Source organism: Coleofasciculus sp. D1-CHI-01 (assembly GCF_040218875.1).
GTDB lineage: Bacteria > Cyanobacteriota > Cyanobacteriia > Cyanobacteriales > Coleofasciculaceae > Coleofasciculus.
Genome location: NZ_JAVJQP010000161.1, coordinates 1 through 57,671, shown reverse-complemented (window position 1 = coordinate 57,671; position 57,671 = coordinate 1). Strand labels below are relative to the sequence as shown.

At 45.5% G+C, this 57,671-nt stretch carries 44 protein-coding genes (1 of these 44 running past the window's edge); 25 read left to right on the top strand and 19 right to left on the bottom strand.

The annotated features are described in order from the left end of the window. The 7 genes from surE to RIB93_RS28205 all read right to left on the bottom strand — a co-directional run. A protein-coding gene (gene surE, locus RIB93_RS28235; RefSeq protein WP_446377917.1) for a 5'/3'-nucleotidase SurE crosses the window boundary here: on the bottom strand, window positions 1–34 show its beginning. It extends 758 nt beyond the left edge of the window; only the first 34 of its 792 coding nucleotides appear in the window; it begins with the start codon at window positions 32–34; its stop codon lies off the left edge, out of view. Between the two features lie 25 nt (window positions 35–59). Continuing rightward, entirely contained in the window at window positions 60–284 is a 225-nt protein-coding gene (locus RIB93_RS28230; RefSeq protein WP_446377915.1) for a helix-turn-helix domain-containing protein, read from the bottom strand. A 203-nt stretch (window positions 285–487) separates the two neighbouring features. Next, window positions 488–2,209 carry a rhomboid family intramembrane serine protease gene (locus RIB93_RS28225; RefSeq protein ID WP_446377913.1) on the bottom strand — a complete coding sequence of 574 codons (1,722 nt, stop codon included), beginning with the start codon at window positions 2,207–2,209 and terminating at the stop codon, window positions 488–490. A gap of 543 nt (window positions 2,210–2,752) precedes the next feature. After that, the gene (locus RIB93_RS28220; RefSeq protein WP_446377912.1) at window positions 2,753–3,064 is read right to left on the bottom strand and encodes a PEP-CTERM sorting domain-containing protein; all 312 of its coding nucleotides are present in this window, start codon (window positions 3,062–3,064) and stop codon (window positions 2,753–2,755) included. Window positions 3,065–3,863: 799 nt separating this feature from the next. After that, a complete protein-coding gene (locus RIB93_RS28215) occupies window positions 3,864–4,598 on the bottom strand; it encodes a PEP-CTERM sorting domain-containing protein (RefSeq protein WP_446377910.1) in 735 nt (244 codons plus the stop codon). Window positions 4,599–5,132: 534 nt separating this feature from the next. Beyond that, the gene (locus RIB93_RS28210; protein ID WP_446377908.1) at window positions 5,133–5,858 is read right to left on the bottom strand and encodes a PEP-CTERM sorting domain-containing protein; all 726 of its coding nucleotides are present in this window, start codon (window positions 5,856–5,858) and stop codon (window positions 5,133–5,135) included. Between the two features lie 495 nt (window positions 5,859–6,353). Next, window positions 6,354–7,085 (bottom strand): PEP-CTERM sorting domain-containing protein, encoded by a 732-nt coding sequence (locus tag RIB93_RS28205; protein WP_446377906.1) that lies wholly within the window; start codon window positions 7,083–7,085, stop codon window positions 6,354–6,356. Between the two features lie 668 nt (window positions 7,086–7,753). On the opposite strand from RIB93_RS28205, the gene RIB93_RS28200 reads away from it, so the two are divergent. The 5 genes from RIB93_RS28200 to ggt all read left to right on the top strand — a co-directional run bounded on the left by RIB93_RS28200 (window position 7,754) and on the right by ggt (window position 15,314). Next, the gene (locus RIB93_RS28200; protein ID WP_446377904.1) at window positions 7,754–9,691 is read left to right on the top strand and encodes a S9 family peptidase; all 1,938 of its coding nucleotides are present in this window, start codon (window positions 7,754–7,756) and stop codon (window positions 9,689–9,691) included. Between the two features lie 378 nt (window positions 9,692–10,069). Continuing rightward, the gene (locus RIB93_RS28195; protein WP_446377902.1) at window positions 10,070–11,605 is read left to right on the top strand and encodes an eCIS core domain-containing protein; all 1,536 of its coding nucleotides are present in this window, start codon (window positions 10,070–10,072) and stop codon (window positions 11,603–11,605) included. A 22-nt stretch (window positions 11,606–11,627) separates the two neighbouring features. Then, window positions 11,628–12,137 (top strand): barstar family protein, encoded by a 510-nt coding sequence (locus RIB93_RS28190; protein WP_446377900.1) that lies wholly within the window; start codon window positions 11,628–11,630, stop codon window positions 12,135–12,137. A 60-nt stretch (window positions 12,138–12,197) separates the two neighbouring features. Next, window positions 12,198–13,103: a hypothetical protein gene (locus RIB93_RS28185; RefSeq protein ID WP_446377898.1), complete on the top strand. Its 906-nt coding sequence runs from the start codon at window positions 12,198–12,200 to the stop codon at window positions 13,101–13,103. A 465-nt stretch (window positions 13,104–13,568) separates the two neighbouring features. Further along, complete coding sequence (gene ggt / locus RIB93_RS28180; protein WP_446377943.1) at window positions 13,569–15,314, top strand: gamma-glutamyltransferase; 1,746 nt, start codon at window positions 13,569–13,571, stop codon at window positions 15,312–15,314. Window positions 15,315–15,480: 166 nt separating this feature from the next. Here the strand turns inward: ggt and RIB93_RS28175 are convergent, their stop codons facing one another. Beyond that, window positions 15,481–16,032, bottom strand: a complete 552-nt coding sequence (locus RIB93_RS28175) for a hypothetical protein (RefSeq protein ID WP_446377896.1) — start codon at window positions 16,030–16,032, stop codon at window positions 15,481–15,483. Window positions 16,033–16,093: 61 nt separating this feature from the next. Continuing rightward, window positions 16,094–17,440 carry a cytochrome P450 gene (locus RIB93_RS28170; protein ID WP_446377894.1) on the bottom strand — a complete coding sequence of 449 codons (1,347 nt, stop codon included), beginning with the start codon at window positions 17,438–17,440 and terminating at the stop codon, window positions 16,094–16,096. A 506-nt stretch (window positions 17,441–17,946) separates the two neighbouring features. Between RIB93_RS28170 and RIB93_RS28165 the strand changes: the two genes are divergently transcribed. The 3 genes from RIB93_RS28165 to RIB93_RS28155 all read left to right on the top strand — a co-directional run bounded on the left by RIB93_RS28165 (window position 17,947) and on the right by RIB93_RS28155 (window position 22,036). Continuing rightward, a complete protein-coding gene (locus RIB93_RS28165; protein WP_446377892.1) occupies window positions 17,947–19,911 on the top strand; it encodes a lipoxygenase family protein in 1,965 nt (654 codons plus the stop codon). A 288-nt stretch (window positions 19,912–20,199) separates the two neighbouring features. Then, entirely contained in the window at window positions 20,200–20,964 is a 765-nt protein-coding gene (locus RIB93_RS28160) for a hypothetical protein (protein ID WP_446377890.1), read from the top strand. Continuing rightward, entirely contained in the window at window positions 20,954–22,036 is a 1,083-nt protein-coding gene (locus tag RIB93_RS28155) for a pentapeptide repeat-containing protein (protein ID WP_446377888.1), read from the top strand. The genes RIB93_RS28160 and RIB93_RS28155 overlap by 11 nt, the downstream gene beginning before the upstream one ends. A 1,024-nt stretch (window positions 22,037–23,060) precedes the next feature. On the opposite strand, the gene RIB93_RS28150 is transcribed toward RIB93_RS28155, so the two are convergent. From RIB93_RS28150 to glyA, 5 genes are all read right to left on the bottom strand, one after another. Continuing rightward, complete coding sequence (locus tag RIB93_RS28150) at window positions 23,061–25,559, bottom strand: HD family phosphohydrolase (RefSeq protein WP_446377886.1); 2,499 nt, start codon at window positions 25,557–25,559, stop codon at window positions 23,061–23,063. A gap of 161 nt (window positions 25,560–25,720) precedes the next feature. After that, a complete protein-coding gene (locus RIB93_RS28145; RefSeq protein WP_446377884.1) occupies window positions 25,721–26,701 on the bottom strand; it encodes an ADP-ribosylglycohydrolase family protein in 981 nt (326 codons plus the stop codon). Further along, window positions 26,701–27,174 carry a type II 3-dehydroquinate dehydratase gene (aroQ, locus tag RIB93_RS28140; protein WP_446377882.1) on the bottom strand — a complete coding sequence of 158 codons (474 nt, stop codon included), beginning with the start codon at window positions 27,172–27,174 and terminating at the stop codon, window positions 26,701–26,703. The genes RIB93_RS28145 and aroQ overlap by 1 nt, the downstream gene beginning before the upstream one ends. A 502-nt stretch (window positions 27,175–27,676) precedes the next feature. Next, window positions 27,677–28,933 carry a competence/damage-inducible protein A gene (locus RIB93_RS28135; protein ID WP_446377880.1) on the bottom strand — a complete coding sequence of 419 codons (1,257 nt, stop codon included), beginning with the start codon at window positions 28,931–28,933 and terminating at the stop codon, window positions 27,677–27,679. A gap of 77 nt (window positions 28,934–29,010) precedes the next feature. Beyond that, window positions 29,011–30,294, bottom strand: coding sequence for a serine hydroxymethyltransferase (gene glyA / locus RIB93_RS28130; protein ID WP_446377878.1), 1,284 nt, complete (start codon window positions 30,292–30,294; stop codon window positions 29,011–29,013). Between the two features lie 227 nt (window positions 30,295–30,521). Between glyA and RIB93_RS28125 the strand changes: the two genes are divergently transcribed. Both RIB93_RS28125 and RIB93_RS28120 read left to right on the top strand, forming a co-directional pair. After that, a complete protein-coding gene (locus RIB93_RS28125; protein ID WP_446377876.1) occupies window positions 30,522–30,719 on the top strand; it encodes a hypothetical protein in 198 nt (65 codons plus the stop codon). 139 nt (window positions 30,720–30,858) lie between these two features. After that, window positions 30,859–31,335: a Tic20 family protein gene (locus RIB93_RS28120; RefSeq protein ID WP_446377874.1), complete on the top strand. Its 477-nt coding sequence runs from the start codon at window positions 30,859–30,861 to the stop codon at window positions 31,333–31,335. Between the two features lie 149 nt (window positions 31,336–31,484). On the opposite strand, the gene RIB93_RS28115 is transcribed toward RIB93_RS28120, so the two are convergent. Continuing rightward, window positions 31,485–32,276, bottom strand: coding sequence for a fumarylacetoacetate hydrolase family protein (locus tag RIB93_RS28115; RefSeq protein WP_446377872.1), 792 nt, complete (start codon window positions 32,274–32,276; stop codon window positions 31,485–31,487). A 296-nt stretch (window positions 32,277–32,572) separates the two neighbouring features. Between RIB93_RS28115 and rpsF the strand changes: the two genes are divergently transcribed. The 6 genes from rpsF to RIB93_RS28085 all read left to right on the top strand — a co-directional run bounded on the left by rpsF (window position 32,573) and on the right by RIB93_RS28085 (window position 38,688). After that, the gene (rpsF, locus tag RIB93_RS28110) at window positions 32,573–32,902 is read left to right on the top strand and encodes a 30S ribosomal protein S6 (protein ID WP_446377870.1); all 330 of its coding nucleotides are present in this window, start codon (window positions 32,573–32,575) and stop codon (window positions 32,900–32,902) included. Window positions 32,903–33,164: 262 nt separating this feature from the next. Then, window positions 33,165–33,770, top strand: coding sequence for a hypothetical protein (locus RIB93_RS28105; RefSeq protein WP_446377868.1), 606 nt, complete (start codon window positions 33,165–33,167; stop codon window positions 33,768–33,770). A gap of 420 nt (window positions 33,771–34,190) precedes the next feature. Then, a complete protein-coding gene (locus RIB93_RS28100; RefSeq protein WP_446377866.1) occupies window positions 34,191–36,299 on the top strand; it encodes a tetratricopeptide repeat protein in 2,109 nt (702 codons plus the stop codon). A 210-nt stretch (window positions 36,300–36,509) separates the two neighbouring features. Next, entirely contained in the window at window positions 36,510–36,884 is a 375-nt protein-coding gene (locus tag RIB93_RS28095; protein ID WP_044208195.1) for a TMEM165/GDT1 family protein, read from the top strand. 150 nt (window positions 36,885–37,034) lie between these two features. Then, window positions 37,035–37,316 (top strand): TMEM165/GDT1 family protein, encoded by a 282-nt coding sequence (locus tag RIB93_RS28090; RefSeq protein ID WP_006102145.1) that lies wholly within the window; start codon window positions 37,035–37,037, stop codon window positions 37,314–37,316. A 115-nt stretch (window positions 37,317–37,431) separates the two neighbouring features. After that, window positions 37,432–38,688: an FtsX-like permease family protein gene (locus RIB93_RS28085; RefSeq protein WP_446377864.1), complete on the top strand. Its 1,257-nt coding sequence runs from the start codon at window positions 37,432–37,434 to the stop codon at window positions 38,686–38,688. A gap of 215 nt (window positions 38,689–38,903) precedes the next feature. On the opposite strand, the gene treY is transcribed toward RIB93_RS28085, so the two are convergent. Further along, window positions 38,904–41,708, bottom strand: coding sequence for a malto-oligosyltrehalose synthase (treY, locus tag RIB93_RS28080; RefSeq protein WP_446377941.1), 2,805 nt, complete (start codon window positions 41,706–41,708; stop codon window positions 38,904–38,906). 402 nt (window positions 41,709–42,110) lie between these two features. Further along, window positions 42,111–43,922: a malto-oligosyltrehalose trehalohydrolase gene (gene treZ / locus RIB93_RS28075; RefSeq protein WP_446377862.1), complete on the bottom strand. Its 1,812-nt coding sequence runs from the start codon at window positions 43,920–43,922 to the stop codon at window positions 42,111–42,113. 556 nt (window positions 43,923–44,478) lie between these two features. On the opposite strand from treZ, the gene psbQ reads away from it, so the two are divergent. Genes psbQ through RIB93_RS28055 form a run of 4 tightly spaced genes read left to right on the top strand, consistent with a single transcriptional unit; the run spans window position 44,479 to window position 47,662 of the window. Beyond that, a complete protein-coding gene (gene psbQ, locus RIB93_RS28070) occupies window positions 44,479–44,952 on the top strand; it encodes a photosystem II protein PsbQ (RefSeq protein ID WP_446377860.1) in 474 nt (157 codons plus the stop codon). Continuing rightward, window positions 44,953–46,071 (top strand): NAD(P)/FAD-dependent oxidoreductase, encoded by a 1,119-nt coding sequence (locus RIB93_RS28065; RefSeq protein WP_446377858.1) that lies wholly within the window; start codon window positions 44,953–44,955, stop codon window positions 46,069–46,071. 46 nt (window positions 46,072–46,117) lie between these two features. Then, complete coding sequence (locus RIB93_RS28060) at window positions 46,118–46,900, top strand: hypothetical protein (protein WP_446377856.1); 783 nt, start codon at window positions 46,118–46,120, stop codon at window positions 46,898–46,900. Window positions 46,901–46,939: 39 nt separating this feature from the next. Beyond that, window positions 46,940–47,662, top strand: a complete 723-nt coding sequence (locus tag RIB93_RS28055; RefSeq protein WP_446377854.1) for a hypothetical protein — start codon at window positions 46,940–46,942, stop codon at window positions 47,660–47,662. Window positions 47,663–48,090: 428 nt separating this feature from the next. Here the strand turns inward: RIB93_RS28055 and RIB93_RS28050 are convergent, their stop codons facing one another. Further along, window positions 48,091–48,306: a hypothetical protein gene (locus RIB93_RS28050; RefSeq protein ID WP_446377852.1), complete on the bottom strand. Its 216-nt coding sequence runs from the start codon at window positions 48,304–48,306 to the stop codon at window positions 48,091–48,093. A 304-nt stretch (window positions 48,307–48,610) separates the two neighbouring features. Here RIB93_RS28050 and RIB93_RS28045 point away from each other — a divergent pair, with 304 nt between their 5' ends. The 4 genes from RIB93_RS28045 (at window position 48,611) to RIB93_RS28030 (ending at window position 51,917) form a co-directional block, all read left to right on the top strand. Further along, window positions 48,611–49,501 (top strand): ParA family protein, encoded by an 891-nt coding sequence (locus tag RIB93_RS28045; RefSeq protein WP_446377850.1) that lies wholly within the window; start codon window positions 48,611–48,613, stop codon window positions 49,499–49,501. Window positions 49,502–49,516: 15 nt separating this feature from the next. Further along, window positions 49,517–49,918 carry a hypothetical protein gene (locus RIB93_RS28040; RefSeq protein ID WP_446377848.1) on the top strand — a complete coding sequence of 134 codons (402 nt, stop codon included), beginning with the start codon at window positions 49,517–49,519 and terminating at the stop codon, window positions 49,916–49,918. A 158-nt stretch (window positions 49,919–50,076) separates the two neighbouring features. After that, window positions 50,077–51,054 carry a porphobilinogen synthase gene (hemB, locus tag RIB93_RS28035; protein WP_446377846.1) on the top strand — a complete coding sequence of 326 codons (978 nt, stop codon included), beginning with the start codon at window positions 50,077–50,079 and terminating at the stop codon, window positions 51,052–51,054. A 218-nt stretch (window positions 51,055–51,272) separates the two neighbouring features. Further along, complete coding sequence (locus tag RIB93_RS28030; RefSeq protein WP_446377844.1) at window positions 51,273–51,917, top strand: Uma2 family endonuclease; 645 nt, start codon at window positions 51,273–51,275, stop codon at window positions 51,915–51,917. A 10-nt stretch (window positions 51,918–51,927) separates the two neighbouring features. On the opposite strand, the gene RIB93_RS28025 is transcribed toward RIB93_RS28030, so the two are convergent. Then, complete coding sequence (locus RIB93_RS28025) at window positions 51,928–53,697, bottom strand: serine/threonine protein kinase (RefSeq protein ID WP_446377842.1); 1,770 nt, start codon at window positions 53,695–53,697, stop codon at window positions 51,928–51,930. 671 nt (window positions 53,698–54,368) lie between these two features. Here RIB93_RS28025 and RIB93_RS28020 point away from each other — a divergent pair. After that, on the top strand, window positions 54,369–57,671 hold a 3,303-nt coding region (locus RIB93_RS28020; RefSeq protein WP_446377840.1), incomplete at its 3' end, for a PA14 domain-containing protein.

The following is a 57,671-nucleotide window of genomic DNA, read 5'->3' as shown; positions in this document are numbered from 1 at the left end:
AAATTCCGTCATCGTTGCTGATCAGCAATTTCATCAAATTCCGTGTGACTCCTGACTACTTAGTCATCGAACGAACTATCCCCTTGTACTTCCAGCAATTCTTCCCAAGAACAACCAAACGTTTCCTTTATCCTGCACACAGTATCCATGTTTACCTTGCCCAAGGATTGCAGGGCGTAACGCCTAACGGTGCTATAGGTGACACCAGAACGCAAGCTCAATTCGTTGAGGCTCCAGTCTTTTTCCTGACACAGCTCTTTAACTCTGACTCTAACTCGGTACATATCCTTTAGCTTATGAGCATTTATGTACCAGAACTAGAGGTTAAATGCTACAGCTTAAGCAATTAAGCGTTGACGAATAAGTTTTGACGCTATAGTATATAATCATCTTTGGCAAACAAAAAAAGCAATTGCCCAGAGTGCTAAGCGCTTACTAGGCAATCGCCGTCCCTACCCAAACGGGGGTAATTAACCCAGATTTAGTATTACTTATGGTACAGCATAAGCCCCACCAAAAAACCGATAATTAAGCCTGACGTGTGACCTGTGAAACTTACTTGAGGAATTGATAGGTCAAAGATAACTTGAAAGGCAATAATAAATAAAATAAACCGTAAACGACGAGACGCTAAACGCGATTTCTCGCGCCGCCATCCTTGAAGTAAAATAGCCGCCGTTGCGCCCACAATTCCCATCACGGAACCGGATGCCCCAACTACAAATTGCGCCTCAGAGTATCCGAAATGAGTGGCTAGAGAAACTACCAACATCGAACCAACACCACTACTGAGGTAAAGTAGCAAATATCGCCACCCAGAGAGCGCATATTCGACAAAGGGTCCAAGGATATACAGACCCAGCATATTCATTAATAGATGCAGAAATCCAAAGTGTAAAAATGTTGAGGTTAATAACCGCCACCAAGCACCGTCGAGAACTTCCTCTGGTACTAAGGCTCCAAGTTTGTATAAAACTTGCGGATTTTCACTTCCGCCAAAGTGAATTTCTAATCCAAATACAATCAGGTTTAATCCAATAATTGCCCAAGTCGTATAGGCTCTAGAACCCAAAAACCGTTCTCTGGAACCGTATCGCATCTGATGTTGGAGATTGAGGGTAAGTCGGGCTAAAATTTGCTGAGAATATGGAGTCAAAACAGCATCAGGGTTGACAGCTGACTGAGATAAACGAGCTTGAATCGCATGGCGGTAGAGTCCAGTATGGCGGTGAGAAATAGCCGACAGTTGCTGACGTGCTTCCTCTACGTCTCCCGCCGCCCAATCTGCTGTAGCCAGCCAAAATTGGCGAATGTACTTTGGATAAAATGCTAAAGGTCCAGTGAGTAATTGTACGACCTGGGCTTTTTGACCGCAAAAGGCAAAGGCAAATAAATAAGCTTGACTCTGATTGATGCCGCGATCGCTCCGTTCTAAGATACGTTCAAACTGATCAAGTTGGGTGAGCAAACGATTTAAGTCTCCCATCTCTCCTAATGCTCGCAGGTAGTACAGGATCAGACGGGGATCATGTTCTAGGGCGGTTTGTGATAAATTGGTCTCAATCCACTCCCGCAACTCTTGCCAACGCGCCTCCATTTTATAGAGGGTAGCAATGGTGTGTCGCACCAGAGGACGATTGGTGGTTTTGTAGCGGTTAATAATCGCCGTGGCTTCAACCGTTGAACCCTGCTTTAATTGTTCCAGCGTGTCCAATAATTCAGCAAATTGACGCCAATTCTGGGCGGGGTGTAGCCAACACAGGAGTTTACCCAGTCGGCTAGCTGCACCAAAGCGTTCCTGATATGCCAGTTGATTCATGAGTCTAAATCCCAGAATCGGCATTAAGATCAACAATCCCCATAACCCCCCGCCAATCCAGCCTGCATTCTCTGGAGTGAGGATATATAAGACAGCAGTTGTGGCTAACACCAACCCAGAAACAATCATCCAGCTACGGATGTACACGGCTGAATCCGAAATACTAGCACGACGAATTCCGACGATAATGTTCAGAACGCAAGAGGTGCAGACGATCCAGAGGAGCAACTGATTAATATCCATCAAGAGTGATTGGCGATCGGGTTGGGAGGAGTAGGTGAAGTTCACCTTTTCAACGATAACCCGATCCAAGACGTGATCGCGGTTGTGGGAATTATCGGGTTCGCGGTTGTAGGGGCGAGTCGCTGAACAAATATTGAGGTGTGACAATTAACCTGTCTCGACTCGCCCTAGTCTACATGCAGATGGTGTTAAATAATTTTTGATACCTGATGCTGGGTTCCCGCGATAAGATCAATGGGTTGCTTGTGTGAATTTTTTCCAGGGGCAACCCCAATATTATTAGTCTTGAATTGACGGTATCATGGGTCGGGCGACCCGATCAAATTGATAAGTTGGTTTTTCTCATTTAATGCGGCGGGTCGCCCCTACAGATGTTGCGTGAACATGGACAGCCAAGGAAAATCCGCCCTACCAACTGGGTGGTTAACGGCGGTGAAATTTCAGCTACTGAATGTATTCCCAATCCTCACATAATTTTTATATAAAAAGCCTTGGTCTTCATCAACGCTTCATAAACCTCATATTATCCTGAGTATAGATACTTGTTCAACTGCTCTGACCCAATATCCTTAATTCAGATTGGGTTAACAGCAAAATCGCTAATTCCACAAAAACCCGCCTAACCAATGACTGGTGGCGGGAGATTGACAACAATGAAGAAATCATTAGAAATGTTGTTGACGTAGCTTTTTATTTGATGTTTTTCTTATTTCGCGAATGCTGTTTTTTAAATGCAACACCAAACCCTAAAGCGGCGGCTGAACCCAGGATAGTCAGGGGTTCGGGAACTGGGGCATATTCTTGGTCAATGGTAGTCATATTGGATAAACCCGTACCAATTTCACTGGTCAGATTAATATCCTTGAGTATACTGAACTGAGTGACGGGTGTATCGAAAGTATCTGAGTCTGCTAGGTCAGGAACACTGTTTCCTGTGATATTATCGGCGAATAGTTGCCCAATGACATTACCATTCGCTGATGCCGTCTCAATAATTTCCACTTGCCCAGAATCTAGGACAGCATCAAAACTTAGGTAAAATTTATTGATAGGTACTGTAGACTCTACATCATAGCTGATGGCTAAATCAATACCATAGCCATCCTCAGCTCGGAAAAAGTCATTAAAATGTATAACGAACTAATTTTCGTGGCAAGATATTTTTCGTATCTTCACAGAATCTTTATAGAACTAGCCCTTGACTTCATCAAAACTTTATAAAGTTTTGTGTATGATGTGTGTCCTTAGCTACCTTGGGTGTCGGCGTGGTTCCATCCCTAGCTCTGGAGTTCATCTGCCTTCACGCCATGGCAGATCAAGAATGCTTGCTAGCTCAAATCCTTATCTGGACTGGGTGACGCCCTAGGATTACTGTCCTTGATCAGAATCCGTGGCAATTCCGTAAATATACGGAGAAAATAGTCCGGCGATCTCGTTCATTTCTAACAAGTCCTACTGAGGATGTGATTTGAGTGAGTGATTGAGTAATTTTACTTATTGATACACATATATATTAACCTTCAAGAATCTCTTATTTTTATTTTGATAATGGAGTAATACCTTATCGAGAGGTTCCGGCGAAACGTCTCGACAAGAGAAATTGCCAATTCCACAAAAACCCGCCCAACCAACTAGGTGGTTAAGGGCGGTAAAATGCCAACGACTGAATGGTGAGATTCTTTGCTCATCGGGACAAGGATTTGGCTGACCGCTAATCGCTATCTCCCATTGACTGTCCAAATGCTTCGTCCCAATCAAGTGGAATTTATCACACTTGAGGATAGATGGTTAACGCGGCTGTTTACTTTGGGTTTTTCTTTTTCCGCGAATGTTCTTTCTTGAAGGCGACACCAAACCCTAAAGCGGCGGCTGAACCCAGGATGGTCAGGGGTTCGGGAACCGGGGCATATTCTTGGTCAATCGTGGTCATATTCGATAGACCTGTACCCGGTTCACTGTTCATACTAATCTGCTTGAGTACCTGAAACTGAGTGACAGACCTATCAAAGACCACCGAATCGGCGAGGAAAGGAACATCATTGTCTCTAATATTATCGGCAAAGAGGCGTCCAACTTCATTACCATTCATATCTGATATTGTATCAGTCACTTCAACTCGTCCAGAACCGATAACTGCATCAAAACTTAGGTCAGACTTCTGAATGGGTTTTGTTGATTCTACATCATAGCTGATGTCTAAATCAATTCTGTAGCCATCCTCCGCTCGGAAAAAGTCATTAATCTGTAATCCTGGACTATGAGGGGAGGTTCCTGGTCCTACCCCAATTTGGAAGGGACTAATGGGACGCACATGACCATCGGTAAATAGCTTGTCACAAGTCGCATTAGGGTCACTGTAATCCTGACAAGTATACGCAAATGTGAAATTGCTAAAGGTCATATACTCATCTTGGACAGTGCCGTTATCTCGGATTAATTCCCCTAATGATACGGCTTGTGCTGGACGGGTTACCAATCCCAAAACAGCGGTAGCACTTGCGGCACAGGCGATGGCGATTGCACTTAGACGGTTCATACTGAACTTCTCCTTAATATCAAATATCACAAAGTTGACGACAGTCCACAAAGTAAGTTAGCATGAGCCAGTATAAATAAGAAAGAGTATTTGAAAGTGGCGGCTAAGAATAAGAATAGATTTTGAACTTGAGAAAAGCTTACTCAAAGCGTTCAATCTATTTGAAATCAGAAGGTTAATTCCTTTTCAAGGAAGCCGCCTTTTTGTTTGGACTGGCTTAACCACTAACCCTTTATCTACTTTCTAAGTTTATCTGCTATTTATTTAACTGGAAAGTATTTAGGCGGATATTGGTTGAATCTTTATCTAAAAAAGTTTTTGCTTCATCAAGGCTTTATGAAGTTTTATGTTGACTTGAGTGCTTTTCACGACCTACAAGACTGGCGTAATTCTGTGTCGGTTTTGATGATTGACAATTAATTGGTTAATTTAAAATTGCCCATTCCACAAAAAACCGCCCCAACAACTGAGTGGTTAAGGGTGGTAAAAGTCCAATGACTAAATTGTTAGATTCTTTGCCTATCGGGGCAAAGCTTACGTTTTATGCTTCCTCGACTGCTCTTTCTTCAAGGCGACGCCAAACCCTAAAGCCACGACTGAACCCAGAATGGTTAGGGGTTCAGGGACAGCATATCCCTGCTCAATGGTTGTCATCGTGGGTATACCCGTACCCGGTAAACTGGTCAGATTAATATCCTTGAGTACATGAAACTGGGTGACGGGTATATCGAAGACATCTGAGTCTCCTAGGTCAGGAACATTATTTCTGGTGATATTATCCGCAAAGAGTTGTCCAATGGGATTACCATTCATATCTGACACCGTCTCAATGATTTCGACTTGCCCCGAATCTAAAACAGCATCAAAATCTAGGTGAATGCTCTGAATGGGTTTTGTGGATGTTACATCATAGCTGAGGGCTAAATCAACTCCATAACCATCCTCAACTCGGAAAAAATCCTTAAACTGCAATCCCGGATTACCAGGATGGGTAGTTGGACTGACCTGAATTTTGAAGGGATTGATTGGACGAACATGACCCACCTCAAATAGTTCTTCACAAGTCGCATTAGGGTTATTGAAATCCAGACAAGCAAGTTGGAAGCTGAAATTGCTAAAGGTCAGATGCTTATTTTGGAACGTGCCATTACTCTCAATTAATTCTCCTAAAGACACGGTTTGAGACGGACTAGCAGCCAATCCCAAAACGGCGGTAGCGCCGACGGCACAGGCGATGCCGATTTTACTTAGATGGTTCATACTGAACTTCTCCTGATATCACCACGTTGACAAAAGTTCACAAATTAAGTTAGTATGAGCCAGAATAAGTTAAATAAAAATATCCGAGAAGTGGCGGCTAAAAATAGATTCTGAACCTGGGAAAGCTGAATCAAGAGTTCAAGCTATTTGAGAAGAGAGGGTTAAACCCTTCTACAGCAAGTCGCCTTAGTTTTAAGACTGGCTTAAATACTAACCATTTATCCAATTTCTAATCAGTTTATACCTGATTGCTGGGTTGAGAAAGTATTTATACTTACTTTTAAGAAATCTTTATATAAAATCAGACAAAAAGCCGCCCGACCCATGGCGGGTTAAGGGCGGTAAAATTTTCGGAACTGAACGGTTTCATTTTTGGCGATCAGGGCAAGGATTGGGCTAATAGCTAATTGCTATCTCACCAAATTTTACCTACACCGACTTCGCCTAAATCAAGTGGGATTATGCTCCTTGACCGTACAGGGTTCAGGTCACTTTTTACTTCTGGCTTTTCTTTCTCGACTGCTCTTTCTTAAAGGCGACGCCAAACCCTAAAGCAGCCGCTGAACCCAGGATTGTCAGAGGTTCGGGAACTGGTGTGGTATATTCCTGGTCAATGGTCGTCATATTGGATAAACCCGTACCAATTTCACTGGTCAGATTAATATTCTTGAGAATCTGAAACTCATAGACGGGTTGATCAAAGGTATCCGAATCGGCTAGGTCAGGAAAAGCACCCCCTGTAATATTATCGGCAAAGAGTTGTCCAAGAACATTACCACTCATATCTGATGCTGTCTCAATGATTTCGACTTGTCCAGAATCTACAACGGCATCAAAACTGAGGTGAATACCATCAATTGGTTTTGTAGATGTTACATCATAGCTGAGAGCTATATCAATTCCGTAACCTTCCTCTGCTCGGAAAAAGTCATTAAACCGTATTCCTGGACCGTGAGGTGTGGTGGCTGGACCAACTCCTATTTGGAAGGCACTAAGCGGACGAACATGACCCGCTTCATATAGATCTTCACAAGTGGCATTCGGGTTACTAAAATCAAGGCAAGCATATTGGACGTTGAAGTTGCTAAACGTCAGATGCTCATCTGTGAAAGTACCATTACTTTCGATTAATTCTCCTAATGATACGGCTTGAGCCGGACTGGTCAACAATCCTAAGGCGGTTGTGCTAGCTGCACAGGCGATCGCGATTAAACTTAGACGGTTCATACTGAACTTCTCCTTATGTCATCAACTTGACTAAAGTTCACAAAGTGAGTTAGTATGAGCCAGTAGATGTTAAGAAAAATATCTTTAGAACTAGCGGCTAAGATATAGACGCTGAACCGGGGAAAGCTTAATCAAGGGTTCAGGCTATTGAAAAGGGACGGTTAAGACCTTCCCAAGAGAGTCGCCTTGTTTTTATGACTGGCTAAAATACTAACCATGTATCTAGTTTTTTAGTTTATACCCAATTTATTTGCTTGGAAAGTATTTCTATCTATCTTTACTAAATCTTTATATAAGAAGTCCTTGACTTCATCAAAGCTTTATAATGATTCGTGTATTGTATCGTATCTTTTTTTACTTTAATTTAGAAGAGGGCGATGACAGCGGATGTGGGGCTGATGTCTTGATAGTGCTGTAACCACGTTTTTGCCTGGGCTTGACAAACAGGAAGCTGATTCCGTAAAACTACGTAAAGCACGGCAAGCCGTTATGTATCGGAATAAGCCTGTTGTACGGAGGAAAGCCTTTTGGTCATTGTACCCAACTATTTATGGATAAATACGAAGGAATTTTAAAAAAGAGATTTCAGTTTGATTCTAAATGTAAACATCTATATTAAAACTATAGATTAGTTTATAAAGTTTGGTAAAACCCAGAGACAATTAACAATGACTCAACCACAAATTGCTCCCTACGGTTCCTGGAATTCTCCCATCGCCGCCGAACTCATTGTGGCGGGTACGATTGGCTTAGGTAGTATTACCCTAGATGGTACGGATACCTACTGGATCGAAGCGCGACCCATGGAAGCCGGACGTAATGTGATTGTACGACGTAAAGGGAATGGCGCGATCGCAGATATTACGCCTTCTCCGTTTAATGTGCGGACTCGTGTTCATGAATATGGTGGTGGTGCTTATGCGGTTAAAGATGGCATCATTTATTTTGCTAATTATCAGGATCAGCGCCTTTACCAGCAGACGGGTGATGCAGAACCTCAACCCATCACTCCAGAGTCCGGGAAGTCTCTCCGCTATGCTGATCTAGTAATTGACTCCCAGGGACAACGGCTGATTTGTGTGCGCGAAGATCACAGCAGTGAAGGTGCAGAACCCGTTAACACCTTAGTCAGTATTCCTTTAAACAATAGTGACTCTATCCAAATTATCGCTTCAGGACATGACTTCTACGCCTCACCCCGATTGAGTCCAGATGGTTCTCAGTTAGCCTGGTTGACCTGGAATCATCCCAATATGCCATGGGATGGGACACAACTGTGGGTTGCGCCGATTCAAGGGAATGGATTATTGGGTGAAGCTAAATGTATTGCAGGTGGGGTTGACGAGTCAATCTTTAAACCTGAATGGTCTGCTGATGGCACATTATACTTTGTTTCAGATCGGACAGGGTGGTGGAATCTTTATCGCTGGAATCAGCAAGGGATCGAACCTCTGTGTGAAATGGAGGCGGAGTTTGGTCTTCCTCAATGGGTGTTTGGGATGTCTACTTATGGCATTTCATCGAGCGATCGCCTAATCTGTGCTTATACTTTAGAGGGTCGATGGTGCTTGGGGAGTATCGATCTCGATACGAAACAATTAAATCCGATTGAAACCCCTTATACCAGTATTTCATCGGTACAAGCAACCGAGGATCGTGTTGTCTTTATTGGCGGTTCCGCTACCGAACCCACCGCCGTAGTCCAAATGGACTTAATCAAGCAACAGATAGAGGTTCTGCGTCAATCGACAACATTAGACATAGATAAAGGATACCTCTCTACCCCCCAGGCGATCGCATTTCCCACTGAAAACGGTAAAATCGCTTACGGCTTCTTCTATCCCCCGCAAAATAAAGACTATCAAGCGCCCGAAACTGAGAAACCGCCTCTGATTGTCAAAAGTCATGGTGGACCAACTGCATCCACATCCAGTACCTTTAATCTCAAGATTCAATATTGGACAAGTCGCGGCTTTGCCTTCTTAGATGTTAACTATGGTGGAAGTACAGGGTATGGACGCGAGTATCGCCAACGCCTCCAGAATCAGTGGGGAATAGTCGATGTCGATGACTGCGCCAATGGTGCAAAGTACCTGGCTGAACAAGGATTCGTTGATGAAAAACGTTTAGCGATCGCAGGCGGTAGCGCTGGGGGGTATACTACCTTAGCCGCCCTTACCTTCCGAGATGTATTTAAAGCTGGGGCGAGTTATTACGGCGTCAGCGATTTGGAAACCCTAGCCACCGACACCCATAAATTTGAATCCCGTTACCTGGATGGATTAATTGGTGCTTATCCAGAACGCCAAGACTTGTACAAAGTGCGATCGCCCATTCATTTTACCGATAAATTGTCCTGTCCGGTGATTTTCTTCCAAGGGTTAGAGGATAAGGTGGTTCCCCCGAATCAAGCCGAGACAATGGTGGAGGCGTTAAAAGCAAAGGGATTACCTGTCGCATACATCACCTACCCCGAAGAACAGCATGGATTCCGACGGGCACAGAACATCAAGCGCACCTTGGAAGCCGAGTTATACTTTTATTCACGGATATTCGGGTTTGAGTTAGCCGAACCCATTGAACCCGTCGCGATCGACAATTTTTAACCCCTATTTTATCGGGAAATTCAACTGTAGAGGCGGGTTTAGGCACAATTGTAGAGGCGGGTTTAGGGACAATTGTAGGGGCGGGTTTAGGGACAATTGTAGGGGCGGGTTTAGGGACAATTGTAGGGGCGGGTTTAGGGACTAAATTCAGATATCCACCAATAACGGAACAACAAAACCCGCCCTCCCCACCAATAACGGAACAACAAAACCCGCCCTCCCCACCAATAACGGAACAACAAAACCCGCCCTCCCCACCAATAACGGAACAGCAAAACCCGCCCTCCCCACCAATAACGGAACAACAAAACCCGCCCTCCCTCACCACTAACGGAACTATATTTTCTAAAGTTCCGTAACAATTTGAGCGATCGCGAATTGCATAAAGGACTTGTGCAGGATAATATTAAGTATTCACAAGTTGAGTTGGGAAGACTGGTCATGGGTAGCCGACGGCGTCTTAACAAAAAAACATCCTGGGAATCGACTTCTTTACCAGTACGGAATCCTTTACAACCGCGCCCCTTCGGTAAAGGTATCCAGGCGAGACGAGCCGAGTTACCAACAACCAATGTCTTGCAAACTCGTCCCTTCGGTACTCCCAAGCAGGCATCCTCGCCAAAACAAGAGATGCCAGATCTCCAAGCTCAACTCAAACAAGCAGAGAGCTTTGGCTATAATGCCGCTAATATTCCCACCGTACCTTCGAGTAACGCCACACCGATTCAGGCAAAGCTGACGATTGGAGAACCGAATGATAAGTATGAGCAGGAAGCGGATCAAGTAGCATCTCAAGTCGTCAATCAGATTAATTCGCCTCAGAGTCAGCCGTCGGTTCAGGGTAAAACACTACAACGGGAAAATCTACCACCAGAAGAAGAGGAAGAAGAAACTCCCGTTAGTGCCAAACTCGAATCAGGGACACTACAACGGGAAACTTTACCACCAGAAGAAGAGGAAGAAGAAACTCCCGTTAGTGCCAAACTCGAATCAGGGACACTACAACGGGAAACTTTACCACCAGAAGAAGAGGAAGAAGAAACCCCCGTTAGTGCCAAACTCGAATCAGGGACACTACAACGGGAAACTTTACCACCAGAAGAAGAGGAAGAAGAAACCCCCGTTAGTGCCAAACTCGAATCTGACACTATCCAGCGTCAAGGTATTCCTCCTGAAGAGGAAGATAAAAAAAAAATTAGCCTAAAGTTAATGAGGAAATCCCAATCGGGAACAGGGAGTAGAAATTCCTCCGTTAACTTAGAAGAATCGATTCAACAAAAACGGGGTCAGGGACAATCCCTATCAGAGGATATCCGCGAACCCATGGAACAAGCATTTGGTAATGATTTCAGGGGGGTAAAAGTACACACTGATAGTCAATCAGACCAGCTTAATCGCTCAATTCAGGCGCGTGCTTTCACAACAGGACAAGATGTTTTCTTCAAGCAGGGCGAATACAATCCTGGAAGTAAGGATGGACAGGAATTACTTGCCCATGAATTGACCCATGTCGTACAGCAGACTTCACTATCGTCTGTTCAGACTAAATTAGCAACTAGTCATGACTTCCACTACCCAATTATCCGACGTGTACTCTATCAAAAAGGAGATCCAAAAGGTGCAACCGTACCGTCGGCTGCGAAAACCCTTGCTAGTCAAGTGAGTAGCGCCAAAAAAATTCAAGTTCAGGTGGGAAAGAAAAAACTGAATGGCTTTCAAATTGGTAATAATCAATATGTTGGCGATCGCCCCTATAAGAACCGTTCTGGGGATCTGCCATCTGGAGTGACTTACATGGAATATGATATTTATCCCTATACGGGGAAAAATCGGGGTTCAGACAGAATTGTGATCGGTAGTGATGGGAAAATATATTACACCAATGATCACTATACAGACTTTACCGAATTTTAGCCAAGAGCAGTGAGAATGGGTTATGGACTGTGAGCAGCTTTTTAAACCGGAGCCACCAATATTCTATGTTCAAGTGGCAAATGAATCGGCTTTTGCTAACTTGTATTTTCAGTTAACGTCAGATTATCCACAGGCGGCGATTCGGATGGTTAGGGGCAATAAAAGTAAAACGATGCCTGACTTTTTCAATGAGATAGGTGCAGCCCTTCAGTTTCCCTACTACTTTGGCGAAAACTGGGATGCTCTTGACGAATGCATTACGGATCTCAGTTGGCTCGATGGGGAAGCTTATCTGTTAATGGTAAATCAGGCTAATTTGCTTTTACAAGACGCCCCTCAAAAGGATTTCCAGATCTTGATGGAAGTGTTATCGGATGCTCATCAGACATGGCTGACACAACCTCAAATCGTCAACGAAGAGGAACACCCAACGGCGTTTAATGTTTTGTTGGGTTGTACGGATGAGCATCGTTCTGCCTTGACACAACGATTGACTGATTCTGGGGTAGAGTTTCAGGTGTTTCATAAGTAGGTGGACACAATAGACACAATAAAAGTCTGAGAAGAAGCAACTTGAGCTTGGCGATCAAACTTGACACAAACACAAAATAATGCTAAATGTCAAGTATATCTCCAGTTAAATTTGGAGGGGGTTATGGGTATCCGACGACGAATCCGTAAAAAACGGTCTGGGGAAGACGAGTTTATCCCAGCACAGAGTTTGCTACAGACGCGCTCCTTCGGGAAGGGTATCCAAGCCAGAGAAGCCAAGTTACCTGCAACGAATCCCTTGGAAACACGCCCTTTTGGTTCTCCCAAAAAGGCATCCGTTTCATCCAAGGAAACCGCAGATATCCAGACGCAACTGAAAACGCAACTGAAACAGGCAGAACGTTTTGGGTATAACGCAGCAAATATTCCTGTGTTCCCACCCAAGAAATCGAAAAAGAAACCGAAAAAATCAAAAGGGAAAGCGTCTCATACAGATCAAATCGTCACCCACAACCATCCTGGTGGAACGCCTCTGAATCAGGGTGACATTTTATCCGCGATCGCAAAAGACGCCAAAGAGGTACAAGCCGTGGGTCATTATGGTAAATTTAGCCTACAGCGTCAGCAGGAGACTTGGCAAATCAGCTCAGAGCAAGTCGCAAGGGCTTATGCTCAAGGGGTTGAGCAGTGGTTGCGAGAATGTCCCAAGGAATTAACCGAACATTATCCGGCAAAAAAGGATATCCCCCAAGCGGGAGCAACGTTTAAACAAGATCTTTTTATGGCAAACTATTTTGCCTGCAAAATTTTGGCACAACAAAGTCGAGGTGTGTTGGTTTACGAACATCCTGATGAGAAGGGATTGATCCAAAAACGAGCGAATCTGTACCGCGAGAGAATTGTTGTCCCACTTAAGCCAACCTCCCCTATCAACGCTAATCCGGCGGGTACGAGTCGGGGAACAAAGCTGCAAACCCCCAAACTGATGAGCGATCGCATGGAGTAGTCGTTTGGTGGCGATCGGGTATTATTCATCCTGTTTTAGGTGCAGTGGCGTGGTGATGAATTAAAATTACATCCAGAAACCGTAGGGGCGCATGGTGTGCGCCCATAAAATTGACAAGTCTAATCCATCCTTTTAGCTGTGTTAGTCCAGTAGTCTACAATATCTCTACAATCGATCAAGGGGGAGGGTGGGTTTCGTTGTTCATTTATCGGTGGGGAGGGCGGGTTTCGTTGTTCATTTATCGGTGGGGAGGGCGGGTTTTGTTATTCCGTTATTGGTGGATATCTGAATTGATTCCCTAAACCCGCCCCTACAATTGTCCCTAAACCCGCCCCTACAATTATGGCTAAACTCGCCCCTACAATTGTGGCTAAATCTGCCCCCTACAATTTGTAATTCCTGCCTAAATCACTCTATTTTATTCCAATTGTGAAACGTTTTCAGCAAAGGATAAAAATACTCACTATCCGAGGTTATCGCTTTTCTCGCTATCCGAAACAAATCCTGATTCTCCTGGCTACAGTGAGTCTGATTTGTACCCAAGTTGTCGCTCAAGATGTCCCCATTTATAGTCCCAGGGATATCTTTCATCCGGTTATCGCGGAAAATGGCATGGTTTCCTCTCAAGAACGCTATGCTACAGAAGCAGGTTTAGCTGTATTGAAAGAGGGTGGAAATGCCATTGATGCTGCTGTAACCATGGGATTTACAATGGCGGTTACATTACCCAGTGCGGGAAATATTGGCGGCGGTGGATTTATGCTTGTCCATTTAGCTGATGAAAATCAAACTATTGCCATTGATTATCGGGAAAAAGCTCCCCAAGCCGCCACTCGTGATATGTTTCTGGATGAAACGGGTGACGTTGATCCTGAAAAATCTCGCCATAGTTATTTAGCTGTTGGTGTTCCCGGAACCGTTGCTGGGTTAACTATGGCATTGGAAAAATACGGAACAATTTCTTTAGCACGGGCGTTACAACCTGCGATTGAATTAGCCGAAAATGGCTTCCCTGTTTCCGAATATTTGCATCGTTCCTTAGTTGCTGTGAAAGAACGGATGCAAGCTTATCCTGCAAGTTTGGCAATCTTTTATAAACCTGGAGGAGAACCGTATCAGATTGGCGAAACTCTGATGCAAAGGGATTTAGCTCAGAGTTTGAGACTGATTGCTAGGGAAGGATCAAAGGCATTTTACCATGGCGCGATCGCTGATGCGATTGTGACAGAGATGGCAGCCAATGATGGCTTGATTTCTAAGGCGGATTTAGCCGAGTATCAACCCGTTATCCGAGAACCAATTCGCGGTACTTATCGCGGTTATGAAATTTACTCCATGCCACCACCCAGTTCGGGAGGAATTCATCTGGTACAATTGCTGAATATCTTAGAAGCATTTCCTCTGAGTGAACTGGGACAGAATACGGCTCAAACCATTCATTTGATGACCGAAAGCATGAAACTCGCTTATGCGGATAGGTCTAAATATTTAGGGGATACTGACTTTGTGTCTGTCCCGATTTCCGGGTTGATCTCTAAATCCTATGCTGAACAGCTACGCCGTAACATTAATTTAACTCAAGCAACGCCGAGTCAAGAAATCGCTCCGGGTAATCCTAATCCGTTTATAGAAAGCAACAATACCACTCATTATTCAGTTATAGATAATCAGGGTAATGCTGTGGCGAATACGTATACCCTAAACTTTAGTTATGGCAGTAAAATAACGGTTCCGGGGACAGGAATTCTGCTCAATAATGAAATGAATGACTTTTCCGCCAAGCCAGGAGTACCCAATGCCTTTGGCTTGATTGGTGGAGAATTTAACGCCATTGAACCGGAAAAACGGATGCTCAGTTCTATGACACCAACAATTGTCTTAAAAGATGAGCAGCCGTTTCTGGTGACAGGAAGTCCCGGAGGGAGTCGGATTATCACGACGGTTTTGCAGGTTATTTTGAATGTTATCGATCATGACATGAATATTGCTAAAGCAACGAATGCTGTTCGGGTGCATCATCAATGGCTTCCGGATCAGTTGATGGTTGAACAAGGATTAAATGGTGACACTAGCCGCCTTTTAGAGGAAAAAGGACATCAGATTACTGTCACCAATACCATGGGAAGTACCCAAAGTATTATGTTAGTTGATCAAACCTTAAACGGTGCATCTGATCCCCGACGTCCTGGTGCTTTAACCTTAGGATATTAATAGCTGTTGTTAGGGTTTATTTTTCTTGCCTACCTCACGGTAACTTTGGATTAATCACCTGCTATACCGTAGGGTGGGCATTGCCCACCCACCTTAAGGAGCGTGCTATTTAGGGTTGATTTGGCTTGCCCACTTCAGGTTAAAATCCGCTAAAAAGAACAGGGTTTTATTCATTTTTGCTAATCACCAAAAACTCATTGGGAACGCTTGGCTGCAGGTTAGAGAACGTGGGAGTATACTGACGATTTTGATCCAAAATCTTTCTGAGTGTATATCCCCAAGCGTCGGAGAGTCCTAACAACCAAGAGTTTTTTCGCTCCCAGGTATTGCCTTGCATGTCGTCATCCAGTTGAGTCATTGTGAATTCTGCAATCCACTTGGGTAAACCGAATCCGAACACAATCGGGGTGATTTGGGCGTGGCGGAAGGTTTCATCGAACTGAACTTTATAGGTTAATTTGGTTGAATTAACAATATTGAGTAACCGACGCCCTTTATCGGAAACACTAAATGTCCACTGAAATGGAGCAAACACAGAGACTAATAATGTTCGACTCCTCGCGTCCCATTGACCACCTTCTAATGTCAGACAATCATCGGGAAAAGGATTCCCATCCATAAAAAAGACCCCTTTCAGAATGTCAGGGAAATCAGTTGACCTGTCTTGTTTCATCCAAGCGCCGATATCGTTAAGTTGCCGAGTTTCAATGGTTAGCATGATTTGTTTTTATCTTTGTTGATCGAGGTAAAACGGTATTCGCCAAGGCAGTACCTACCAATTAGTTGGCTCGCCGTGCAAAGCCATTCAATACTAGATTTGGCTTAAAGGGAGCAAACTTTTTCATATCCCATTCTACACCAGAAACAGAACGCCATTGATAGTGTTTAAACGCATATAAACAGAACAGTTTTACGATGGCAATCGATAAGGATTTGCCCGGACAGTTGCGTTCCTGATTCGAGCCATTCCAGGATAAAATATCGCTATAATCTCGTGTGGTTTTAAATGTATCTGGCTCTTCATATTTGTCAGGATCGCGATTCGCTGTAAACAGGGAAGCGACTAGACGAGTTCCCTTTTGGAATGGACATCGCTGACCGCCAATTTCTACTTCCATTGGTTCGGTAGACATTTGATTGAGAAAACGAACGGGTGGATAAAGACGGGCTGTTTCAAAAATTACCTTTTCAGTCAATTCCAGTTGGGCTAAGGTTTGAGCATTTGGGGGAGTTTGACCATCCCAAACGGTATCAATCTCAGCATTAACATTTGCTCTCAAGGCTTCATCTTGACATAAAACACCGAACACAGAGGCAAGGAGATCACTGGTTCCAGCAGTTCCGGCAACGTGGATCATATCAAACAGATTATTGACAACCTGTTGTTCATTTAACTGATGCGTCGCCCCGAACGCCAGATACTCTTGATACTTGGGAGATTTTTTGTACGCCTCGACTAACCCTTGGCGATGCTGAATGTGCGATCGCGTTTTATTTCTCAACAGTGTGTTATGAATAAGATTGGGAACAGTCGCTAATCCCAGCCCGCCAATATAGCTAACTGACCCAGCAATTTCTTCTTCAGATAATTTGAGGTTCAGAATTAGTTCGTGTAATAGGGCAACGATCATTTTGGGTAAGTCAGTTTTAACATCAATTATTCCCTGCTTGGTCGCTGTAGCTAGTCCTGTATCGACTAGCTGTGCCAGTTTCTCTGTCGTTTCTTCGGGTTCTGGCAAGGCGTGAAAAAATAACGCTCGAATCCCTGCATGTTCATCACCATTGGTTCCTAAACATAAGGGATGACCGAGAAAATAACTGCGAGCATTGATTTTCAAGGGTCCCAAATAATTATCCCGTTGCTGAGGTGTGGTTTCAATCAGTCTTTTGGCGTCAGCGTAGGAGGTATGGATGATTCCCTGATCCAAACCCAGAAATTTATCGGAGATCTGTTCCTTCCGCACATACAAATAATCTCGCCATTGCTTGGTTAGTACCGGAAGGTCTAAAAAGTAAGCCCTTAAACGAATGACTTTGCCAATGGGATTGTTCTGACCAATTTTTGCCAAGAGGCGCGAGAACTTGAGTTGACGCTCATGGACTTCGAGTATTTTTTGATTGTCCATCCTAATTCCTATGGGTTTTGGTTGCTGGAAAGGGTTAATTTAGAAGTTTATCATCATACGTATTAAACTTTATGGCGTTCAGCTCAACTTAGGCAAAAAATCTAAACATTTCTTAATGAAATGACATCGATCCTAACTAACTTGAAAAATGAATAAAAATAGTATACAGTATGAATCTGTTCCCAAATAGAGCCAGTCGAGCCAGTCTAAATGAGTAGTGAACACCAAGAGGGCTGAAAGTCTTGCCCAGCAAGGATTACTATTTCACAACTAATTTGGACTCATAAGTATTGAGTTATTTCTGGTTCACGCATTGACAAATCTATTGCTATTTGCTAATAAAGCCGATTGTTGGTTATTTGCCAATTGCTGATGGGTTAACGAATCGTCCCATTGCTCCGGCTTCAGCCTTTAGGCTATCTCATGAATGATTAAGGATTCCGGCATCATCCGTGGAAAGGCATCAATAAACCTGTAACGTTTTTTTTTGAGAAAAGGACATCAACATGACCAAGTCGCAAACGATTGTTCAAGAACTATTCCAAGTTTTAAAGCTCAGGCTAATTAACACGTCTAGCGCTCAGCAAAAACTCAAAAAAAAAGCGGCAAAACAACGATCGCAGTTAAGTAAAGTTATCGGTCAGCTTGTCTTCAGTGACACCCAAAACCCCTTACATAATATGGAAGTGGAGTTGTGGGATCGAGACATTGGTACACCGGAAGAGTATCTAGGGAAAGGGATAACGGATCGCAATGGGTATTTTGAGATTTACTATGATCCGGAACAAGCGGGGTTTAAAGACAAGCCAGATTTAGAACTGAGAGTCATCGAAATTCGCAGCAACTTCGATACCAACAATGAATTGGTGCTTGCCAAACGTCTCGCCTACACGATTAAAGGACCCGATAATGTTACGCAAAAAGAATATGACTTTGGCACTTGCACTGTTCCCTACTGGCTTTACAACGCCACAAATCCCTTCCCCCGTATTCTATTTACCGAGTTAGAGGGAACACCGGACGAAGATGCGATTGGTCGTAAACTACAAGGTTATGAAGCTGCGAATCTTTTAACCCCAATTAAAGCCAAGCATGTTATCGAAAATACGCTTAATCCGAATCAACCCTCTCTCCAGGAAATTCAAGCTGATTATCCACCCAATTCCACGATTGAGCTAGAGCGAAAAAATCCGGGATATACCCGAAGTGATGAATTTTTTGGACTGCGGGTTCTCAATGGGATGAATCCCTGCTTACCGAAAAAAAATAAGAGTAAACCGAATGAGTACAAAGTGACATTTAACTGGGATGCTTACGAAAAAGATCAGATTCATGACCTGCACAATGTCGATGCAACCTTTGAGGTAAAAGATGGCAAATTTTTACCCACATCAATTACTATTCAAAGCCGACAGCCTGATTCCTACGCCCCCTTTTCTGCCCTGAAAGAACCGATTACCTATACTCCCAAGGATGGCGATAAATGGTTGCAAGCTAAACGAATTTTTCGCACCAACACTTTCTTCGCTGCTGAACTGATTGAGCATTATATAAAAGCTCATTTGCAAATGGAGCAATATACAGTTGCTGCATTCCGTAACTTGCGAAAAAGTCCGCTCCGCCTGATGTTGATTCCTCATCTCAAGAGTTTGATTAACATCAATCGACGAGCGGATACGGTATTGGTAGACCCAAATGTGGGCTATGTTGTCACCGCTGGACCATTGACACCAGAGAGTGTGGTGCAGATTTGTCATGAGAGCATGTCGCAGTTGGATTGGAAAGGATGGCAACCTCGTCAGCCGTTATGTGAAACGCATACCTATGCCAAAATAGCCAATCTCTATTGGCAGCTTTTGACGGAATATATTGATGTCTTTTTCCAAACGTATCAGGATGAGATTGAACGCGAATGGATTGAAATTCATCGCTTATCGGATGACTTGGTTAACCATAGTGTGGCGTATGAACCCGGAAAAGACGGTGGTGGCGACGATGGGTATGAATGGTACGATACGAATGAACTGACTCAACCGAATAATTCCCGACGCACCATCAATGGCAGTCTGAAAGTGGTAAGTCCGATTACGCTATCGGATAAACCTGATGCCAATGATATGGAATACTTAAAACAGTTCTGTCGGTTTGCGATTTTCCACGTAACCTTGTGGCATTCCTGGGTGAATGATTCCCAAACAGATGCTGGAGGAGAAATCTTGTATAGTTCTCTCGGACTGCGTAATGGTAGTTTTGGGAATGAGGATGATCCGACTATTGCTCCAGATTCAGGAGAAGCGACGCAACTGCTTTATCTGGTGAATGTGTTAACGGCGATTAAGTATGGATATATCATCAAGAATGAAGATGGGGATATTCCCGCCGAATTCCGCAAAATTCTGTTAAATCACAAGCAAGACTTTGCCCAACTGGATTTTGATGTGAATAATATTAGAGCGTTGATTAACGTTTGATGGATAGTGTATCCAATCCGTAGGGGCGCAAGGCATTGCGCCCTTTATTTAATTAATTGCGCCGTTGACCCCAGCCAATTTCCAAATTATGCCCAACATTAATATCGGTGGGTTACGGCGGAGAGTTCATTGAATGGTTATCGCCTCAATTAAAGTCCCGCCTAACCCACCCTACTGGCGTGGCGGATTTTCAGCCAGGATTTAGTTACCTAATGTTACGCAGGCAAACAACCGAGTCCCAGGTCATGTACGGTTATAGATGAACCCCTACTCAGTCGGTGTTCAGCAATGCCTTCATCATTTTCTCCTCTATCCCAGCCAGAACCGGAAAATAAATGTCCGGATTGCCTGTACATGACATTGGCAGGAATTCCGGTGCAACCTGTAGAACATCCTGACTATCTGGAGTTTCTGCAACCGTTCTCAACGCCACAAATTGACCTGTACTTAACCCTTCAGTTTAGCCATCAGTGGGAATCTTTACCTAAAGGACGGGTTCAGTTTGGACTCAAAGGGGGAGCATTAAGGCTGAGGATAGAGGGGGGTGAGATTCCTTATGAGTCCCGGATTATGGGTTCTATGGAATTGGGTGTACCAACGGTGGAGACGGATTCCCCAACCAATCGTCCAATTCGCGATCGCACCTCACCCGAATTCGATCTGCCCACCCTTGATCTACAGGGAAATGGAGCAACCGGACAACCGTCACTAAACGGGGAACCTAACCATTATTCCATTTGTCACATTACTACAAAAGTAACCGAAGAAAACCCCGCCTGGATTTTTGAAGAAGAACGGGGACAGCCTGTCTTAAATGGCTGGCTCAATCAGGTCAAACTCGGCACATTGAGCATTTCTACCCTTCCCTGTCGCGTGGACGCCACATTTGAAGTATCGCGACGAGATATTTGTTTGACCCATGTTGACCGATTGTGGAGTCCGGATATTAGTCGCAATAAACGGGCGGTGCTGGACAGGCTGATTATTCAGCAGTTGCTGGAACGTAAGTTTAAGCCCTATCTCAGTCGAGTCGAGTTACATTATGATGGATGAACGTTTTTTTACCCAACTCCAAGCCCTGATTCAGAACGTTGTCGCGGCAGAAACAGACAATTTAGCTCAACTGGCGGCAATGGTGGGTCTGAATTTGGCACGAGATTTCGCCGAGTCTAATCTCAGAGATACGAATCTCAAGGGTGCTAACTTGGTGAAAGCTAATCTTAGAGGAACGGATTTGCATGGCGCTAACCTGATGAAGGCGAGGCTGTGCGGGGCGGATTTGCGCGGGGCGGATTTGATTCAGGCTAATCTGTGTGGGGCGGATTTGAGACAGGCGAACCTACGGGGTGCGGTGCTGTCGAATGCGGATCTCACTCAGGCAAATTTAGCAGGGGCTAACCTCACGGATGCCAATTTAGGCGGGACAACCTTAAACTACGCGAATTTGAGGACAGTGGATTTCAGAGGCGCTCATCTCTACCAGGCTCGTCTTTATGCCGCTAACTTGAGTGACGCTAAACTTAGAGGAGCCAATTTGGGGAATACTGACCTGAGAGAGGCGAACCTTAAGAGCGCCTATATGATTCGTGCTTATTTGGGACAGGCTAATCTGCAAGGGGCGGATCTCGACGGCGCGAATCTGAGTGAATCAGATCTGAGTCAAGCGAAACTCAACCGTGCCAAATTACGGAATACTCAGCTACGGAATACTGATTTTAGCCTCAGCGATTTAAGTCAAGCCACCTTAATTCGTGCCAATGCTAGCCACGCCCACCTGATTCGCGCCAACCTACGAGGGACGGACTTGATTCGCACGAACCTCACTGGGGCTGACTTACAGGGGGCGGATTTGAGTCTGGCTGATCTGAGTCTGGCTAACCTTTACTTAGCCAATTTAGGCAATGCTAACTTAATTCGCGCCAATCTCAGCATTGCTGAACTCGGCGGCGCGAATCTGAGTCGAGCCAATTTGAATCAGGCGGATTTGAGAGGGGCAAATGTGGAAAATGCTGAGTTTGCTAGCAATCCAGGATTGTCTGAGGAGATGAAGCGGGTGTTGAAACGGCGCGGTGCTATCTTGGCAGAGGTGAGGAGCGATCTCGTGGGGGTGTTGGCATCTCGGTAATTAGATGCGATCGCTCTTTTTCCCAGGTTGTGCGATCGTGAAATTAATGGCAACTTCCTACTCTCCCTACTGTGACTCTCCCTACTGTGATCGAGGGTCTATAGGAGCGCACATTTTCCCATGATAAAAAAGTACCTCAAACAACAAAAAAAGTCAATGACTACGGGATTTAAATCATCGAGGCAATATAGTCAGGATATAATCCTATCCGGTTGAACCTTCATCGGTGGATCTGTTGTCACATAACTAAACCTTTTCGATTTATCCGTTGAGTTTTAAATTTATCAAGATAATCGGATTTAGGGCTGAAGCTGGACAGTCCTGGAAAAGCTTGACTTTACGTTGGTTTTGGTTGTAGTATCAAAAAAATGAATCCTGTATTGTGCTGTTATTGTAGCTAATTTAAGGATAAAACGCCTCAACGCCTTAAAAATACGTCTATTTTCCTAGCTAAAGTCGTAAATCATTAAATACTACAAACGTACTTAATGACCAAATTTAATCAACTCGCTCTGGGGTTGATTTGACAAAAAAACGTTTTATGAGTATGAGGTACATCAATTATAGCCATCCATGATTCAGGGGACTAATGACAAGAGCCTGATTAATAGTTGACTTCTCCCTGGCATAAATGACCAGGGATTCTAAAAGGATACTTCGGGACGGGTTTAGGGAAAAAATTAACTCAAGAAACCCATAACTTTTATGCACAACCCGCCTTTTTTTTATGGGAGCATCCCGTTTTGGACAAAGCATTACTTAAAGTAACGCAATTGCAAGAGTTTCAGCCCCATTCAAAGAGTCAATAGACCAAATTGGGATGCTCCCTTTTTTGTCAGAGTGGATGTGAGTGATAATGTTGTGTCGATGTTTTGATTATTGGATAGGCTAAAGCCCTTACTACGAACGAGGGTCTATAGGAGCGCACATTTTCCCATGGTAAAAAAATACCCGAAACCTCAAAAAAAAGTCAAGGGCTGACTCGAGTTTTCTCAGGGGTGACAAAAGCAGATTGGGTGATCGCTCAAACTGGAGAAGAGGGTTGACAACTCAGAGCCGCTTTTGGATAAGCAATCCGCTGGTGATTGCACTGTTGCCAAACTTTGACAAAGACTTCCGCCGTAATCAATAATTCTTCTTTGGTTAACCCCGAATCAACTAACTGCTTATCTTCCCATCGGGCTTTGAGGATTTTCTTAACCGTGATTAAGGCGGTGTCCGGGGTAACATCTTTAAGCGATCGCAGCGCCGCTTCACAGGCATCGGCTAACATGACAATTCCGGTTTCTCGCGACTGAGGAATCGGTCCATCATAGCGAAAGTCTGCTTCTTTGACCGAATCTACCCCCTGTTGCTGAGTGCGTTGTTTGGCTTGAAAGTAAAAATAGGAAATCAGCAATTTACCTTGGTGTTCGGGAATAAAATCCCGAATCGCTTTCGGTAACTGATGTTTGCGAGCCATGACCAACCCTTCAGAAACATGCTTTTTAATAATCTCGGCACTCTTACGGGGGTTGTTAATTTGATCATGTTTATTCGGACCGCCCATTTGATTTTCAATAAATCCCAACGGATCATGCATTTTACCAATATCGTGATACAAAGTACCAGCCCGAACCAGTTCCACATTACAGTGAAGTTCACGAGCGGCGGCTTCAGCTAACGAGGCAACAAACAAGGTATGTTGGAATGTTCCTGGCGCTTCCGTGGCTAACCGTTTGAGCAATGAACGGTTGGGATTGGACAACTCCGCTAACCGAATTGGCGTCACCAAATCAAACAAGCGTTCTAGATAAGGAGAGAGTCCCAATGCCACAATACTCCAGGCTAGCCCCGATACCCCGTAGAGAGCCGCACCCGGTAGCACCGCGTACCAAATTGTGCCAGCACTGGCACTCATAATCAGATTCAGGACGAGATGAACGCTGCCCTGGGTCAATCCCACGATACCGCCTAATAACGCCAATTCCTCCCGCGATCGCATCCGTCCGGCAACTAACGCCCCCACTAAACCCCCGGTACCACCCGCGATTAAAAATTCCCAGCTCACCTCCATACTAAACGTGACCAAGCCGGTCAACAGTGTCACCACAGTCGCACCCAAACTTGACCCATAGAAACTCCCCACTAACAACCCAATCGCGGGCAGGCTATTATATTGCCCTCCCAATAGTGCCAAGACGGGCGTACTTACACTCAACAGCAGCACCAAAATATGGTCGCGTCGCCGCAGGGGAGGATGGACTCGACGTTCGACTAACCAAAAAATACCAACTCCCCCAGTAACCAAACCGCCAAATCCAATCAGCCCGATCCAGTTAATTTCGCGACGACTCAAGCCATAGTAATCCAGCAGGACAAAATCCGCCTGGGTAATTTCCTCGCCCGCTTCGACAATGACTTCTCCTTCTTGAGCCGTCACCATCACCGGATCTACAGAGCGAGCGGCTTGTTCTGCCCGACGCTTGGTTTGTTCTGTATCTTCAATTAGATTGGGCTTTAAGTTAGAGGTCAGGAATTCCACGGCTAAGGGTTGTGCCTCAGCCGGAATCAGCGTACTCACCTGCACCGCTACCGCATTGTCTAATAGATCCGAGGGCAATCCCGGCGGAATTCCTTGGGTGAGAATGTGGCGAGTGGCATCCTGAATTCCCTGTCGAGTTTTCTGCCAAGCGGAATCAGACAGATCGAGTACGGATGCATCGTAGGCAGGAGTCGAGTCCGGGGTTACACTTGATGAGAGTTGAGCCACTGCCTTTTGGTAACCCTGACGAGCTTTACTGGCTGTCTGCATCAACTCAGAGAAGGCTGGGGTAGACGCTACTTGACGGTAACTTTGCAATTCGCTTACCGCTTGGATAAACTCCCGAGTCAACGGTTTTTTCTCTCGGTTCGGGATAACCACTCCAGGCTCAAAGGGGTTGACCGGAGCATTATCTTCGACGAAAGCAACAATAGCTTGCCATTCCCATGCTTCACTCTGACGCATATACTGCTGGGTGGTGGCGGATAGCACCGAGGTTGGCACAAACGGAAACGAACCACTAATTTCTCGCCATTGGTCTATTTTGTCCAATGATTGTTGTAGGTTTTGATCAATCTCTTGAGTCAGAGATTTGTCAATCATTAAAACCGGGAACGAACCCGTCCGAGCCTCTTTGCGTTTTTCTTCTGTGGTTTTAGTATCCTCAACACTGGCGTCAAAGCGAGCGCGGATGGTATAGGGGGCATCCCTACCAACATCGAGGGTTGGTTGATTGTAAAAACGGTTTCCCATCACGCTGGTGAGAGAAACGACGGCTAGGATAAACATGACGGGTGAACGTCCTTGCCGCTTTGCTGATGGTGGTGGATTGCCTTTTGTCCCCAGGAAAGAAAGGGTTTGTTTTAACGGATGACCTGGCTTTTTTTGCTCAGGGGAAAGATGACCATCAGACCCGACGAATGGAAGGATGGTACGAAATTGCTCAGATTTTTGCCGCAGGTGGTTTAGTTGTTGCGTCAACGAGTGGAGCGTTTTCATAGCAGAAGAGTTGCCTTTTTAGGTGAGCGGTAGCGGTGAAACCGCGAGGCAGACAGGTGGGGATTTGCGGTCAGTTGATTGGGTTTGAGTTAGTCGGCTGTAATGGTTTGAGTTTAGCTCTTTTTAGCTGACAAAACATGGCTTACCCACCTATCTATAACTTATAAACGACGTTGAATGATATTCGGTGCAGCAACGGCTGCTTGTTTGTACCGACCATTGATTTGGTTTTGATCGTAAACCCCTAGCCAAACCGCTAGTAATTGGTCTGTTAATTTTTGCCTCTTTTTGAAGACCGGAATTTTTAGGGCAGCAACTCGCCAGCTTACTGGAATACCGTTGATACCGTTATAAACACCCGCTAATGCCCCTGTCAAAGCCGCCGTAATTGGGTTTTGGTAACCGCTACGAACGGCACGGATGACACAGAGACGAAAATCTTCGGGTGTATAGAGGAAACAATAAAAGGCTAAAGCTACCGCCATATCTGAGGCATCCCCCCTATTACCTAAATTTGCGGGTAGACGGCGCACCTTCCTCGTGGTGGTTTCTAAATCTGCACCTGCTTCTATGAGGGTTTGAACCTGTTGTAATCGGTAGGCTAGGATGCTTTGTTCTGTCCCCAAGCCTCTCAGGATGTGGGGAATCAGGGTTGTTCGGTTAAGGGTTTCGGTGAGCGTCAGAGCCATGGCGGTAGCGATTGCCCACACCCCCGCCGAGGCGTCGGTTTCGAGTTGCCAAATTGCTGCCGCCTGAACCAGGTGTTGCCGTAACAACTCTTGATTTTCGTGAAAAAAAAGCGCCATTTGCAGCGTTGCCACTGCTGCTTCGCTGCTTTGGGCTTTCCCTTTCAATTCTAGGAGTGAGGGTTGGGTTTGGCTACAGCGACTGATCCAATCGTCTAGATTCAGCCTGCCTGTGTCGATTAAACTCTCGATTCCACAAGTGGCGATTTGACTCCAAGGGGAGAGTTTGGGAATACAGAGGTGGGACTGACTCGGTTGGGGTTGGCGTTTGGTGAACTGAAGCGATTTTCTACCAACTGAATCACCGAGTCCTTGATCAAGGTGATGGCTGACCAGCTCACCAATCAAGCTACCCAGTAATGCTCCTTGAAATCGGCACAGAAGAGAATGCTGCATTAATTCGCTCTTGCCCCTGTTTTCAGGGTATGGACGAGAGCTAAGAGTCCCAAGCGATAACTTTCGGCACCAAAACCGCTGATCTGACCGACAGCTACGGGGGCGATGAATGAGTGATGTCGAAATGGTTCGCGCTGATAGATATTACTCAGATGGACTTCCACTACAGGCAGGGCTACGGCGGCTAAGGCATCGCGTAGGGCTACACTGGTATGGGTATAAGCACCAGCATTGATTAATATCCCATGATTTTGCGTTCTCGCTGCTTGTATGGCATCAACCAAAACGCCTTCATGGTTGGACTGTAACGTCACAACTTGGCAGGATAATGAACTCGCCTCCTGTTGTAGGAGTTTGTCAATTTCTGCCAAGGTCACAGACCCATAAATACCAGGCTCTCGGAGTCCTAGAAGATTCAAGTTTGGACCATGCAGGACGAGAATACTCAAAGAACTCCGAGCTTCATTCGCCACGTTAACTAATTACCGCGAACGACGGCGTGGATTATTCACCGGAATGGGGATGAGTTCGGGTTCCGGCTGCGGTTCAGGACCCAAGAGGGTTCCAACCAGCTCGCGTGCCCATTCTTTCAGTTTTTCCAACACCTTTTCTATATAATCCATTAAACTGAATGCTCCTGTGAGACAACTTAATAGGTTTTTGACCGTCTTAACAACAGGACGAGTGCTAGAAGCCTTGCTCGGCACTACTTGGGGAACTCTTGGGCGCTTTATTGGGCGCTTTGGTGAAAACCTTGCCCAAGTTAAGACTATGACGCTGATATTAAACTGAGCGGTTTTCCTATTCCTATACACCGTCTGGATCGTTTTAACCCATCTGTTGCATTTCTTAACGTTCAGCATAACACACAACCCCACAGCCTAGCTATCCCCTAAATGGAATATGAAGTCGATCCTGCGATCGCAACGGTTTTGGCTTCCCTACTTTCAGTTATAACTCAAGTTAGAGGTGAGCCTAATGGTATTGCTGCAATAATCGGCGTCGCAGTTGGTCGAGGGCATAACAGGCACTCCAATGACGAACCGAAGCCCGATCGCGATCGCGACCCAAGTTATATTTAAAACACTCCACCCGATCATCTGGCGTCGCCAGACCGATATACACCAACCCCACCGGCTTAGATTCATTCCCACCGCCAGGTCCAGCAATGCCAGTAATACTCACACCCCAATCCGTCGTCAGCCGCGATCGCACACCTAATGCCATTTGCTGGGCAACCTGTTTACTCACCGCCCCCCATTTATCCAGCTCTGATGACTTAACCCCCAGTAAGGACACTTTCACGTCATTGCTATAAGAAATTATCCCCCCCTTAAAATAGTCAGAACTTCCGGGAACGGCTGTCAGCATACTGCCTACACCGCCTCCCGTACAGGATTCCGCTACACTCACGGTTTGATTGGCATCGATTAAAAGCTGACCCACAACCGAGGCTAGGGTATCTGTATCTGAACCAAAATAGTCAGTCCCAGCAATTTGCCGCAGTTGCTTGACAACAGGTTCAATTACCTGTAATGCTTCCCCTTGAGACGGCGCACGGGCGCTAACCCGTAACCGGACTTCTCCCTGAGAGGCGTAGGGGGCGACGGTGGGGTTGGCTAAGTCAAAAAATGACGCGACTTTTTCGGCTAACGCGGATTCCCCAATCCCCCAGAATCGTAAGGTTTGACTGTAGATAATTTGCTCTCCCCAACCTTGACCTTTGAGATAGGGAACCGCCGTTTCTCGCCACATCCGCTGCATTTCACTGGGAACACCGGGAAAGGTGAGAATGGTTAAACTGGGGCGCGGTTGCCAGATTATACCCGGTGCGGTTCCCTTGGGGTTCGGTAAAACCTTTGCCCCTTCCGGAATCAGGGCTTGCTTGTGATTATTGGCGGTCATTTGCCGCCCCCGTTGAGCAAATTTGCGAGTAATATCCTCAATGATGTCAACTTGCTCAATTAGGGGAACGCCAAAGAAATCCGCTAAGGTTTCCGTCGTCAAGTCATCTGGCGTCGGTCCAAGCCCTCCCGTGAATATCAGAATCGCCGAGCGATCGCACGCCATTGCCAAGACTTGCTTTAACCGCGAGGGATTATCGCCGACAACGGTTTGATAGTAGTGAGGAATACCCAGATCTGCCAATTCGCAGGCTAAAAACTGGGCATTCGTATTCAGAATATCCCCTAGCAGTAACTCTGTACCAACACAAATGATTTCTGCGCTCATGGGTTTATTCGTCAGGGAACGGGGAACAGGGAACAGGGAACAGGGAGAAAACAAGGGACATCAGACGAATGACCAAATTACACCATTGTGGGTACAGGAATATTCAGATGGGGATATAAGGGAAAGCGATCGCACAATTGTGCCACACGACGCCGACAATCAGCGGCGATGGTTTCATCCTCCCGATTGAGTAAGCGATCGGCAATAATATCACCAATCTCGATAAATTCAGCCACGCCCATTCCGCGTGTCGTCATCGCCGGGGAACCGAGACGTAAGCCACTGGTGACAAAGGGAGACTCTGGATCAAAGGGAACCGTATTTTTATTCGCGGTAATATTCACACCACTCACCAGTTGATCTGCTCGTTTCCCGGTCATGGAAATACAGCGTAAATCCACCAGCATTAAATGATTATCCGTCCCGCCAGAGACAATTTTCAAACCCCGTTTTTGCAATTGACTGGCAAGGGCTTGGGCATTTTCAATCACATTCGCCGAATAGTCTTTAAATGCGGGTTGTAACGCTTCACCAAACGTCACAGCTTTCGCCGCGATCGCATGTTCTAATGGACCGCCCTGACTTCCTGGGAACACCGCTTTATCCAGCTTTTTGCCGATGTCAGGATCACGGGTGAGAATTAAGCCGCCTCGGGTTCCCCGCAGGGTTTTGTGTGTGGTTGTCGTAACAACATCACAATGAGGAATTGGGTTCGGATGATGACCTGTCGCCACTAAACCCGCGATGTGAGCAATATCTGCTAGTAGGTAAGCGCCCACTTCATCCGCAATGCTGCGGAATTTTTCAAAGTCAATAATACGCGGATAAGCCGAATAGCCACAAATCAGCATCTGGGGGCGTTCTTTGAGGGCAAGTTCGCGCACCTGATCATAATCCAGTTGCTCGGTTTCCGGATTAACGCCGTAGTGACAAACCTTAAACCACTTCCCCGACACATTCACAGGCGAACCATGGGTGAGGTGTCCCCCATGGGATAAATCCATCCCCATAATCCTGTCTCCCGGCTTGAGCAGCGCCAGGAATACGGCAAAATTGGCTTGAGCGCCGGAATGGGGTTGGACATTGGCATGAGCTGCACCAAAGAGCCGTTTAGCCCGGTCAATGGCAAGCTGTTCGACCTTATCGATGAATTCACAACCGCCATAGTAGCGCTTTCCGGGTAAGCCTTCGGCGTACTTATTGGTTAACACTGAGCCTTGAGCCGCCAGTACCGCCGGGGAGGTAAAGTTTTCACTAGCAATCAGTTCCAGATGGTCACGCTGGCGTTGAAGTTCTTGGCTTATTCCCTCAGCGATTTCTGGGTCTGTTTGGGCGAGAAAATCTAAGTTTGTTTGAGTCACGTCCGTCAATCCCTTACGATGCTTTGCCGTCCAGTTGGGTTCATAAACGTTTTACCACATTGCCCGTTGCCGTTGCTTTGCTCAAACCCTGACCCATCTCCCCTGCGTTTCTCAGAGGTAAGTATCCAATGGATGAAAGTTAAGCTCTGTGTTGATAAAGAGCCTCTAGCTAAAGACGTAAATTATCATGGGATCAGCGCTCTAGTGGAATTAACCGGAGGCGTTCTATGTTAGTTATCCTTACCGAAGAGCAAATTTTCTCCCCGACTCAAGTTTGTCAAAGCTGTTTGCTGGCTGACAGCAAGGGTCAACCCCGTTGGCGTCGGGGTAAGCTGGGATGTGGTCATGCCATTCGTAAACTCACACCCCATCAACCGGAGCAATATGAGTGCGAAATGGGTTTCCGCATCGCTAACCTTGAATAGTTTATCATCTGGGACAATAAACTGAACTACTGTCCGAGTCCGAAATCGTCCTTAAATAAAACCCATAACAATGGGTCACCTACGTTATCCTGAAAATAGTTAGATAGCGATTTGAACCACCCGAAAAGGAGAAGCAACGATGACTTGGCGCGGCTCAACAACAGTTAAAGATCGAATTTTTGCAGCGCTGCCCTATCTGCTGCCTTTATTGTACGCACTGCCGTTTGGTGTTTTTCTACTCAGACAGTTTCCTGTCCTAAATATTATTCTTGTACCGCTCTCTCCTTTAATTTTCATTCAAAGCACAATTCCATTTGCGGGACTGATTCTTTTCTTTGTCTTATTTTTAGCCGTTGTCAGGAATGAAAGGATTGCCCACTTTATTCGTTTTAATACGATGCAGGCAATTCTTTTAGATATTCTCTTGGTTCTATGTAGTTTTGCCATGAGGATTCTCGGACAAGGATTGGGAGCGAACTTTTTCATAGAAACCCTATTCAACGTGATCTTTTTAGGTACGCTGGCGGCTTGCGGCTACGGGATAGTTCAGTCATTGCTGGGGCGCTACGCCGAAATTCCCACACTTTCGGAAGCGGTTTACGCCCAAGTTCGATGATTGGTCATTGGTCATTGGTCATTGGTCATTGGTCATTGGTTAGGGTGGGAAGGCTATTTACAAACCTCACCCCGTTAAGTTTATTTCCATCGACCGACTTAGCCCTAGATAAAAAAGGCAAAAATTTCCCTTGTCTGCCTGATCCGTGGTTAAAGGGTGACGGGTGCAGAACGGGGGACAACGGTGTTTTCTAAATGACCAATTCCCTCAATTTCCACACGGACGCGATCGCCGATTTGCAAGTGCCCAATCCCTCGTGGCGTACCGGTCAGGATTACGTCCCCAGGAAGCAGGGTCATAATCTGAGAAATATAGGAGACTAAGAAGTCCGGGGCAAATACCATTTGATCAATGGATGTCGATTGTACAGGTTCCGGCGCATCGTTTAAAAACGTCTGCAACTTCGCCCCAGCACTCAACTCCCGCACAATCCAAGGTCCTAGAGGACAAAAGGTATTAAAACCCTTTGCCCTCGTCCATTGACCGTCTTGTTTTTGTAAGTCGCGAGCAGTGACATCGTTGGCGATGGTGTACCCCCAAATTTTTGCTTGGGCTTGTTCGGGCGTACAGTCTACACAGAGTTCACCAATAACCAGCGCCAACTCTCCCTCATAGTCCACCCGTTTTGACTGAGGTGGAAACTGGATATCTCGATTCGCCGCCGTTATGGTTGTCGGTGGTTTGAGAAACAACAAGGGTTCTTGGGGAACAGGTGTTCCCATTTCAACGGCGTGATCCATATAGTTTTTGCCAACGGCGACAATCTTGGATGGCGCACAGGGAGCCAACAATGTATAACTATCCGGTGCTAACTCCAGATCAGTCGGTTGACCCTGTAGCCACGGCGGTGCATCTAAAACTTGGATACTGCGGTTGAGTTGTAGCAAGCCATAGTAGGTTTGCCCTTGAGCCGTTTTAATTCGGACGTAGCGCTGCGCCATGATATTAGAGATTCCTTGGTAATTGAATGAGAGCATTTTACTGATATGGGATTTTGATTGACCCTGGCAGCTAGCTAGAATTAATACCAAAAAATAGTAAAATTGCAAGAGTGTCATCTGGGCGGATTGTCTGCCTCAAGCCTAGAAGTAGGAAAAAACCCAGATCAGGCATAGAATAGAGCGGTTAAGTCAGCTCGAATCCTTGCTTCTGTGACTGGGGTAGCCTCCCGATTAAAAGCCATGGCTATCTCGAATCAGCAAAAGAAGCCCAACTGTCCATAAGGAGAAGACCATTTGTGAGCGATAGTTACGAAATGATGTACATCCTGCGTCCTGATATGTCAGAGGAGCAGGTTAACCAAGCTGTGACCAAGTATAAAGATCTCCTGCAAGAGCAAGGCGGTGAGGAGATTGACATCCAACATCGTGGTAAGCGTCGTTTGGCTTATCCCATCGACAGACACCGCGAAGGCGTCTATATCCAAATGAACTATAAAGCGCCCCCGACTCATGTGGCTCAGCTTCAGCGAGCGATGCGCTATGGAGATGAGGTGATTCGTTATCTGACGCTGAAACAGGAACTTCCCCCCGAACCCCAACCCGAACCGGTGGAAGTAGAAGCTTAGGGAGCGGCGTAAAAATAAAGTACCAGTGAGGCAAGCTGAATTCATGAACTCAGCCAAGCTTCCTTGGTACATGATTAAGTCGCAAGTCCCTTAGCTTTCCTAAGATAGCGACCCAAGTACCCCCCTCCACAGGTTACCTGTGGAGGGGGTCTGAAGGTATAGCAGTACCAAGGCAGGTTCTACCTTAGACTGCAACTTGGTATCAGTTGTTGTTTTACCCATCTGATTAGAATTGGGATGACATCAAAAGGACAAGCCGCCCATGCCAAAGACCAAAATTCTACAAGAAGGACAATCCTATACCTTCCGATCTTATTTCCAGATGCCTTACGAGGCAGAGGATATTCTTGCCGAGTTTGATTACACCCTTCACAAGTCACGTCTATCTTTACCCCTGTCTCAAAAGCAACTTGACCAACTCCCAGCATTGCAGCAGCGGCTAGAGGACACTCTCCTATTAACCAGCTTGAGTAACGAAGCGGCGCGGCGGGAAGCTTTGGTCTTTCCTGTACTGCTAGAAGTTGCCCGGTTATGCCAGTGCCAAATTCGTATTGAATACCCTCTAACTGTGAATCATTGGCTCAAAGGTAACCTGGACTACCTTGTGCGGGGGAAGACAGGTCTGATTGTGGTTGAGGCGAAACATGATGACTTGACTAGAGGTTTTACGCAGTTAGCCGTAGAACTGATAGCATTAACCCAAGTTGAAGAACAAAACATTCTCTACGGTGCTGTTACGATGGGAGATGCTTGGCGATTTGGCAAAATAGAGAGAACCGAACATCGCATCACCCAAGACATTACGTTATATCGGGTGCCCGACGACCTAGAACAACTCACCCAAATTCTCATCGGACTTTTTGATTAAATCTCTTGGTTAGAAACGGCTCGATTAGAATCTGCTGTCAATAATCAGACAACCCTTCACCAAACGGATAAGTAGGGAACCCAGTATGACGTAAAGTTTTTGATGACGACAGCTATGGGAAGCTCTTTGGTACTTGGAGGTATACCGCTTTCCCTGACGCCTTGAGTATTACCCAATAAGTCCTGAATTAGGCAACAATAGTAGGAAGAGTCATAGTAAGATTACTCTCAACTACTGATTATGCAACGAGTAGGTAGGTAAACCTAAAACATCCTCTAAAATTGCGATTTTCTTATTGTTCATCATTCAGGTTTTATCGCGATTCTGCCCAAGTCGCACTAATCGGTACTCGTTGTTACGATCAAGTCTTCCCCCTAAATCTCATCCTATTGTTGCCTGACGCTCCTGGACTCTCTCAGCATGACTGTAACGGATACTGTTGCCCATAAAATTTCGAGCTGGAATCGGCAAATCTATAAACGCTTGAAACTTGCTCTGAGTCTCGGACTACGGCGTCAAATTTTTGTGGCGATTTGTGATGATCTGAGTCTGCGGAATCGTCTGGCGGGTAAACTTCATGGGGAGTTGGGGACAACCTCTGCGATCGCGCCACCCACGGGGTCAGGCTCTACTAATTTAGTCAGCCTGAACATTAATGTCAATGATCCCCATCCCTTTGCCCAAATAGCTGCCTGGTTAGCTCAAAATCGCCATTCTCCCATCGCCACATCCCCTCCCTGTTTCCAACTCCTGGGTGTTGAACGCTTAACCCGTCAATCTCCAACAGTACAGCAACTGTTTCTCCGGCGTTTACAGTCGATTGAGCGCTATTTGCCGCAGTTAGACGCCAATGTGTTACTCTGGCTACCCCGCCCTTGGTTCCATTCCATTGTCCAGTCTGTACCGGAATTTTGGCGGTGGCGTACTGGGGTATTCGAGTTTGAAGGGGAACCCACACCACTTCCCCCTGTTGGCGCGACTCAACCGGAAGCCTCTCCCACGGCGGTGATGACTCAGGAGACAGAGGAAGAGGAGATAGACAAGACAGAGGAAACAGAGGCTTCGTTCCAAGAAACCTTGCAGACGGTGCTAACCCAGGAAGTGGACGAAACTCTGGATTTGCAGTTGTTCCAGAATAGTATAGGCAGCAATGGAGACTCTAATGGTGAGGTTGAACCCCTGATTGTCCCGACTAACGGGAAGTCTAATGCTAATCCGAATGGTAAAGGGATGCTGGGGGTTGTGGACTTTGAGATGGAAGAAACACCATTACCGCCGCAAAATCCGCCCACATCCCACCATCCTGCGGACACATCAACGGAAGCCCCAGATCTTCCCCAAACCGCGTCGCCCGCTGAGGCGTATTTACAACTGGGGAATCATTACCGTCATGCGATTGAACAAGGAGACACCTCAGAAGAAAATTTAGCGATCGCGATTCAGGCTTATGAGCAGGCGTTGCAATGGTTAGATGATACCTCGCCTTACGTGGCGGATGTTCTGAATGATTTGGGGAATCTCTATTGGATGCTCTCCCGCTGTCCCCAGGATACAGGGATGCGTCTATCTTATCTGGAACAGGGGATTCAAGCTTATCAGTTGGCATTAACCAAATTAACGGCTCAAGATGCGCCCCACACCTATGCCATGATCCAAAATAATTTAGGGGCAGCTTATGGGGATTTGGCTCGCTATAACGATGTCGCGGATAACTTAGAACTCTCGATTCGAGCCTACGAAGAAGCGTTACACTATCGTAATCCAGAAAATGACCCGCTTAAATATGCCTCTACCCAAAATAACTTAGGTACGGCGTATTGGCATTTAGCACAACATCACTCTCCTGTCAATAACTTACAGGCAGCAATTGGGGCGTATGCGGAAGCCCTGTGTTATTACAACAGTCGCTCGAATGCGACGAATTGGGCGATGATTCAAAATAATTTAGGCACAGCTTACTGGAATCTGGCACAGTATGAACAACCGGAAACCTGGCTGGAGTTAGCGGTGATAGCCTATAAAGATGCGTTAACTTATCGTACCCCAGAGGTGTCTCCGGCTGCCTGTGCCGCGACTCAGAATAATTTGGGTACGGCGTATTGGCATCTGGCGGATCGCTGTGTGGAAGACTCTCAGAGACGGGCAGACTATTTACGCCATTGTATCGCGGCTTATGAGGTCGCGATCGCGTTAGCCGAGGAATTGGCGCAGAATCATCCGCCGACATCAGTTAATTTTGATGTTATCGCCACTCGGAATAATTTGGGACTTGCCCATTATCAGTTTGCCACTGAACCGTCTTTGGGTGGGGGAAAAGAGGATCAATCCCACCATCTACAAACCGCCCTCCATCAGCATGTTCAAGCTTGTATGGGAGTAGCGGCGCGATCGGATGTTTACCAAACCTCTTTGGACTATATCATTAAAACGATTCGCACGTTCTACCAGGAACAAGGGATTAGTGGGCAAAATCTGGCACTTTCTAAGGTACCGGGTCAGCTTTTACCGGAAATTTTACCACGGCTGTAGAGGCTCACAAGGGTAGGTTTTTTAAGATTGGGGTTCAGGTGAGACAAGGAAGGAAAGTAGACCAGTAGACACCGACTCTCATAGTCAAATTTGTAAAGTTCTGCAAAGATGAATAGAATATGAAAAAAGATCGACGTAAACTGGGAACTCCCTGTGAAACTATCTTCCTTGCCCATCGTCGGTTTTGTTCTGACAGCACCCTTTTCATTGATGAATCCAGCCCCCAAAGATGTCTCTGATCCGTCTGAGTTACCAATTTCCCCCACTCCGAACAGTTTGCGTCCCATCGTCAAGCGCCAACGGGGGATATGGGGTATCTTTAGTTCCACCTTCCTAACCATTTTTCTGGCTGAGATTGGCGATAAAACCCAACTGGCTACCCTGCTGATCAGTGCAGAATCTCAATCCCCGTGGATTGTGTTTACAGGTGCCGCGATCGCACTAATTACCACCAGTTTAATCGGTGTCTTACTGGGAACCTGGTTAGCCAAGCGTTTACCGCCCAAAACCCTGGAAACCGCCGCCGGGACATTATTACTCTTCATTTCCGTTATGCTGCTGTGGGATGTGGTGCAACTCGGATGAAACAATTTGGAGTGTGTAGGGGCGGGTTTTACAGGATAGCGATGGTGCAGGTTCCCTCGCGTTTTAACCGAGGGATGAAACCACTATCGTTTTCTTTGCACCCAGATGTGACGAAACCAGCCCCGACTGAATCAGAGAGTTTTGAAGATTATGGATTGGCAATTACTAGGATTAAGCTTCATTACTGTATTTTTAGCCGAAATTGGTGACAAAAGCCAACTGGCGGCGATCGCGCTTGGGGGTAGCCTCAAGTCGCCTCGTGCGGTATTCTTGGGGGCTGTAGCCGCATTGCTATTAGCCACGTTGATTGGCGTATTAGCAGGGGGAGGCGTCGCGCAACTGTTCCCGGTGCGAATTCTCAAAGCGATCGCGGCGGTGGGTTTCGCATTAATGGCTGTTCGCTTGCTGTGGCCCTCCGAAGATGAAGCATGAGAACGTTTTTATGTAGGGGCGGGTTTGACTATTATCGTTTCTTCCCTCACCCAAATGCAACTAAACCCGCCCCGACCAAATTTTCCCAGAGATTCTAAACAACCAATACACGAAAATGGTTTCTCTTGCCCGAAAAAACTTACTTGAAGACATTCCCCGCTTTTTAGTCGCCCAAGCTGGAATTATGTTTGCGGTGAGTTTAGTCACGTTGCAAACGGGTATTTTTAATGGATTTACCCAATCCACCGCTCAATTAATTTACAATTCTAATGCAGATATTTGGGTCGCATCAGATAAATTGGTGCAAGTTGAACTGACACTACCCATTCCCTTATCCCATGTTATCTCCGCCCGTCAGGTGGAAGGCGTGGCTAAAGCTGAAGCCCTGATTTTTAGTGGCGCGTTGTGGAATCCACCCCAAGGGGAAATTACCCGGGTAAGGGTAGTGGGATTTGACCCCAATGGGCAACTATTTCAACCAATCAATCTCGTTCAAGGCGATGTGGGGGACTTATCTGAACCCTATAACATTATCGTCGATGCAACCAACCAAGATTCTCTAAATATTCAACAGATTGGGGATATTGCCCAAGTGAATTCCTTGCCCGCCAAAGTGGTAGGGTTCACACAAGCGAACGCCTCGATTGTGTCCAATTCCTTCATGTTTACTTCCCTAACCAGTGCGAATGCTTTCTTAAAATCGGGTCAAAAGTCGGAATTATCTTGTAAATTGCCGTCAGGTTCTGAGGATTTAATTTGTACCAATACTTATTCGAGAGTATCGGAAGCAGAACTCCGCAATCAACCGCCACCGCCACCGAATCCATTAGTCGCCTCTGATCTCATTCAATATGTTTTAATTGCGGCAGAACCCAATCAGGATTTATCACAACTGAAAGCACGATTAGAGAAAGCATTACCCAATGTCAGTACCTATACTCGCCAGGAATTTATTAAAAAGAATCAAGACTTTTGGCAACAACGAACTGGAATTGGCTTTATCTTAGGATTGGGCGCGGTGGTTGGTGTTGTGGTTGGTGTAATTATTGTCGGTCAAATTCTTTATTCCTCGGTCTCTGACCATATTACCGAGTTTGGCACACTTAAAGCCATTGGCGCGTCAGATTGGCGAATTTACGGCGTAATTATTGAACAGGCGCTGTGGATGTCGGTTCTCGGTTATCTCCCCGCCATGCTCCTCTGCTACAGTGTAGCCCTGTGGACATCAGCAACTCAGGGAATTGTGATTCTGATTACCCCCCTATCCGCGATCGCAGTTTTGGCGATAACGGTGGGAATGTGCGTCGGTTCAGCTATTTTCGCGATTCAGAAAGTGACGCGCCTTGATCCAGCGATGGTATTTAATCAGTAGATCATTATTCTTGACTTAACCTTGTTTTTGGTTGTAGGGGCGAGTCGCTGCATCAATAGATGATGTGAGAATTAACCTGTCTCGACTCGCCCTTTTCTCAAAGTACGTGATGTCAGATAATTGCCGAAACTCCGTGGAGGGCGACCCGAGTCCATTAATGGTTTGGTGGTATGAATTATGTGCGGCGGGTCGCCCCTACAGTGTTTATCTATTCTTCATTCCTGCTGATTTTGATTCACCAATAACGCCACCGGAAAATCACTGAGAACATCTCGAATCCACAGGGTATCGTCCCCCTTAATTTCCCGTCCCGTCATCACATCCCGCCACATAGACGAGGAACTAGATGGTAAAGAAATCCGGGTTTCTTGCCAAACTTGTTCACCCATGGGATATTCGTTTGGCTTCACTAAACTCGTCAACAGCCGAGGGACAATGACAATCACCGTTGTATGATCCCAGGTTCGGGCAAACGTAACCACATGATCCTTCAAGCTACCAATAACAGTCAGTTTGTGGTAATCTCCTCGCTGGAATAACTCTAAATACTCGCGCCGGGTTTTTAGGGCTTGATAGATGACGAATAACTTAATTCGACCGTCTTCTGGAGTTTGACAAAGTTCCTGAACTAAACCCAGGCTATCCGTTTCAAAGCGCTGCTTCAGTTCTTGCACTAACGCCAGCCGCTGTTCAAAATCCACCGGACGGCGATTATCGGGATCAACTAAACTTAAATCCCACAGTTCCGTTCCTTGGTAAAAATCAGGAACACCGGGAGATATCAGTTTCAACAAGGCTTGGGAGAGACTATTAAAAATGCCGTAATGTTGAATTTTGCGTTGAAAGGGAAGAAACGCTTCTAAAAAGGGATTGTCGTGGATATCTTTGAGTAAGCGTTCCGCAAACCGAATAAACCCTTCTTCATAGTTGGTATCCGGTTTCAACCAAGCCGTATGGACTTTTGCCTCTCGGATTGCCTTAATAATATAGTCTTTGATCCGCTGCACATAGCTAGGGAACTCCGCATCATTAAAGGGAAAGGTTCCCAGCAAGGTTTGATAAAGAAAGTATTCGTCATTGGGATCAGGAATATCTAACCCATCAATACAATCCTTGTGAACCGCATTTATTTCCTGCCATTTCCTTAACATACTATCCCACTCGCCAGGAATTTCGGAAAGGACATTAATTCTGGCTCTCACATCTTCACCCCGTTTTGTATCGTGGGTTGCTGTTGTATTTATTGTATGGGGCCAATCAGCGATGCGGTGTTGGTTAAAGTCATGAAAGTCATCTAAGGAAACGCCAAACTCACCCGGATTACCACCCACTTCATTAAGAGAGATGAGACGGTTGTAAATATAGAATGTCGTATCTTCTACCCCCTTGGCTGTCAGCGGTCCGGTAAACTGTTGTAGCCGCATGACAAAATAACGCCATTGTTCGGCTTCTTCGGGATTGAGTGACTCATCAACCTCCAGTAATAAAAACTTCTCAATAAACGTCAGTTCGTTAAAGAAAATTGGCGTATTTTCTTTGGCTTTGCTAATGACAGACTCAATACAATCTCGATCCGCTTTGCTCAAGCCTTCTGGACTAATGTAGGTTCGGTATACGGGAAACAACGCCATGATTTCGACTAAAGCGGCTTTCAGCGCATAGATAGTAAAGTCACTAGCGTATCTGTACCGACCAGAAATTCGTTTGAGTAAATTGGCTAAATTATCGATATCGCCGGTCAAATGCTTGGCGATAATCAATCGCTTTTTGTCTTCAATTATGACTTGATAAGATATGGAATTCCCGATAAAGCGATAGTAAACGCTGTCAAACTTAGGCTGAGTCTGCTGATGACAGAAAATGCCATTAACCTTGTTTAAGAAATCATACCCACTCGTCCCTTGTACGGGCCACGTCAGCGGCAAATCTTCATCCTCTTCCAATATTTTCTCAACCACGATATACGCATCAGAGGTATGGTATCGCAAACGATTCAAATATTGAGCCGGATCGTAAAGTCCATCGATATGATCGATTCTGACGCCGCTAAATTTATTTTCCTCAATCAGCTTTAATATCAACGCATGATTATGTTCAAAAACCCGCTCATCCTCGATACGAACCGAAATCAGGTCATTGACTGTGAAAAATCGCCGATAATTCAGTTCTTCATTACCCACCTTCCAGTAAGCGAGGCGGAAAAACTGCTCCCCTAATAATTGCTCTAACAAGTCAAAGCTTTCAGGTTTTCCGGGTTCTCCATTAAAGATTTGAATGTTTTCGTCAATGAACTGCCTGACTTCTACACTATCATTCCAGAGTTCCCATAACATGCTCTTGATGAAGCCAATTTGGTCATAGCGTTCCGTTCCTTCTTCGCCAGAGGGAATGTATTTTAATGCATAGAGAGCGCCCAGGAACTTGACAAAATCAGGATGATTCCTGCCTAATTTCCGGCGAATACGTGCCAAATCGTATGTTAAGACATTGGAGTAGGATTCGATGCGAATGGGAAACTGTAGGTCATAGTAATTAATCGTAAAACCTTCTTGGTTATACTGGAGTTTGAGTTCACCACTTTCTAAGCAATCTCCACAAAATTTTCCTAAAAATGGCGCTAATACTCGCTGCCGAATGCCCTCATAATGATGTTCCCAATTAATATCAAAGTAGTCTTTATATTGAGAATTAGGACCATTCTCTAAAACTTCGACCAGGATGGGATTTTGACGATCAAAAGCCATGTGGTTCGGCACAATATCCTGAAGCCATCCTAACCCGTGCTTTTGCATCTCCTCAATTAGAGACTCAAAGTTCTCCAATCCGCCGAGTTCTGGGTTTATTTGATTGGGATCAACCACATCGTAGCCATGAGTGCTACCGGATCGGGCTTTAAATATGGGGGATGCATAAAAGTCAGAAACTCCTAATTCAGCCAAGTAGGAAATAATGGCTTTTGCTGACTCAAAGGTAAACTCAGGATTAAATTGAATTCTATAGGTGGCGACTGGAATCCGCATCATAAGCTTTTAGAGGGGTTAAAGAACTGACAGAGCGTTGGCTCTAAGAATTGATCTAAAAATGGCTTGTTAACAGTGGCGTTAAACCTTAGGATAGTTGCGTTGTAATGCTTAAATCATAGCTTAACATTAGTTAATTATACAGGGATTGGCTCTGAGCAATACCAAGAGTACCGGACAGGAAGGCTCCAAGGCAGATGATTTTCCGGAAAAAGTACCTCAAGGGATAAAGGGGGTGACAAAAGCGAATGTGATATTAGCCACCAAGATTTACAAATCAAGCAATACATGCATTATCTCTAGGCAACACCTTATTTGCTGATAATGGTATGATTTTGACTTGGCTTACATCCCCTTTTGGGCGGATTACGCCTCTTTCTGACGACTGAACCGAGGCTAGTGTCACTGACAATATAAGGCAAAACTCAGGGGAGCAAGGGTTAGGGATTGTCCAGCTTGTAGCTGTTGGGGGAGGTGAGATCCCTCACCCATCCATTCCTTATCCGCCGAGTCAATCACTTTTGAGAAGTTCGCTGGGGGAATCTGAGGCGAAACCTTTACCGCATCTTTGCCAAAGTTGATCAAGCCGAGGACTTGGCTATCTCCAGCCGTGCGATGGATAACAATAACCTTTTCTGGGGACAAGCTCGATACATTAAGATTCTGCCGATCTAGTTTAGCCAAAGCTGGGGTTTCTTTGCGTAGCTGAATTAACCGTTTGTACCAGCGCCGCAATACGGCATATTTGTCTTGATCTATCTTCTCCCACTGTAGTTTTGACTGCTCAAAGACTTTTGTCCCTTGGGGATCAGGGGCGTTGTCCCAACCAAATGCCTTAAACTCTTCAGCCCTCCCGGTACGCACGCCTTCAATTAAATCGGGATCACTGTGACTGACAAAATACTGAAACGGTGCATCTTCCCCATATTCTTCGCCCATAAATAGCATCGGGACATAAGGAGAAAGCAATACAGTGGCAGCGGCTAGCTTCAACCCCTGAAAGTCTACCAAAGTGGATAAGCGATCGCCAATTAGTCGATTCCCAATTTGATCGTGGTTCTGGATACAGACGACAAACTGTTCCGCTGGACGATCTGCTGCTGAATTGCCATGGTTGCGTTTGCGGAAGCTGGAATATTGTCCACTATAGATATAGCCTTCGCGCAGAGCAACTGCCAACTGCTCAATTTTGCCAAAATCTTCGTAATATCCCGATAGTTCGCCCGTTAACAGGGTATGCAAGATGTGATGAAAGTCATCGCACCATTGAGCATCATGACCAAATCCCCCCTCTTCCCTGGGTTTAATTACACGCACGTCATTGAGATCACTTTCGGCGATGACGTATCGTTGCACTGGCGTGGTGCGATTGAAGTTGGCGACAGCATCCCCTAATTCTTGTAAAAAGGGTTGAGCGCTCATATCGTAAATGGCGTGAACTGCATCAACGCGCAGGGCGTCAATGTGGTACTTATCTAACCAGTACAGCGCATTCTGGATAAAGAAATTCCGCACCTGATTACTATAAGCGCCATCAAAGTTAACCGCATTGCCCCAAGGGGTACGGTATTGATCCGTAAAGTAGGGACCATACGCCCACAGATAGTTGCCTTCGGGTCCTAAATGGTTATACACCACATCTAAAATGATGGCGATCCCCGCCTGGTGACAAGCATCCACAAGTTTTTTCAACCCCGCAGGTCCCCCATAAGAGTCTTGCACACCATAAACATAAACCCCGTCATACCCCCAGTTGCGACTTCCGGGAAACTGAGCAACGGGCATAATTTCAATGGCGGTTATGCCTAAATCCTGGAGGTAACTCAAGCGGGGAATAATCGATTCAAAGGTTCCCTCTTGGCTAAAGGTACCGACGTGAAGTTCGTAAATAATTAGGTCTTTGAGGGGAATTCCTTGCCAGGAATCATCCGTCCAGTCAAATTGATGATCCACCACCTGAGAGGAACCATGGACTCCCTGAGGTTGGTAATGGGAGGCGGGATCAGGTCGTTCCAGTGATCCATCGAGTTGGTAAACGTAGAGGGTTTCTGGGTCAGCTTTTATCGTTTCCTGCCAATATCCCCATTCATCCTTTTGCAGGGGAATCACTTGATCCTGGGGAGAGACGATGTGAACCGCAACGCTGTCCCGAAACGGTGCCCAAACTCGAAATTCACATTGACCGTTACCCAGGTAGTTGCTGCCAATTTTCATATCACCCCTCTGTAAATGCATAGTCTGAGAAACTTGTCAAGGTTTTCGCCGTGCGATCGCCTGACTCTGAATCAGCCAATAGGCGGGGTATCCGCACACGATCCGATGACCCCACAGGTTATAACGTTTAAATCTAACATCTGGTCTGACCTCTCTGGAATAGCCGGCTCAAGTCGCCTATGGCTACCTTCTTAATTTGACCAGATTGTTGTAACAACTATTACACGCTTTTGTAACAATGAGATCCCTCTTAAGAAAGAGGCATCAAGGAGGGAGAAGGCAAATATGGGAAAGGCGCCTGGGAGTCTTGCCGTGTTTCGACCCCAAGCGCCTTTTCCTTTTCCTCACACACACAACCTAAGTATACTCAATTTTTGCAAGTTGTCCAGTCCCAAACCGGGAAAATGTTATCCGTGTTTAACTGATGTCGTTTTTCTTCTCATTCCGTAACCCCCTATAATACCTCTAGTTAGGCTAAATTAGCGTTTGGGTTAAGCTATAACCCAATGTATTTGTTTGTCTATATCAAGATCAAGGATTGTATACGAGGAAACTCATGCTGATGAGAAGTTATCGCTCCATTCTGGCGTTGATGCTGGCGCTGGTGACCACCTGTTTAGTAAGCTGCGGGAGTCCTGCGGCAACTGCACCGCCTCCAGCTTACACATCTCAGCAGGTTGAGCAGATTCAGCGCACGGTGTCTAACCTGTCGGAACTGCGGGGAAAAATGCCCGTTCTGAAAACGAAAATTGATAACCGTGATTGGGTTGATGTCAGCACTTATATTCATGGTCCACTAGGTAGCTTGCGGCGAACCATGAGTTATCTGACACGCCAACTGCTTCCCCAAGACCAAAAGGCAGCCAGTGAAGCAGCAGATGACTTGTTTGAACATTTGCAGCAAATAAACACTGCCGCTGAAAACCGCAACTATCAACTGGCGATCACCAATTATCAAGAGGCACTAATCGACTTTGATCGGTACTTAAAGCTGATTCCGGATGCCAGTAATGTAGCTGGAGTTGCCTGAATGACTCATGTTGCCATCATTGGGTGTGGGATTGTTGGTGCCGCGATCGCATACCAACTGAGTGGCGTTTCGGGGCTACAGGTAACTGTGCTGGATCGACAACCCCCCGCCCAAGGATCAACCGGGGCAGCATTGGGTGTCTTGATGGGTGTAATTAGTCAAAAGGTTAAGGGAAGAACATGGCAGTTGCGCCAAGCTAGTATGCAGCGCTATGAAACCCTGATTCCGGAATTGGAAACCTTGACTGGGCATCACATTCCCTTTAACCGTCAAGGCATCTTGATGCTGGCGTTTGAAAACGACGATTTAGCCCGTTGGCAGAATTTAGTCAACATTCGCCAATCCCAAGGATGGCAACTAGAAATTTGGAACAAGGCTCAAGTTGAATCCCATTGTCCTCAGCTTAATCTGGAGAATAGTATTGGTGCGATTTATTCTCCCAATGACCGACAAGTTGAACCTACCGCCCTTACTCACGCCTTAGTTGCTGCTGCCGAAAAGAGGGGCGTAACATTTAAGTTTGGCGTTGGTGTGGAAGGAATAGAATCCATGCCTGTTAATGGTTCCAATCAGCGAATTTGTCAGCAAATTTACACCCAGACAGAAACCTTGGCAGTGGATTGGCTGGTAATTGCAGCGGGATTAGGTTCGGTGCAATTGGTCAATTTTCTGCTATCCTCACCAAATCAATCGTCTGCGATCGCACTCAAACCCGTTCTCGGTCAAGCGTTACAATTACGCCTAGGGAATACAATTGGTCATCCAGATTTCCAGCCTGTGATTACAGGGGATGATGTGCATATTGTGCCAATCGGTGGCGGTGATTATTGGGTAGGGGCAACGGTGGAGTTTCCTCAGGGTACGGAAGTGATTGCAGAACCAGCGTTACTCGAACAGGTTAAGGAAGATGCGATCGGCTTTTGTCCCGCTTTAGCCCAAGCCACAGTGGTTCGCACTTGGTTAGGTAAACGTCCTCGTCCAGAAGGACAGCCCGCTCCGGTTATTGGTAAACTATCAGGCTATGATAATGTCTTGCTAGCAACGGGTCACTATCGCAACGGTGTTCTCCTCGCCCCAGCTACCGCCCAAGAGATTCAATCGATCATCTGTGCAACTTAAAACTTAGTGCAGGGCTTGGTTTATTTAAGATGACGGTGAAGACGAAGTGTACCAACAAGAGCAAATTCAAGAGTTATTTGGGAATGAAGTTCTCGATTATCTAAAAAACAAAAATAAAGGGGGAATAGTCAACGAAAAAGGTAATACTTATGAGAATTTTTTTGCCGTATATAAAATATCGGTTTTGTCCAAAGATGTCTTAGAAAATGAGAAACAAATAGTATTGGCTAGTCAAATCATGGCGTTTGTTGATGACTTAATTATTAACGACATCCAGGAGAATATTTATCAACACTACCAGTTGAAAAATACTGCAAGTTTGACATGGGGAAGTGGACTACGCTCAATTGCTGACGATTTTGCTAAACAATACAACTTAAATCAAACTGTATCAAAGCAATCAGAAATGACGTTAGTTGTTTCTAACTTCCAACTCAGAGACAGGTTGGCAAATCAAATACCTCAGCAAATAGCCGAGTTTAGTAAAGTTGATTACTTTTACTTTGCCTCTAGTTTACCAAAAGTTCTTCAAGAAGAACAGGAGTTTAGCCAAGCTGTGGCATATCTTTGCGCTTTTGACAATCCTGAACCCGATAAAATTGAATGTGTAGCTAGTGTGATTCTAGGCGCTTGGCTTTCCAGCGATAAATCTAATGTCTCTATTAGGGAAATTTTGGAAAAATCTCGACAATCGCAACCTTCTTATATTCGTTACTTTGGTAGCCAAGATGTGCAAATCGATCCAGAGGTTAAAAAAATTCTTGATCAAATACAAGGGTTTACGTACAGCATATCTAAAGGTTTTTTGCAATGGCTAAAAATTATATAATTATTCATTTTTGAGTATACAAACTAGGAGATAATTTGCATGCAATTTATAACCAAAATAAATTCAAGAGCCTATACAGAATTAGCTGACACGGAAACAAAAAAAATTCTCGATAAATTAGCAGATAAAAGCACATCTCCTGAAGCCTATCGCTCAGTTATGTTTAAGCTAGGGGTAAAACTTGGTAATTCAATTTTAAAGTCTATTAATAGTCAAAGCAATGTATATCTAGCCTGTACCGTTGAAGATGCGGATTTTTTAGCCAAAGGAATTCTCACGACTTTAGAACCTAAAGTTTCAAAACTTGCCTTCGCTTGTTTTTGGAATCAACGATTTTCCCCCTTTGAGATAAACGAGTTAAAAGTTGCTCCGATACTCAAAAAGTATCAAGAGCCTGTTAATAATGATATCGTTCAGTATTTAATCGTGATTAAGTCTATTATCTCTGGTGCTTGTGTCGTGAGGACAAATCTAACTAATCTAATTCAAAAAATTGAACCCGAAAAAATACTTATTGCTGCACCAGTAATTTATAAAACAGCAGAAGAAAAGTTAAGGAGTGAATTCAACAAGGATATTTACAGTCAATTTGAGTTTTTCTACTTTGCTAAAGATTCCACCCGAGATGATAAAGGTATAGTTCTACCTGGTATTGGTGGTAGTGTGTATGAGCGGCTAGGTTTTGAAGATCAAGATGAAAAGAATAGATATATTCCTGAAATCGTTAAATCTCGACGTCAAAAGCTTGTTCAAAAAATTTAAAAGGGTTGATTTTAACTAAAATTCATCCTTTAAGATTTTGTCGCGAGGAATACAGTTTAATTCGGCGTTCTGGAAAAAATTGTGCTAACGAAACCACTAATACCACGACTGCATCCTAGAACAGCAGCCAATTGTTCACTCGTTGGCTTTGTGGCAACACTGTTACAGAGTTTGACAGAGTTTTTTGGATAAGTTCCATAAATCACCATAATTTTAAAATAGCTTGTCAGATTACCAATCCCCCTTCCTTCGGCACACCTAGCAACTAAAATCGCAGCCGTCGTACCGATGCACCGCCTAGCTCTTTGTTCATTATCTCAGGAGATAATTAGAGATTAAGCGATGATACAGGTATGTTCAGTATCATCATAAACCATTCCTTTGTTCAAGAAAAAATGATGCCTGATAATAGTTGGATAAATCTGGCGTTATCTATTGTTTGATAATCCTTCACAAGGAAGTACCAACGCATCGCCAATGGCTGTACCCAGCAAGCAGCCGATTATTGAATCGGTTGGGTTAGCCATGACAGGTAAGGAGAGGATTAGATTGGGCGCGATCGCAACATTGGTTCTGACGATAACCTCTGTTCTCCTATCCCTGACAGGAACAGGGTTTGCCGCTATCTCGTGGCGTGTAACCATGGCGTACTCTTATCGGAGCTTGTTACCTTGGAGAGTAGAAGGGTGATTAGCACTACCAGACGATAAGCTTATCAGCAGTAACAGGCTATTCCTTAATCCTACCAATGTAATCGGGTAAGCCTGAGAATTAGTGTAAATTGGCAGGACGTGTCTTCCCAATGACGAATAATAATCTTTTGCTTGATTTTCTACTACCAAACGTGACGCGATCGCGACCCATGAACCTAATCAATTATTCTAGGCAAAGACAAGTCTTCATTCAACAACTGTTCACCCTAATCAACCTAGAGATTGGAGTAGATTTGTGGCAATTGTAATTTCATTTATTAACTTGAAGGGAGGTGTGGGTAAAACAACAACCACCGTCGCCGTTGCTGAGATGCTGGCTGGAGTATTCCATCGCAAAGTTTTGGTTATTGACCTTGATCCGCAAACCAATGCCACATTAATGCTGATTGGCGAAGAACGATGGGAAGAACTCAATGAGAATCGTCACACATTAGCCCAACTGTTTCTGGATGCGATCGCGCCAGAACATCCTAATTTTCATCTCCAGAAAACGTTGCAAAAGCAAGTCTCTAATGTTAAAGATTTAACCAGTTTAGATTTGCTGCCGTCGAGTTTAGATCTAATCAATGTGCAAGATAGGCTAGCGACTATTCCCGCTGGGCGCTTTTATGCCGCCAGTCCGATTAACATTTTGCGGCGAGGACTTCGCGCCATGATTCAACCCTATGATTACATTCTCATCGATTGCCCACCTAATTTAGGTATTGTCACACTCAATGGGTTACGAATTTCCCATGGTTATATCATTCCCACCATTCCGGATATTCTCTCAACCTATGGAATTCCCCAAATTACCAAAACTATTCATGAGTTTTCCGAAACCATCGCTGAACCGATTGTTCCTTTAGGTATTGTCATTTGTAAATATAATGCTGGCATGACACTTCACGATCGCGTAATTAAGGATTTACGTCGATACAGTAAAGATGCCCGTGTCTTTGAAACCCAAATTCCCCACAAACAACAAATTGCTGAAACCGTTGAATTCAATCAGCCCGATAAATTTTCCACCTTGCGACAAAAATGGGGATATGCGGGTCAGTTTGAACAATATCTAAATTTAGCAAAAGAGATCCGACTAGCGGCGAGTAAAATCATCAAAAATCAGCTCTATCACTCCAGCTAAACGTGGAGAAATTCAATGAGTCTCGACAAACTTACAGCGTTGATCAAACTCCTGGAAGAAATACTTCCCGATACTCAAGCCACTCTGACCAAATACCAACATGATCCTGACTTTGCCGAACAGATTGATTCGTTATTTAAAATTTTATCGACAAAAAAGCCATCTCCCGCGAAAAAACGCCGCACTCGCCGACGTACCAGTGCTTTTGACCCGGTTGAACTGTATCACCAAAAAGGGGAGAAACACTTATGCGAACAGTTACAGCCACTTGAGGTTGAACAACTCAAAGATATAATTGCCGAACATGGGATGGATTCAAGTCGGCGGGCAATGCGCTGGAAGAAACGCGATCGCCTGATGGAGTTGATTGTCCAAACCGCTAGCTGTCGCGCCCGTAAAGGCGATGCCTTTCGGTGAGAGAGAGCGATAGACGGAATGTTTGATGCGTCAAGCGCTAAAGCGCTCACTACGAACGGCGCGATCGCGATGATGGCTATCCCTAGGGGACGGCTCGTTCTACAATAGTTTTCTAGCCTAAAAATGTTCGGTTAACCAGTCTTTTCAAATCTTAACCTATGTTTCCCATTAATCGTCCTCGCCGTCTCCGCCAAACCACCCAGTTGCGTCGCATGGTACGTGAAAATACTGTCACAACCAGCGATCTGATCTACCCCTTGTTTGCTGTACCCGGTGAAGGAATTGCCAAAGAAGTCAAATCCATGCCAGGAGTCTATCAGTTATCGGTGGATAAAATCGTGGCAGAGGCGAAGGAAGTTTACGATCTGGGGATTCCGTCGATTATTTTATTCGGCATCCCGGATAATAAAGATGTGGAAGCCACGGGCGCATGGCATGATTGTGGCATTGTCCAGAAAGCTGCCACAGCGGTTAAAGAAGCGGTACCAGAATTGGTGATTATTGCCGATACCTGTTTATGTGAATACACCAGTCATGGACACTGTGGGTATCTGGAAGTGGGTGATTTAAGCGGACGAGTTCTCAACGATCCTACCTTAGAACTACTCAAGAAAACTGCCGTTTCTCAAGCCAAAGCAGGGGCGGATATTATTGCCCCATCTGGAATGATGGATGGCTTTGTCCAGGCAATTCGCACAGGATTAGATGAAGCTGGATTCCAAGATACGCCGATTCTGTCTTATGCGGCGAAGTATGCCTCTGCCTATTATGGACCGTTTCGGGATGCAGCCGAATCACCACCACAATTTGGCGATCGCAGCACCTATCAAATGGACCCCGCTAATAGCCAGGAAGCCCTCAAGGAAGTAGAACTGGATATTGCTGAGGGGGCAGATATGCTGATGATTAAGCCCGCGTTGGCTTATATGGATATTATCTGGCGGGTGAAGGAAGCTACAAATTTACCGGTTGCCGCGTACAATGTATCGGGTGAATATTCCATGGTTAAAGCCGCCGCCCTGAATGGCTGGATTGACGAACAGAAGGTGGTGATGGAAACCTTGACCGGATTCAAGCGATCGGGTGCTGATTTGATTCTGACGTATCATGCCAAAGACGCCGCCCGTTGGCTATAGGAGTGATTGGGTAATACCGAGTTGCGCTCAAACGTATACTTCGCACGGGAGCGAGTTTGTCATTCTCAAAGGAGCGATAGCGGAGTGTTAACGAAGCTTGGCGTTAGCCTAGAATCTCACCAGATGCTTCGCTGGACTCCGTTACGCTCTGCATTATAAAAGCTCAGTTTGTGACCGCGAACATTAGCTAAACTTGATGAAAGCGAGGAAAACTCTTGATGACTGCCACCCTGATTCAAAGTCCAGATCGCGTTGTTTTACCTAATATTAGCTGGCAAACGTACCAGTTGTTAATTAGGGATTTTGAACAAGAACCAGCTATTCGTCTGACCTATGATCGCGGGATGTTAGAAATCAGAATGTCCTTAGATCCTCATGAAACTTACAAAAAACTTCTAGGACGGTTGGTTGAAGCAGCGACTGAAGAACTTGATATTGAAATTCGCAGCCTGGGTTCACGTACTTGCGATCGCGCAGATTTAGCCAGAGGGCTAGAACCCGATCAATGCTACTACATCCAGAATGAAGCGCTGGTTCGAGGAGTCGCTCAAATTGACTTAAATCAATTTCCACCTCCTGATTTAGCCCTAGAAATTGATATTACCAGTAGCTCAATCAATCGCCTGTCGATTTATGCAACCCTGGGAGTACCAGAAGTCTGGCGTTACAACGGACAAACACTAACCATCCTGAGTTGGCAGAACGGCGAATACCTATCTCTTGACAGAAGTATCGCCTTACCTTTGCTAAATGCTGAGGATCTGGTTAGATTCTTAGCCTTAAGAAACGCGATTGGAGAAACCAAATTAGTCAAACAATTTCGTCGATGGGTGAAAGACACCATAGCTGAGGCTGAAAGCTAGCGTTTACTTTTCACCGCCACCCCAACCAGCGCAGTACAGGAACCAGCAGATAATAACTAACGCCTAACCAAAATCCTATGGTAATACCAAGTAAACTAAAGAAACTAATGGTATTGATAAAATCTAACCAACTGCCATCGGAGAAGGAAAAGATGTGAATTAATACCTCCAACGGTAAGATATTTAACCGAACTAAGCCGGAAAATAGCATACCCGTACCCGCTGCGGCTACGGCGGCGTGAACCAGGTAATGACTGGGTAATCCTAATCCTAACACCAAGGGAATAACCGCAATAGCTGTGACTAAACCCAGTAACCGATCCGCGATCGCATAAGATAGCGATAGCTGCAAAAAATCCCCCAATCCGGTCAATTGTTTCCTAGCTAAAGCGGAGATCGACGCCTGCCAAATAAACCAACCCACACCATACCCAAAAACCCCGGTAATCCCAGCAATAATCCGCCGTTTCTGTTGACCGAATCCTCCCGCCTCCGTTAATCCCCACGCTGTTCCCATACCCGCACAAGCAAACATCAGCAGTTCCCGCCAAGGGATAATCTGAATTTCAGGAACGATTAGAGTCCATTGTCCGCTCATCCAATCCGCAAAGCGATCGTCAATAATCGTCCAGTTAATCAAAGCAAATCCCGCGATCGCGCCAAAGGCTGCACCCATTCCCGCCATTACCATTTCCCAGGTGATATCTAAACAAGCCAGAACAATGCTGATCAAGACTCGCCACACCCAACGCACAAAGCTAAAGATAATTTCAGCGCAGGTAATCAGAACTCGCAGAGAAATGTCCTTTACCGTTCCGGCGGCTTTAGCCAGCGTCTGAGATAATGAGGAAGACGATTTTCGGTTAAAACGGCAACTGACGACCAAACGCCGTTGAATGTCGGCAGCTTTAGCGGGTCGTTTTTGGGGATCAAGCCGGATCATACTGTCGAGTAAGTTAGCTAAACCCCGACGGACTTTCGTGCGATCGCGCCAGTGAAAGTCACCCGTCGCCGGATCTTGTAAATCCGCTAAATCTTGACCTGTGAGTAATTGAATCATGGTACGCCCTAAGGCATAAAAATCAGCCCTCGGTCCCACCGCATCCCCCGCAATCTGTTCAGGAGGACTGTAACCCGGAGAAATTAATCGTGTAGAACGATTCTCTTTCCCCACAGGGATCGCGCCAATTTGTTTCGCACCGCCAAAATCAATCGCCACCAGTTGACCGGTTCCCTCTCGTACCATTAAGTTTGAGGGTTTAATATCTCGGTGAATAATTCCCAAATCATGTAACTCCTGGAGAATATCAGCCGCTTGGTACAGCCAATTCATAATCAACATCTCCGGACACCCCTGAGGGTAACGGTTTAAGATCGCCTCCAGCGTCTGACCATTTATTTTTTCCATGACCAGACAAGGGAGTACGCGCTGTTGGCAGGATCTCAGACGTACTGTAAAATAGGCATCAGACTCCACTTTAGGCACACCCGGATGGTTCAGACGTTGCAATACGGCTGCCTCTTGTTCAAATAGCTGCAACGCCTTGGGTGACGTTTCCACCAAAAGTTTCAATACTTTTTCAGTTTGATCCTGCTGATCCCAAACCGCATAAATCGCTGCAAATCCCCCTAAACCCAAAAGCTGGAGAGGAATGTAGCGATTATTTAGTCGCAGCATCGATCCACAACTGCTACAAAACTTAAAGTCCCCAGATTGAGGATAAGGACGGGGGCAGTCGGGATTAATACAATAGACCGACTCTATAAATGACTGATGCACGATCACCAGCGATAGACGGTGCCTCTCGATTCTACACAATAAACTCCCCAGTCTTTTCAATGATGGGGACTTAAGGCTTTAATTAATTAAAATTAAATAGTCTTTGAATATATTTTTCTATTATATCATGGCACGGAGCTTTTCATTTTAAAGTATAAAAGCTTAGTTGTAGACTTAGTTGAGTCCGGTAGCATACATTCACTCATCTACCCTTGTCGAGTAGGCGTCTCCCTTGCCCCTTAGGATGGGCAGGATACCCACCTTATCCGAAAATAATAGTTCTGCCAAAAGAAGGATGCCTTCTAGCAGGAGACATTCACTTTTTTTTACAAAAATAATCTATAATTCGCGCTTTGTGGCGACTTAAAGATAATAAACGCCCCAACAGAAAAAGGAAATATATTATTGTCTAGCTGTAGTATAAAGATTATGTATGGATTTTTTTAATTTACGAAAATAAATAGATATTGATGTTATTAATTTAAATAGGTAAATCGATTGTGAAGTTTAGATGAGTCATAGTCGATTTCCGTGTGTATGCCGCTCCTTGTTGTTAGCGATCGCGAATAGCTATCAAACGATGACTGCTTTCTGGAAACTAACTGATTACACTGATTAATCCAAACGTTATGCAACTAGAAACCAACCTCGCTGGGACTGACGATACATCAATGATGAGCATGCAACATAATCACAATCTTCCTCATCAAGACCATCCAGACAAACAAGCTCAACATCTAGAATTATTTGACTTAGTTCCCCATTCAGCCGCAACTCATGTCGCTGTAAACGATGGGTCATGGTTTGATCCCAATACATGGCAGCAAGGTCAGGTTCCTGGAACTGATGCTAAAGTCGTCATTTCTGAAGGTGTTCATGTCACCTACGACGCTGAGAGTGACACTCGTCTAGAAACCGTGCGTGTGGATGGAACATTGGAATTCGCCCACAACCGCAACACCAAAATCGTCGTAGACACATTCATTGCATCACCGACTAGTACATTAACAATTGGCAGTGAAGCTAACCCGATTCAAGCCAACAAAACAGCCAGAATTGTCATTGCCAACGATGGAGAAATTGATGCCAATTGGGACCCCACATTAATTAGTCGGGGCGTTGTCACTCATGGTCAAGTTAGAATCCATGGTGCAGAAAAACTCGATTTTATATCGCTTCAAGAAGATGTCTCAGCCGGCGACAATGAACTGGTGTTAAATCTGCCCGATGGCATGAATACACCTGATGGCTGGCAAGTTGGGGATAAATTAGTCTTAGGTGGAACATCCTACAATCCAAACGGTTCGGATGACGATAACAGTCGGTTCCAAGATGAAGTATTAACCATCACCGAAATTAACGGCAACCGGATTCAATTTACCAACAACGATATTACTTCTGGCGATAATACTGTACTCCGGTTTGACCACGAGCGCCCCGAAGGATTTGAGGGCGAGGACTTAAACCTTTACATTGCTAATACCAGTCGCAACGTTATCTTCGAGACCGAAAACGCTGAAACCGTACCCACTCAGCAACGGGGTCATGTCATGTTCATGCACAACCCGGATGTTGAGGTACAAAACGCCGGATTTTACAATCTGGGACGGACGGATAAAAACAGATTGGCTGATGACCCAGGAGAAAATGTTGATGGTTCGCCCGGTTCCGGAACCAATCCCCGTGGGCGATATGCGTTGCATATGCATCGCACCGGGGCTGAGGATATCAATAGCACCCCCTCTCTAGTCAAAGGTAACGCTATTGTCGGTAGTCCGGGATGGGGAATTGTACATCATGACAGCCACGCCGTCTTGGAAGATAATGTGGTGTTTGATGTAGTTGGGTCTGGAATTGCCGCAGAAGCCGGAAATGAACTCGGTGCATGGCGCAATAACATTACCATCAAAACCACAGGCGATGACAATCCCAAAGCCACTTTTGATAATGAAGCCCGCGTCCCCCTGTTTGATATGGGCTTTAACGGTGAGGGGTACTGGGTGCAGGGGGCTGCCCAAGTGGACATGGTGGACAATATTGCCATTAGCGCTGCGGGCGGTGGGATTAATATCTTTAGCGGCGTGGATGGCATCTCTCGAGTCAGAGAGGCTGACACGATTGCTGTCAAGAATATGTCACCAGAACAACAGTCCGTTCTATCTCAAGCGTCCTTTGATAATGACCCAGACACTCTCGATGTCACCAACGTACCCCTGCGCCGCTTATCGGGTTTCGAGAGTTATAACTCCGATATGGGAATGATCTTCTGGAACCATATGCGGAATAATGATGGTCAGTTAGGTTTTCAGGGTCCGAGTCTCAAAGAAGCCCATGATGTTCGCTCATTAGTGGATGATTTCAAACTCTGGAATATCTATGGCGAGGGAATCTTCACTCAGTACAGCAGCCAGATTGATTTTGTCGATGGGTTAATTGTCGGAGACCCTGATAACCCAGTTCCTTTCAAGAGAGGCATTAACGGGGATGGTCGTGGGTATGGTATTGGTCTGAATCCTCTTTCTCAAGACCTTCTGTTCAAAGATATCCGTGTCGAAGGATTTGAACATGGCGTGAAGCTTCCGTGGGAAGGTCCGAATGACGGAGGCGTACCGTTTCTGGGGTCACGCATCGAAGACAGCTATTTGGCAAATAATACGCACAATCTATCCAAACAGAAAAGTTTTGGCAATTCGGAGACATTCCCCGATTACTTCGAGGTTATTAACACAACTTTTGACGTGTCGCCGACGAACATCGCGCCAGTAGCGGACTTCGCCTACGAATCGGTTGGTAATCAAGGGGTGGTCTTGTTTGACGCCAGTGCATCCTTCGACAGTGACCCACCGGATACATTAGAACAGACCAATGAGGCGATCGCAAGTTATGGTTGGGATTTTGATAATGATGGAAGTATCGACGAATTCGGTCGCCACGTCAATCACCAATTTGACCCAACAGGTTCTCACAATGTCAGCCTGACGGTTTGGGATAGCCAAGGCGCAACCACTACTGTAACTGAACAGATTCAGGTATCCCCAACCGCCTATCCCAACCTAATTCTCGATAGCGACTTCAGCGATTCGGGTGAATTTGGTGGACCAAATTGGCGCATTAACCATAAACGAAATGATCAAGGTTGGCAAGGAACAGGTTGGTCACGCAATTCCAACATTGGTGATGGAGGTGCGGCTGTTTTCGATGCAGACTCGCGGGGGACAGGATTAGGACAAATTTTTCTGGATAACAGCCTCCGTCGAGGTCAGCAAACCTTGAGCTTGGATATCAAGAATACAGAGGGAGATGACCGAGCCAACGAGATTACTGTGCGCCTCTGGGGGGTTGAGGGAGAATTTGACGGTGGGATTGGTTCTGATGGACCGACTCAAGTGGGAGCGATTCCCATGAACCGAACCCTGTTACTCGAAGAAACAGTTGGGGGTTCTACCTTTGACTGGACAAACGTTGAGTGGGATGTAGACTTTGGTGATGGTCATCAATTTGTTGTCTTCAGCGTTAATGCTGAGAAGAAGACTTCCGATAGTGATTTCATTGCTGTTGACAATGTGGTTCTGGATAGTCCGGCGATTAACCCTCCTCCCAGCAATGGTAACGGTACAGGTTTAACTGCCGAATACTACAATAACCGCGATTTTACCGACTTAGCCTTAACTCGCACCGATGAAACTGTGGACTTTAACTGGGGTTCAGGTTCACCGGATGCGGCGATAGACTCCAATACCTACTCGGTACGCTGGACAGGTTCAGTCGCCCCCCTCCACTCAGAAACCTACGAATTCTTCACCAACTCTGATGATGGTGTACGCCTGTGGGTAGATGACCAATTACTGATTGACAATTGGACAAATCACGCCGCTACAGAAAATAGTGGCACCATTGACCTGCAAGCGGGTCAACAGTATGACATCCGCATGGACTACTACGAAAACTTTGGCAAATCGGTGGCACAATTGTTG

Excerpts from the sequence above, each read along its gene's own strand:
- RIB93_RS28105 (WP_446377868.1), top strand. The coding sequence starts at position 33,165 with ATGCCAAAGACCAAAATTCTACAAGAAGGACAATCCTATACCTTCCGA.
- RIB93_RS28145 (WP_446377884.1), bottom strand. The coding sequence starts at position 26,701 with ATGCAGCATTCTCTTCTGTGCCGATTTCAAGGAGCATTACTGGGTAGC.
- RIB93_RS28205 (WP_446377906.1), bottom strand. The coding sequence starts at position 7,085 with ATGAACCGTCTAAGTTTAATCGCGATCGCCTGTGCAGCTAGCACAACC.
- RIB93_RS28200 (WP_446377904.1), top strand. The coding sequence starts at position 7,754 with ATGACTCAACCACAAATTGCTCCCTACGGTTCCTGGAATTCTCCCATC.
- RIB93_RS28150 (WP_446377886.1), bottom strand. The coding sequence starts at position 25,559 with ATGAAAACGCTCCACTCGTTGACGCAACAACTAAACCACCTGCGGCAA.
- hemB (WP_446377846.1), top strand. The coding sequence starts at position 50,077 with ATGTTTCCCATTAATCGTCCTCGCCGTCTCCGCCAAACCACCCAGTTG.
- RIB93_RS28125 (WP_446377876.1), top strand. The coding sequence starts at position 30,522 with ATGTTAGTTATCCTTACCGAAGAGCAAATTTTCTCCCCGACTCAAGTT.
- RIB93_RS28095 (WP_044208195.1), top strand. The coding sequence starts at position 36,510 with ATGAATCCAGCCCCCAAAGATGTCTCTGATCCGTCTGAGTTACCAATT.
- RIB93_RS28115 (WP_446377872.1), bottom strand. The coding sequence starts at position 32,276 with ATGGCGCAGCGCTACGTCCGAATTAAAACGGCTCAAGGGCAAACCTAC.
- RIB93_RS28090 (WP_006102145.1), top strand. The coding sequence starts at position 37,035 with ATGGATTGGCAATTACTAGGATTAAGCTTCATTACTGTATTTTTAGCC.
- RIB93_RS28030 (WP_446377844.1), top strand. The coding sequence starts at position 51,273 with ATGACTGCCACCCTGATTCAAAGTCCAGATCGCGTTGTTTTACCTAAT.
- RIB93_RS28210 (WP_446377908.1), bottom strand. The coding sequence starts at position 5,858 with ATGAACCATCTAAGTAAAATCGGCATCGCCTGTGCCGTCGGCGCTACC.
- RIB93_RS28055 (WP_446377854.1), top strand. The coding sequence starts at position 46,940 with ATGCAATTTATAACCAAAATAAATTCAAGAGCCTATACAGAATTAGCT.
- RIB93_RS28120 (WP_446377874.1), top strand. The coding sequence starts at position 30,859 with ATGACTTGGCGCGGCTCAACAACAGTTAAAGATCGAATTTTTGCAGCG.
- RIB93_RS28165 (WP_446377892.1), top strand. The coding sequence starts at position 17,947 with ATGACCAAGTCGCAAACGATTGTTCAAGAACTATTCCAAGTTTTAAAG.
- RIB93_RS28050 (WP_446377852.1), bottom strand. The coding sequence starts at position 48,306 with ATGGTTACACGCCACGAGATAGCGGCAAACCCTGTTCCTGTCAGGGAT.
- RIB93_RS28190 (WP_446377900.1), top strand. The coding sequence starts at position 11,628 with ATGGACTGTGAGCAGCTTTTTAAACCGGAGCCACCAATATTCTATGTT.
- RIB93_RS28230 (WP_446377915.1), bottom strand. The coding sequence starts at position 284 with ATGTACCGAGTTAGAGTCAGAGTTAAAGAGCTGTGTCAGGAAAAAGAC.
- treY (WP_446377941.1), bottom strand. The coding sequence starts at position 41,708 with ATGCGGATTCCAGTCGCCACCTATAGAATTCAATTTAATCCTGAGTTT.
- RIB93_RS28135 (WP_446377880.1), bottom strand. The coding sequence starts at position 28,933 with ATGAGCGCAGAAATCATTTGTGTTGGTACAGAGTTACTGCTAGGGGAT.
- RIB93_RS28065 (WP_446377858.1), top strand. The coding sequence starts at position 44,953 with ATGACTCATGTTGCCATCATTGGGTGTGGGATTGTTGGTGCCGCGATC.
- RIB93_RS28100 (WP_446377866.1), top strand. The coding sequence starts at position 34,191 with ATGACTGTAACGGATACTGTTGCCCATAAAATTTCGAGCTGGAATCGG.
- RIB93_RS28085 (WP_446377864.1), top strand. The coding sequence starts at position 37,432 with ATGGTTTCTCTTGCCCGAAAAAACTTACTTGAAGACATTCCCCGCTTT.
- RIB93_RS28040 (WP_446377848.1), top strand. The coding sequence starts at position 49,517 with ATGAGTCTCGACAAACTTACAGCGTTGATCAAACTCCTGGAAGAAATA.
- psbQ (WP_446377860.1), top strand. The coding sequence starts at position 44,479 with ATGCTGATGAGAAGTTATCGCTCCATTCTGGCGTTGATGCTGGCGCTG.
- RIB93_RS28155 (WP_446377888.1), top strand. The coding sequence starts at position 20,954 with ATGATGGATGAACGTTTTTTTACCCAACTCCAAGCCCTGATTCAGAAC.
- treZ (WP_446377862.1), bottom strand. The coding sequence starts at position 43,922 with ATGAAAATTGGCAGCAACTACCTGGGTAACGGTCAATGTGAATTTCGA.
- RIB93_RS28215 (WP_446377910.1), bottom strand. The coding sequence starts at position 4,598 with ATGAACCGTCTAAGTGCAATCGCCATCGCCTGTGCCGCAAGTGCTACC.
- RIB93_RS28170 (WP_446377894.1), bottom strand. The coding sequence starts at position 17,440 with ATGGACAATCAAAAAATACTCGAAGTCCATGAGCGTCAACTCAAGTTC.
- RIB93_RS28160 (WP_446377890.1), top strand. The coding sequence starts at position 20,200 with ATGCCTTCATCATTTTCTCCTCTATCCCAGCCAGAACCGGAAAATAAA.
- RIB93_RS28175 (WP_446377896.1), bottom strand. The coding sequence starts at position 16,032 with ATGCTAACCATTGAAACTCGGCAACTTAACGATATCGGCGCTTGGATG.